57 protein-coding genes (2 of these 57 only partly in view) are annotated in these 54,814 nt (G+C 71.9%); 34 read left to right on the top strand and 23 right to left on the bottom strand.

Going from position 1 to position 54,814, the window contains the following annotated elements; genetic code table 11:
• Nucleotides 1-803, bottom strand: partial view of a carboxylate-amine ligase gene (locus AC1DZA_RS01790; protein WP_476771467.1) — the 5' portion only. The gene continues 337 nt to the left of window position 1, outside the view; the window shows 803 of its 1,140 coding nt (coding positions 1-803); the start codon lies at nt 801-803; its stop codon lies beyond the left edge, outside the window.
• 198 nt (nt 804-1,001) lie between these two features.
• On the opposite strand from AC1DZA_RS01790, the gene AC1DZA_RS01795 reads away from it, so the two are divergent.
• Together AC1DZA_RS01795 and AC1DZA_RS01800 are read left to right on the top strand one after the other, a co-directional pair.
• Entirely contained in the window at nt 1,002-1,376 is a 375-nt protein-coding gene (locus AC1DZA_RS01795; RefSeq protein ID WP_476763944.1) for a YciI family protein, read from the top strand.
• Between the two features lie 24 nt (nt 1,377-1,400).
• Nucleotides 1,401-2,642: an RNA polymerase sigma factor gene (locus AC1DZA_RS01800; RefSeq protein WP_476771468.1), complete on the top strand. Its 1,242-nt coding sequence runs from the start codon at nt 1,401-1,403 to the stop codon at nt 2,640-2,642.
• 25 nt (nt 2,643-2,667) lie between these two features.
• Here the strand turns inward: AC1DZA_RS01800 and AC1DZA_RS01805 are convergent, their stop codons facing one another.
• The 4 genes from AC1DZA_RS01805 to AC1DZA_RS01820 are packed head-to-tail and all read right to left on the bottom strand — an operon-like array spanning nt 2,668 to nt 4,699.
• Complete coding sequence (locus AC1DZA_RS01805; RefSeq protein WP_476771469.1) at nt 2,668-2,961, bottom strand: DUF1905 domain-containing protein; 294 nt, start codon at nt 2,959-2,961, stop codon at nt 2,668-2,670.
• Between the two features lie 9 nt (nt 2,962-2,970).
• Nucleotides 2,971-3,294 (bottom strand): DUF2510 domain-containing protein, encoded by a 324-nt coding sequence (locus tag AC1DZA_RS01810; RefSeq protein ID WP_476771470.1) that lies wholly within the window; start codon nt 3,292-3,294, stop codon nt 2,971-2,973.
• Nucleotides 3,291-4,100: a sulfite exporter TauE/SafE family protein gene (locus tag AC1DZA_RS01815; protein ID WP_476771471.1), complete on the bottom strand. Its 810-nt coding sequence runs from the start codon at nt 4,098-4,100 to the stop codon at nt 3,291-3,293. The genes AC1DZA_RS01810 and AC1DZA_RS01815 overlap by 4 nt, the downstream gene beginning before the upstream one ends.
• A 47-nt stretch (nt 4,101-4,147) precedes the next feature.
• On the bottom strand, nt 4,148-4,699 hold the full coding sequence (locus AC1DZA_RS01820) for a VanZ family protein (protein ID WP_476771472.1): 552 nt from the start codon (nt 4,697-4,699) through the stop codon (nt 4,148-4,150).
• A gap of 368 nt (nt 4,700-5,067) precedes the next feature.
• On the opposite strand from AC1DZA_RS01820, the gene AC1DZA_RS01825 reads away from it, so the two are divergent.
• Nucleotides 5,068-5,271: a cold-shock protein gene (locus AC1DZA_RS01825; protein ID WP_022893782.1), complete on the top strand. Its 204-nt coding sequence runs from the start codon at nt 5,068-5,070 to the stop codon at nt 5,269-5,271.
• A gap of 105 nt (nt 5,272-5,376) precedes the next feature.
• On the opposite strand, the gene AC1DZA_RS01830 is transcribed toward AC1DZA_RS01825, so the two are convergent.
• Nucleotides 5,377-6,249, bottom strand: coding sequence for an NAD-dependent epimerase/dehydratase family protein (locus AC1DZA_RS01830; protein ID WP_476771473.1), 873 nt, complete (start codon nt 6,247-6,249; stop codon nt 5,377-5,379).
• Nucleotides 6,250-6,315: 66 nt separating this feature from the next.
• Between AC1DZA_RS01830 and AC1DZA_RS01835 the strand changes: the two genes are divergently transcribed.
• The 3 genes from AC1DZA_RS01835 to AC1DZA_RS01845 all read left to right on the top strand — a co-directional run bounded on the left by AC1DZA_RS01835 (nt 6,316) and on the right by AC1DZA_RS01845 (nt 8,503).
• Entirely contained in the window at nt 6,316-6,972 is a 657-nt protein-coding gene (locus tag AC1DZA_RS01835) for a UdgX family uracil-DNA binding protein (RefSeq protein WP_476771474.1), read from the top strand.
• Nucleotides 6,973-7,102: 130 nt separating this feature from the next.
• Nucleotides 7,103-8,197, top strand: coding sequence for a fatty acid desaturase family protein (locus AC1DZA_RS01840; protein WP_476763225.1), 1,095 nt, complete (start codon nt 7,103-7,105; stop codon nt 8,195-8,197).
• 99 nt (nt 8,198-8,296) lie between these two features.
• Complete coding sequence (locus AC1DZA_RS01845) at nt 8,297-8,503, top strand: cold-shock protein (protein ID WP_159602901.1); 207 nt, start codon at nt 8,297-8,299, stop codon at nt 8,501-8,503.
• Between the two features lie 244 nt (nt 8,504-8,747).
• On the opposite strand, the gene AC1DZA_RS01850 is transcribed toward AC1DZA_RS01845, so the two are convergent.
• The 5 genes from AC1DZA_RS01850 to AC1DZA_RS01870 form a co-directional block, all read right to left on the bottom strand.
• Nucleotides 8,748-9,812 (bottom strand): glycosyltransferase, encoded by a 1,065-nt coding sequence (locus tag AC1DZA_RS01850; protein WP_476771475.1) that lies wholly within the window; start codon nt 9,810-9,812, stop codon nt 8,748-8,750.
• Nucleotides 9,809-11,953: an amylo-alpha-1,6-glucosidase gene (locus tag AC1DZA_RS01855; protein ID WP_476771476.1), complete on the bottom strand. Its 2,145-nt coding sequence runs from the start codon at nt 11,951-11,953 to the stop codon at nt 9,809-9,811. The genes AC1DZA_RS01850 and AC1DZA_RS01855 overlap by 4 nt, the downstream gene beginning before the upstream one ends.
• Before the next feature lie 149 nt (nt 11,954-12,102).
• Nucleotides 12,103-12,804, bottom strand: a complete 702-nt coding sequence (locus AC1DZA_RS01860; protein ID WP_476771477.1) for a type 1 glutamine amidotransferase domain-containing protein — start codon at nt 12,802-12,804, stop codon at nt 12,103-12,105.
• Between the two features lie 48 nt (nt 12,805-12,852).
• A complete protein-coding gene (locus AC1DZA_RS01865) occupies nt 12,853-13,689 on the bottom strand; it encodes an aldo/keto reductase (RefSeq protein ID WP_476771478.1) in 837 nt (278 codons plus the stop codon).
• A 55-nt stretch (nt 13,690-13,744) separates the two neighbouring features.
• Nucleotides 13,745-14,974 (bottom strand): MFS transporter, encoded by a 1,230-nt coding sequence (locus AC1DZA_RS01870; RefSeq protein WP_476771479.1) that lies wholly within the window; start codon nt 14,972-14,974, stop codon nt 13,745-13,747.
• A 122-nt stretch (nt 14,975-15,096) separates the two neighbouring features.
• Between AC1DZA_RS01870 and AC1DZA_RS01875 the strand changes: the two genes are divergently transcribed.
• The gene (locus tag AC1DZA_RS01875) at nt 15,097-15,534 is read left to right on the top strand and encodes a MarR family winged helix-turn-helix transcriptional regulator (RefSeq protein ID WP_476771480.1); all 438 of its coding nucleotides are present in this window, start codon (nt 15,097-15,099) and stop codon (nt 15,532-15,534) included.
• Here the strand turns inward: AC1DZA_RS01875 and AC1DZA_RS01880 are convergent.
• Complete coding sequence (locus AC1DZA_RS01880; protein WP_476762731.1) at nt 15,531-15,968, bottom strand: VOC family protein; 438 nt, start codon at nt 15,966-15,968, stop codon at nt 15,531-15,533. The two genes, AC1DZA_RS01875 and AC1DZA_RS01880, sit on opposite strands and share 4 nt — an antisense overlap.
• Before the next feature lie 81 nt (nt 15,969-16,049).
• Nucleotides 16,050-16,580, bottom strand: a complete 531-nt coding sequence (locus tag AC1DZA_RS01885) for an N-acetyltransferase family protein (protein ID WP_476771481.1) — start codon at nt 16,578-16,580, stop codon at nt 16,050-16,052.
• A 108-nt stretch (nt 16,581-16,688) separates the two neighbouring features.
• Here AC1DZA_RS01885 and AC1DZA_RS01890 point away from each other — a divergent pair, with 108 nt between their 5' ends.
• The 9 genes from AC1DZA_RS01890 (at nt 16,689) to AC1DZA_RS01930 (ending at nt 23,645) form a co-directional block, all read left to right on the top strand.
• A complete protein-coding gene (locus tag AC1DZA_RS01890) occupies nt 16,689-17,096 on the top strand; it encodes an ArsR/SmtB family transcription factor (RefSeq protein ID WP_476762729.1) in 408 nt (135 codons plus the stop codon).
• Nucleotides 17,093-17,566: an SRPBCC family protein gene (locus tag AC1DZA_RS01895; RefSeq protein WP_476771482.1), complete on the top strand. Its 474-nt coding sequence runs from the start codon at nt 17,093-17,095 to the stop codon at nt 17,564-17,566. The genes AC1DZA_RS01890 and AC1DZA_RS01895 overlap by 4 nt, the downstream gene beginning before the upstream one ends.
• A gap of 40 nt (nt 17,567-17,606) precedes the next feature.
• Nucleotides 17,607-18,047, top strand: a complete 441-nt coding sequence (locus tag AC1DZA_RS01900; RefSeq protein ID WP_476771483.1) for a VOC family protein — start codon at nt 17,607-17,609, stop codon at nt 18,045-18,047.
• Nucleotides 18,048-18,186: 139 nt separating this feature from the next.
• A complete protein-coding gene (locus AC1DZA_RS01905; protein WP_476771484.1) occupies nt 18,187-18,792 on the top strand; it encodes a hypothetical protein in 606 nt (201 codons plus the stop codon).
• Complete coding sequence (locus AC1DZA_RS01910) at nt 18,789-19,646, top strand: PhzF family phenazine biosynthesis protein (protein ID WP_476771485.1); 858 nt, start codon at nt 18,789-18,791, stop codon at nt 19,644-19,646. The genes AC1DZA_RS01905 and AC1DZA_RS01910 overlap by 4 nt, the downstream gene beginning before the upstream one ends.
• Before the next feature lie 83 nt (nt 19,647-19,729).
• The gene (locus AC1DZA_RS01915) at nt 19,730-20,719 is read left to right on the top strand and encodes an aldo/keto reductase (protein WP_476771486.1); all 990 of its coding nucleotides are present in this window, start codon (nt 19,730-19,732) and stop codon (nt 20,717-20,719) included.
• Nucleotides 20,720-20,952: 233 nt separating this feature from the next.
• Entirely contained in the window at nt 20,953-21,750 is a 798-nt protein-coding gene (locus tag AC1DZA_RS01920) for a hypothetical protein (RefSeq protein ID WP_476771487.1), read from the top strand.
• 147 nt (nt 21,751-21,897) lie between these two features.
• Nucleotides 21,898-22,818: an AEC family transporter gene (locus AC1DZA_RS01925; protein ID WP_476771488.1), complete on the top strand. Its 921-nt coding sequence runs from the start codon at nt 21,898-21,900 to the stop codon at nt 22,816-22,818.
• Nucleotides 22,819-22,865: 47 nt separating this feature from the next.
• Nucleotides 22,866-23,645, top strand: coding sequence for a DUF1353 domain-containing protein (locus tag AC1DZA_RS01930; protein ID WP_476771489.1), 780 nt, complete (start codon nt 22,866-22,868; stop codon nt 23,643-23,645).
• 9 nt (nt 23,646-23,654) lie between these two features.
• Here AC1DZA_RS01930 and AC1DZA_RS01935 read toward each other — a convergent pair whose 3' ends face one another.
• Nucleotides 23,655-25,715 (bottom strand): hypothetical protein, encoded by a 2,061-nt coding sequence (locus AC1DZA_RS01935; RefSeq protein ID WP_476771490.1) that lies wholly within the window; start codon nt 25,713-25,715, stop codon nt 23,655-23,657.
• A gap of 75 nt (nt 25,716-25,790) precedes the next feature.
• Complete coding sequence (locus AC1DZA_RS01940; protein WP_476763345.1) at nt 25,791-26,123, bottom strand: hypothetical protein; 333 nt, start codon at nt 26,121-26,123, stop codon at nt 25,791-25,793.
• A 97-nt stretch (nt 26,124-26,220) separates the two neighbouring features.
• Here AC1DZA_RS01940 and AC1DZA_RS01945 point away from each other — a divergent pair, with 97 nt between their 5' ends.
• Both AC1DZA_RS01945 and AC1DZA_RS01950 read left to right on the top strand, forming a co-directional pair.
• On the top strand, nt 26,221-26,883 hold the full coding sequence (locus AC1DZA_RS01945) for a TetR/AcrR family transcriptional regulator (protein WP_476771491.1): 663 nt from the start codon (nt 26,221-26,223) through the stop codon (nt 26,881-26,883).
• A 245-nt stretch (nt 26,884-27,128) separates the two neighbouring features.
• Nucleotides 27,129-27,866 carry an LGFP repeat-containing protein gene (locus AC1DZA_RS01950; RefSeq protein WP_476771492.1) on the top strand — a complete coding sequence of 246 codons (738 nt, stop codon included), beginning with the start codon at nt 27,129-27,131 and terminating at the stop codon, nt 27,864-27,866.
• 29 nt (nt 27,867-27,895) lie between these two features.
• Here the strand turns inward: AC1DZA_RS01950 and AC1DZA_RS01955 are convergent, their stop codons facing one another.
• On the bottom strand, nt 27,896-30,292 hold the full coding sequence (locus tag AC1DZA_RS01955) for a beta-galactosidase (protein WP_476771493.1): 2,397 nt from the start codon (nt 30,290-30,292) through the stop codon (nt 27,896-27,898).
• Nucleotides 30,293-30,374: 82 nt separating this feature from the next.
• On the opposite strand from AC1DZA_RS01955, the gene AC1DZA_RS01960 reads away from it, so the two are divergent.
• Entirely contained in the window at nt 30,375-32,912 is a 2,538-nt protein-coding gene (locus tag AC1DZA_RS01960; RefSeq protein ID WP_476771494.1) for a DEAD/DEAH box helicase, read from the top strand.
• 15 nt (nt 32,913-32,927) lie between these two features.
• Here AC1DZA_RS01960 and AC1DZA_RS01965 read toward each other — a convergent pair whose 3' ends face one another.
• Nucleotides 32,928-33,878 (bottom strand): EamA family transporter, encoded by a 951-nt coding sequence (locus AC1DZA_RS01965; protein ID WP_476771495.1) that lies wholly within the window; start codon nt 33,876-33,878, stop codon nt 32,928-32,930.
• A 142-nt stretch (nt 33,879-34,020) separates the two neighbouring features.
• Between AC1DZA_RS01965 and AC1DZA_RS01970 the strand changes: the two genes are divergently transcribed.
• From AC1DZA_RS01970 to AC1DZA_RS02015, 10 genes are all read left to right on the top strand, one after another.
• On the top strand, nt 34,021-34,611 hold the full coding sequence (locus AC1DZA_RS01970; RefSeq protein WP_476771496.1) for a hypothetical protein: 591 nt from the start codon (nt 34,021-34,023) through the stop codon (nt 34,609-34,611).
• 73 nt (nt 34,612-34,684) lie between these two features.
• Nucleotides 34,685-35,398: a YcnI family copper-binding membrane protein gene (locus AC1DZA_RS01975; RefSeq protein WP_476771497.1), complete on the top strand. Its 714-nt coding sequence runs from the start codon at nt 34,685-34,687 to the stop codon at nt 35,396-35,398.
• The gene (locus tag AC1DZA_RS01980; RefSeq protein WP_476771498.1) at nt 35,398-36,045 is read left to right on the top strand and encodes a copper resistance CopC family protein; all 648 of its coding nucleotides are present in this window, start codon (nt 35,398-35,400) and stop codon (nt 36,043-36,045) included. The genes AC1DZA_RS01975 and AC1DZA_RS01980 overlap by 1 nt, the downstream gene beginning before the upstream one ends.
• 153 nt (nt 36,046-36,198) lie before the next feature.
• Entirely contained in the window at nt 36,199-38,112 is a 1,914-nt protein-coding gene (gene recQ / locus AC1DZA_RS01985; protein WP_476771631.1) for a DNA helicase RecQ, read from the top strand.
• Nucleotides 38,113-38,217: 105 nt separating this feature from the next.
• The gene (locus tag AC1DZA_RS01990) at nt 38,218-38,649 is read left to right on the top strand and encodes a DUF7144 family membrane protein (RefSeq protein ID WP_476762713.1); all 432 of its coding nucleotides are present in this window, start codon (nt 38,218-38,220) and stop codon (nt 38,647-38,649) included.
• Nucleotides 38,650-38,748: 99 nt separating this feature from the next.
• Nucleotides 38,749-40,578 (top strand): glycoside hydrolase family 3 protein, encoded by a 1,830-nt coding sequence (locus tag AC1DZA_RS01995; RefSeq protein ID WP_476771499.1) that lies wholly within the window; start codon nt 38,749-38,751, stop codon nt 40,576-40,578.
• A gap of 157 nt (nt 40,579-40,735) precedes the next feature.
• Complete coding sequence (locus AC1DZA_RS02000) at nt 40,736-41,167, top strand: hypothetical protein (protein ID WP_476762711.1); 432 nt, start codon at nt 40,736-40,738, stop codon at nt 41,165-41,167.
• A 50-nt stretch (nt 41,168-41,217) separates the two neighbouring features.
• Nucleotides 41,218-41,619 (top strand): DUF7144 family membrane protein, encoded by a 402-nt coding sequence (locus AC1DZA_RS02005; protein ID WP_476771500.1) that lies wholly within the window; start codon nt 41,218-41,220, stop codon nt 41,617-41,619.
• Between the two features lie 203 nt (nt 41,620-41,822).
• On the top strand, nt 41,823-43,952 hold the full coding sequence (locus AC1DZA_RS02010; RefSeq protein WP_476771501.1) for an acyl-CoA dehydrogenase family protein: 2,130 nt from the start codon (nt 41,823-41,825) through the stop codon (nt 43,950-43,952).
• 72 nt (nt 43,953-44,024) lie between these two features.
• Nucleotides 44,025-44,801: a TetR/AcrR family transcriptional regulator C-terminal domain-containing protein gene (locus AC1DZA_RS02015; RefSeq protein WP_476771502.1), complete on the top strand. Its 777-nt coding sequence runs from the start codon at nt 44,025-44,027 to the stop codon at nt 44,799-44,801.
• A gap of 9 nt (nt 44,802-44,810) precedes the next feature.
• Here the strand turns inward: AC1DZA_RS02015 and AC1DZA_RS02020 are convergent, their stop codons facing one another.
• Genes AC1DZA_RS02020 through AC1DZA_RS02035 form a run of 4 tightly spaced genes read right to left on the bottom strand, consistent with a single transcriptional unit; the run spans nt 44,811 to nt 47,346 of the window.
• Nucleotides 44,811-44,984, bottom strand: coding sequence for an HPP family protein (locus AC1DZA_RS02020; protein WP_476771503.1), 174 nt, complete (start codon nt 44,982-44,984; stop codon nt 44,811-44,813).
• Between the two features lie 22 nt (nt 44,985-45,006).
• A complete protein-coding gene (locus AC1DZA_RS02025) occupies nt 45,007-45,804 on the bottom strand; it encodes a glycoside hydrolase family 16 protein (RefSeq protein ID WP_476771504.1) in 798 nt (265 codons plus the stop codon).
• A gap of 5 nt (nt 45,805-45,809) precedes the next feature.
• On the bottom strand, nt 45,810-46,820 hold the full coding sequence (locus AC1DZA_RS02030; RefSeq protein ID WP_476771505.1) for a malate dehydrogenase: 1,011 nt from the start codon (nt 46,818-46,820) through the stop codon (nt 45,810-45,812).
• A gap of 31 nt (nt 46,821-46,851) precedes the next feature.
• Nucleotides 46,852-47,346, bottom strand: coding sequence for a DUF427 domain-containing protein (locus tag AC1DZA_RS02035; protein WP_476771506.1), 495 nt, complete (start codon nt 47,344-47,346; stop codon nt 46,852-46,854).
• Nucleotides 47,347-47,473: 127 nt separating this feature from the next.
• On the opposite strand from AC1DZA_RS02035, the gene pip reads away from it, so the two are divergent.
• From pip to AC1DZA_RS02055, 4 genes are all read left to right on the top strand, one after another.
• Nucleotides 47,474-48,505: a prolyl aminopeptidase gene (pip, locus tag AC1DZA_RS02040; protein ID WP_476771507.1), complete on the top strand. Its 1,032-nt coding sequence runs from the start codon at nt 47,474-47,476 to the stop codon at nt 48,503-48,505.
• A 107-nt stretch (nt 48,506-48,612) separates the two neighbouring features.
• A complete protein-coding gene (ypfJ, locus tag AC1DZA_RS02045) occupies nt 48,613-49,491 on the top strand; it encodes a KPN_02809 family neutral zinc metallopeptidase (RefSeq protein WP_476771508.1) in 879 nt (292 codons plus the stop codon).
• Nucleotides 49,492-49,501: 10 nt separating this feature from the next.
• Nucleotides 49,502-50,263 (top strand): alpha/beta hydrolase, encoded by a 762-nt coding sequence (locus AC1DZA_RS02050; protein WP_476771509.1) that lies wholly within the window; start codon nt 49,502-49,504, stop codon nt 50,261-50,263.
• Nucleotides 50,264-50,333: 70 nt separating this feature from the next.
• On the top strand, nt 50,334-51,203 hold the full coding sequence (locus tag AC1DZA_RS02055) for an alpha-1,2-fucosyltransferase (protein ID WP_476771510.1): 870 nt from the start codon (nt 50,334-50,336) through the stop codon (nt 51,201-51,203).
• Between the two features lie 10 nt (nt 51,204-51,213).
• Here AC1DZA_RS02055 and AC1DZA_RS02060 read toward each other — a convergent pair whose 3' ends face one another.
• Both AC1DZA_RS02060 and AC1DZA_RS02065 read right to left on the bottom strand, forming a co-directional pair.
• The gene (locus AC1DZA_RS02060) at nt 51,214-52,557 is read right to left on the bottom strand and encodes a phenylacetate--CoA ligase family protein (protein WP_476771511.1); all 1,344 of its coding nucleotides are present in this window, start codon (nt 52,555-52,557) and stop codon (nt 51,214-51,216) included.
• 99 nt (nt 52,558-52,656) lie between these two features.
• Nucleotides 52,657-54,240 (bottom strand): glycoside hydrolase family 16 protein, encoded by a 1,584-nt coding sequence (locus tag AC1DZA_RS02065; protein ID WP_476771512.1) that lies wholly within the window; start codon nt 54,238-54,240, stop codon nt 52,657-52,659.
• Between the two features lie 167 nt (nt 54,241-54,407).
• Between AC1DZA_RS02065 and AC1DZA_RS02070 the strand changes: the two genes are divergently transcribed.
• A protein-coding gene (locus AC1DZA_RS02070; RefSeq protein WP_476771513.1) for a Wzz/FepE/Etk N-terminal domain-containing protein crosses the window boundary here: on the top strand, nt 54,408-54,814 show its 5' end (the start). The gene runs 442 nt beyond the window's last position; 407 of the gene's 849 nt are visible here — the first part of the coding sequence; the start codon lies at nt 54,408-54,410; its stop codon lies off the right edge, out of view.

Here is a 54,814-nt window from a genome sequence, read left to right on the forward strand (position 1 = left end):
GAGGCAGTCGCCGCGGCATCCGTCGCACCGGGTGCCTCGAGCGCGTGCGACACGAGGGCGCGCGAGAGCGCCGTGATCAGCAGGGTGCTCTCGGCATCGAGTTGCGCGTCACCCATGCGGAACTCGATGGTCGGCAGGTGCTCCGAGAGCCGCACGTCCCACGAGATGAGCGCCAGGTCGGCCGTGCCTCCGATGCCGAGCAGCTGGCGGGTGCGACGGTCGTAGTCCGCGGCGTCGAGGAACGAGGGCGGGCATCCGGCAGTGGTCCACCGGCGCATCAGCACGGTGCGCCAGCTGTCGAACCCCGTGTCATGGCCACGCCACAGCGGTGAGTTGGTGCCGATCGCGGTGAGCAGCGGCATCCAGGGCCGCGCCGCGTTGAGCGCGATGACGCCGGCCTCGCGGTCGGGCACGCCCACATGCACGTGCAGGCCGCTCACCTGGTGGTCGGCGATCAGGCCGCCGAGGTCGCGGACGATGCGCGCATAGCGCTCGCTCTCGGTGATGTCGGGGAACGGCGTGGTCTCGGGGGCGGTGCCGAGACTCGCACCCACGACGCCGAAGTCGGCCGCGTGATCGGCGACGCGGTGGCGGAACCCGAGGAGCGCCGCGCGCGCCTCGTCGAGCGTCGTGAACACGGATGACGCGTGCTCGACCTGTGACGCGAGGAACTCCTTGTGGGTCACGCCCGCCCAGTCGGGCTCCTGGGAGAGCCGCTCGAAGACCGCCGCCCCGACGTTCGCCGGACGCAGGGTCTCGGGATCGAGGAACTGGAACTCCTCTTCGACACCGAACGTCCGCATGTGCGCCCTACCCTTCGACGGGAAGCCCCCATCGAACTCTCGCGACGGCCGGACCGCCTGTCAAGCCCGCGCGAAACCGGGGGACGCCGAGTAGCGGCACCATGTCGAGAAACGGCGCGCAGCCTCGACATACTGGTGGGAGCGCGGTCCGCCTCCCGAACGAACGACGATGACGAACGATCGAAGGAGCGATTTCCGATGAAGTACCTCATCCAGATCTACAGCAACCCCGAGTCGCGCGCGGTGTGGGAGAGCTTCACGCCCGAGCAGCAGGTCGAGGGCTACGCCTCCTACCAGGCGATCAGCAGTGAGCTGGCCTCCAGCGGCGAGTTGGTCGCCAGCGAGGCGCTCGCCGACATCTCCCTCGCCAAGCGCGTCACCAACGACGAGGCCGGCACCGTGGCCAGCGACGGGCCCTTCGCCGAGACGAAGGAGCTCCTCGCGGGCTTCTACCTCGTCGACGTCGACGACGAGTCGCGTGCGGTCGAGATCGCCTCAGGCTTCCCCGAGGCCCGGTTCGGGCTCATCGAGGTGCGCCCGGTGCTCGAGATGACGGGTGGCGGCGACCTCTGAGGACGCCGGCACATCCGCGATGCCGTGAGCGACGCCGTCCGGGCACTGCGAGACGCCGCACCGTCGGCGCTCGCAGTGCTCGTGCGCCGCTACGGCGACTTCGCGGCGTGCGAGGACGCCATGCAGGAGGCCCTCGTCGCGGCATCCGGTGCCTGGCCTCGCGAGGGCGTGCCCGACAGCCCGCGAGCGTGGCTCGTGCGCGTCGCGTCGCGGCGCTACATCGACCAGGTGCGGTCGGATGTCGCACGCCGGCGCCGTGAGGCCCTCGCCGTCGAACTCGAGCCGCCGCCCGGCGGAACACCCGGCGTTCCCGCGGTCGACGACACCCTCACGCTGTTCCTCCTGTGCTGCCACCCCGCGCTCACCCGGCCGGCGCAGGTCGCGCTCACCCTCCGTGCGGTGGGCGGACTCACCACCGTCGAGATCGCCCGCGCCCTGCTCGTGCCCGAGGCCACCGTCGCGCAGCGCATCTCGCGGGCGAAGGCGCGCATCCGCTCGAGCGGCGAGGGGTTCCGGATGCCGCAGCCCGACGAGCTCGAGGACAGGCTGGTCGCCCTCCGCAACGTGCTCTACCTCATCTTCACCGAGGGGCACACCGCCAGCTCGGGAGAGGCGCTCGCGCGCGTGGACCTGTCTGCGGAGGCGATCCGGCTCACCAGGCAGCTGCACGCCACCGAGCCGGATGCCAGGGGAGAGACCACCGGGCTGCTCGCCCTCATGCTCCTCACCGACGCCCGCAGGGCCGCGCGCACCGACGCCGCGGGTGCGCTCGTGCCGCTCGACGACCAGGACCGGTCGCGCTGGGACCGCGCGACGATCGACGAGGGCGTCGACCTCGTGACGCACGTGCTCGACCGCGCGCCCATCGGCCCCTACCAGTTGCAGGCGGCGATCGCGGCGGTGCACGACGAGGCGCCGTCGACGGAGGCGACCGACTGGGTCGAGATCCTCGGCCTCTACGACCTCCTCGGCCGCCTGACGCCCGGACCGATGGTGACCCTCGGACGCATCGTCGCCCTGGCCATGGTCGAAGGTCCAGAATCGGGCCTGGCCGCCCTCGACCGGGCCGAGTCCAGCGGAGACGGCGCCGGGTCGGCGCTCGCCGACCACCACCGCACCTGGGCGGTGCGGGCGCACCTGCTCGAGCGTTCGGAGCGCACGGATGCCGCGTCGCTGGCGTTCGCCGAGGCCGCGCGCCGCACGCGCAACGGCCCCGAGCAGCGCTACCTCGCCGCGAAGGCCGAGTCGCTGCGTCAGGCGCGCTGAGGGGCGCGCCGCTCGCCGCAGCGGTTCATGCGTCGACCACCTCGAGCCGCACGTCGACGTCGTCGCCCTCGCCGATGCCCTCGGCGGTGCGTACCGCCTTCTTCAGGGGAAGCACATAGCTGCCCCGCTTCGAGTCGGGGAAGATCGACGTCGACCAGCTGGTCGAACCCACCGTCACCCGCACCCGCACCGCGCCGAAGCCGCGCGGCATGCGCGGCACCTCGCGGATGTCGGCGGCGAACTCCTCGGGAACGGTGACGAAGAACCAGCCGCCTTGCGCGCCCCACTCCCAGAGCGGTGCGGTGAAGCGGAATCGCATGGTCGGATGCTACCGGCGCCCACCGACGCGCCAGGGCCGTCGCGGCGTTCGGCGCGCGAGGGGTGCGGGCGCGAGGGGCTCGGTGGTCTGCTCCAGCACGGTGGTGTGCTCCAGCACCGTGGTGTGCTCGGGCACCGTGGTGTGCTCGGGCACCGCGGTGTGCTCGGGCACCGCGGAGTCCGCGAAGAGGGCGAAGAGGTCGCCGATGTCCTCGTGCCCGTGCGGCTTTGCGGCCGTGTGGGGTGTCCACCCGCGGCCGTCCCAGTAGCGGAGGGACGCGGCATCCGCCTCGTCGTCGTACCAGCCAGGGACGCGAACCGGCTCGACGCTCATGCCCCCGCCCCCTTCCGCTCGAGGCGGATCGCTCGCACCGCCAACTGCACGGCGGCGACGACCATTAGCGCCGCGAACAGGCGAGCCGACCATTCGGGGGAGAGGAGGAACGCGATCGCGACGCCGCCGAAGGAGGCGACGGTCGCCGGGATGCCCACCGCCAGCCCGACCCGCAGGTCGACGATGCCGGCCCGCGCGTTCGACACGGTGCCGCTCACGGCGGTCGGGATCATCACCGCGAGGGACGTGCCCTTCGCGACCAGGTCGCTCATGCCGAAGAACGCCACGAACGCGGGCACCATGATGATGCCGCCGCCGACGCCGAAGAGTCCCGACGCGATGCCGATCACGAGGCCGAGGGCGACCATGCCGATGACGGGCAGCACGTCGAGCTCGATGCGTTCGCCGCGCACGGGCGCGACGAGCAGCATGCGCACGGCGACGGCGATGAGGAGCGCCACGAAGAGCCAGCGCAGCCAGCCGAGGGCCAGTCGGCGCAGCATCCAGGTGCCGATCCACGAGCCGACGATGCCGCCGATGGCGACGATGAGCGCGACGACGAGGTCGATCTCGCCGTTCGCGAAGTACGTGATGGAACCTGCGACGGCCGCAGGCACGATCGCGGCGAGCGAGGTCGCCGACGCGCGGCGCTGGTCCATGCCGGCGAACGTGATGAGGAGCGGCACCATGAGGATGCCGCCGCCGACGCCGAACGCCCCCGAGAGCAGGCCGCCGGCCGCCCCGATCAGCGCGAGTCGGACCCACCAGGAGCGCGCGCGAAGGGCGGCCGTGTCGGGGGAGGTCACCCGCCTACTGTATCCGCGAAGGCCGGCCGGACCGGCGTCGCGACGGGTCAGGCCGCTCGCTCGGCGGCCGCTGTGTCGGCCGTGGTCGAGGACGCCCCGACCAGCTCGCCGAGGGCCGGCGACGTCGACGTCGTGGCATCCGCCGGCATCGCGTCATCGGCGGGTGTGAGCATCGGCCTGACCGCCACGGCGACCGAGCGGCGCACCATGCGGGCCGTGAGCACGAGCAGCACGCCGAGCACGGCGCCCCCGGTGTTCATCACGAGGTCGCGCGGATCGGAGATGCGATCGGGCTCGGGAACCTGCACGAGTTCGATGACCGCGGTGAACGCGAACCCGGCGAGCAGTGCCAGCGGCCAGCGCCGCCGCCGGATGAGGAGCGCCGCCAGCAGCCCGACGGGGACGAACATCGCCACGTTGAACGCCATCTCCGACAGGTACCCGGTGGTCCACGTGACGGGGGCCGTCCACGCGTCGGGGTTCAGGATGCCGCCCTCGAGCTGGTTGCCGCTCGTGCGCCACGGCGCGGGGCCGACGGTCGCCCACAGCACGACGGCGGCATAGGCGAGGGCGACGAATCGCAGGGGGCGGCGGTTCACCCCTCCAGTCTGGGGCGCCTCCCTATGAGCACGCTGGCACCACCCCGCATGTCCGCTGATCAGCCGCCGCCGAAGGAATTTCCGTCATCTCAGGTCACGATCCGATCGCGGACTGGTGCGCTCGCGCGCGCGGCCTACTAGGGTAGGCTCAACGATTCCTCCATCAAGCGGGCAGACGCCCGCGCCTCCACCTGATTGCCCGGAGGCGGCACGATCCGCGTGGCATGACCCGATACGAGACGGCGGATGCCTGAGCGCACACCCGCCCCTCGCCCCCAGCTTCGGCGGCACCGTGTCGTCGGGGACGCGATCGACCCCGATCGCATCGGGCCCGCACTCAGCGGCCCATAGGACAGAAGGACAGCAGTATGGCAACCGGAACCGTCAAGTGGTTCAACGCCGAAAAGGGCTTCGGCTTCATCGCTCCCGACGACGGCAGCGCCGACGTCTTCGCACACTTCAGCGCCATCTCGGGCAACGGCTACCGTTCGCTCGAAGAGGGCCAGAAGGTCGAGTTCGAGGTCGCACAGGGCCCCAAGGGCCTGCAGGCTGAGAACATCCGCGGCCTCTAGGTCTCGGCTCTCAGGACGCCCCCGTCAGCTCCGGCTGGTGGGGGCGTTCGTCTTCTGCGTGGGTTGTCCGGGCTGCTCGTCGGCTCGGGCGGTTCGGGCTGCCTGTCAGCTGGGGCGAACGGATGCCGCGGCATCCGCCACCTCGTCGCGCCACGAGTGGCGCGGCTCGTAGCCGAGCACCCGCCGGGCCTTGTCGATCGAGAGCAGGGTGTCGTGCACGCCGAGTTCACCGTGCAAAGGGACATCCGGGAAGACCTCGGCGACGAGCTCTGCGTTCGGGCGCGACATGACCGTGTCGGCCGCGGCGATGATGAACCGGTCGAAGCCGGGCCACGCCTTCGCCAGCGCCAGGCTGACCGCCTGCGCTCCGTCGCGCCCGTCGACGTAGCCCCAGAGGTTCCACTTGCGCAGCCTCGGGTCGGCGTCGAACGAGGGGAAGTCCACGTAGTCGGCGGGATCCATGACGTTCGAGAAGCGGAGCGCGGTGATCGACAACTCGGGGTTCCAGCGCACGAACTCGATGGCCATCTGCTCCTCGAGGTGCTTCACGAGCGAGTAGGTGCTCTCGGGTAGCGCCGGGTACTCCTCGTCGACGGGGATGTACGGCGGCGGCACGTCGAACGGCAAGCCCAGCACCGTCTCGCTCGAGGCGTACACGACCCGGGTGATGCCGAGGCGCCGGGCCGCCTGGAACACGTTGAACGTCGACAGCATGTTGTTGTGGAAGGTCGCCACGTCGCTGAGGATGCCGGGCGCCGGGATCGCGCCGAGGTGCACGATCGCGTCGACGCCGTCGTGACGGTCGTCGACGCCGGCGATGGCGTCGATCACCTGGCCGTAGTCGGTGAGGTCGACGCGCGTGACGTGCGCGCGGTCGCCCTGCTGGTCGAGGTTCACGACCTCGTGGCCCTCGTCGCGGAGCGTGCGGACGACGGTGCGGCCGAGCTTGCCCGACCCTCCGGTGACGGCGATGCGCATGCCTCCAGTCTCGCACCGGGTGCAACCCCCTGCCGCCGAGTCCCGCCGGCTCGTACGCTCGCCTGCATGGCCGACGACGTGGAGCGTCCAGGAGCCGACGCGTGGGTGCCCGAGGGGGCTCCCGTCGACGAGCTCCGCCGCGCCGCCCCCGACTGCCGAGGCTGCGAGCTCTGGCGCGACGCCACGCAGGTGGTCTTCTCGCGAGGCCGTGAGGGCGCTCCGCTCATGCTCGTCGGCGAGCAGCCCGGCGATCGCGAGGACCTCGAGGGCGAGCCGTTCGTGGGCCCCGCCGGGCGCCTGCTCGCCGACGCGGTCGACGCCGCGGGCATCCCACGCGACCGCGTCTATGTCACCAACGCGGTGAAGCACTTCCGGTTCCGGCTGCGCGGCAAGCGGCGCATCCACGAGAAGCCCTCCATCGCGCACATCGTCGCCTGCAGGCCGTGGCTCGAGGCCGAGTTCGAGGCGGTGCAGCCGTCGATCGTCGTCGCGCTCGGCGCGACGGCCGCACGCTCGGTGCTCGGGCGCACCGTGCGCATCGGCGAGGTGCGTGGCAGGGTGCTGCCGCCGGATGCCGCGGTTGGGGCACCCGCGCTGCCGGCCCCGGTGCTCGTGACGACGCATCCGTCGGCGCTCCTGCGCATCAAGGACGCCGCCGACCGGAAGGCGGCGTTCGCCGCGCTCGTCGACGACCTGCGCACGGCTGCCGATGCCGTAGACTGATGCCGATTGCGGCATATGTCCTGAGACTCACAGTGCCTTCCCATGTGCACCCCCTAGAGTGGGGATATCTGCAGCGGGTGGTTTACCCGCGTGACGCGGCTGGGAAGTCGACGAACGCTGGGAATCCCACATCTCTCACACCGAAACCCTCGGTGCGATTCGGGCGACGAAGCCCCGCACCGGCACCGTGGACATCACACGCAGCTTCACCGCCCTGTCCCGCGTCATTCGTGAATCGGGCCTCCTGAACCGCACGCGCTGGTTCTACCTCATGCTGATCGGCATCCTGCTCGTCGCCCTCGGCGGCGCGATCACGGGGTTCATCCTCCTGGGTGACTCGTGGTTCCAGCTGCTCATCGCGGGCGCACTCGGCCTGATCTTCACGCAGTTCGCGTTCCTCGCCCATGAGGCCTCGCACCGCCAGGTGCTCGAGTCCGGCCCGGCCAACGACCGCCTCGGCCGCGGGATCGCCGCCGGCGTCGTCGGCATCAGCTACGCCTGGTGGATGACGAAGCACACGCGTCACCACGCCAACCCGAACAAGATCGGCAAGGATCCCGACATCGAGTTCGACACGATCTCGTTCGTCGAGGCCGATGCCGCCAAGCAGCGCGGGCTGATGGCGCTCATCACGCGCAAGCAGGGTTACCTGTTCTTCCCGCTGCTCACCCTCGAGGGCGTCAACCTGCACTTCACCTCGATCCGCACCCTGTTCGACCGGGGGCCGGTCAAGGGCCGCGCCGTCGAGCTGAGCCTCATCGCGGTGCGGTTCGCGATCTACTTCGGCGCGATCTTCTGGATGCTGCCGCTCGGCATGGCCTTCGCCTTCATCGGCGTGCAGCTCGCCGTGTTCGGCATCTACATGGGCGCGTCGTTCGCCCCGAACCACAAGGGCATGCCGATCATCCCCGCCGACGCGAAGCTCGACTTCTTCTCGAAGCAGGTGCTCACCTCGCGCAACGTCTCGGGCGGCTTCTGGGCGAGCGTGCTCTTCGGCGGCCTCAACTACCAGGTGGAGCACCACCTGTTCCCGAACATGCCGCGGCCGCACCTCGCCAAGGCGCGCGAGATCGTGCGCGAGCACGCCCGCACCCTCGACGTGCCCTACACCGAGACGACGATCCTGAAGTCGTACGGCATCGTCATCGAGTACCTCAATCGCGTCGGTCTCGCCGCTCGCGACCCATTCGACTGCCCGATGGTGAACCAGTTCCGTCGGGTCTGAGACTTCCGTCGGTGGATTTCGCCGGCGGAACCCCGCACGACCTCGGGTCGTGCACGTCGCAGCCGCTCCGGCGGCTCGGCTTTACAGAAGGAAAAGAATATGGCTACCGGAACCGTCAAGTGGTTCAACGCCGACAAGGGCTTCGGCTTCATCGCCCCGGATGACGGCTCGGCCGACGTCTTCGCGCACTTCAGCGCGATCGCGTCGGGCGGATACCGCTCGCTCGAGGAGAACCAGAAGGTCGAATTCGAGACCGCCCGCGGCCCCAAGGGCCTGCAGGCCGAGAACATCACCGTCATCGGTTAAGTTCTCGCACCCCTGATCTGCGGCCTTCGCGCCGCATGATCGACGAGCGGATGCCGCACGCCGGCGCCTCCCCGTGAGGCGCATGGCGCGGCATCCGCTCGCTCTCGTTCTGGGCCTCGTCTGCCTCCCTCGAGCGCGGGGCGCCGCGGGAGGAGTTCCGCGCGAGCGGAGGACGTTCCTGGTCGAGGCGACCTCCCTCGGAGGATTTCTCCTCCCCACAGGTGCAGCGCCGCGCTCGCGCGACTCACCCGCTGAATGCGGCCGGCCGGGCAGCGCCCGTCCTCGGCGGCCGAGTCCTCGCTCGGAGCAGGTCCTCGAAGAGGGCGACGTAGTCGGCCGCCATCCGCTCGGCGCTGAACCGCGTCTCGGCCGCTGCGCGGCACTGGGCGCGATCGAGGTCGGTCGCCCGTGCGAGCGCCGCGGCGAGCTCCTCGGCTTGTGAGCGGATGAACCCGGTGCGGCCCTCCTCGACGATCTCGCGTACGGAGCCGCGGGGTGTCGCCACGACGGGCGTGCCGGTGGCCAGCGCCTCGATCATGACGAGGCCGAACGGCTCGTCCCACTGGATCGGGTTGAGCAGCGCGCACGAGTTCCCCATGAGCTCGTACTTCTCGTCGGTGTCGAGCTCGCCGAGGTACTCGGCGTTCCTGCCGAGCGCCGGGCGAACGACGTCGTCGAAGTACTCCTGCTCGGCGGCCTCCTGCATCTTCGCCGCGATCCGCAGCGGGATGCCTGCCCTCGCCGCCGCCTCGATGGCCTCGGGCACCCCCTTCGACGGGTGCATCCGGCCGACGAAGCATGCCGAGTCGCCCCCTGGACCGATCGGGACGTCCTGCACCTGGATGCCGTGGGGGATCACCCGGGCGATCGGCACCGGCCCTGCCAGCGACGCCTGGTTCTCGGAGATCGCGACGAACGTGACCTCGGGCACGCCTGCGAGGTACAGCTCCTGCTCGAGCGGGATGAGGGGGCCGTGCGCCACCGTGACGAGGGGGATGCCATTGGCGTACCCGGCGAGCACCGGCCCGGCGAGCGTGTTGTCGACGATGACGTCCACGTCGTCGAGCGCGGCGAACGCCCGCAGCAGGTGCCGGAGCTCGTGGGCGGTCACCCCCATCGTGGCTGGGTCGGACGGTTCGAATCCGGGCAGGCGCGGCACCGGGGAGGTGCTGTCGGCGGATGCCGCGAGCAGCACGTCGTGACCCGCTTCGTCGAGGGCGCACGCGAGCGTGTCGATGAACGACTCGATGCCGCCGTACGCCGTCGGGGGGATGGGGATCCACGGCGGGGCGATGATGCCGATTCTCATGTCGGGTTCCTTCGAACGGGCACCGGAACCAGGGCAGGGCGCGGGTCGGGGTGCAGGGTGAGGCCGGGGGGCAGACCGACCACGGATGCGCCGCGTCGCGACGCATCGATCGAGATGCGGGAGCCGGCGAACGGCACGTTCCGCAGGTGGATGTCGCCGAATCCCGCCGAGGTCGTCGGCGCGAGCCAGACGTCGCCGGTGGGCACCGACGGGTCGAACCGCAACGTGGTGCGCAGCAGCGAGAAGGGCGTCGCCGCGGCCCACGCCTGCGGCGAGCAGGAGGCCGGATAGGACACCGGCTCGGGATATCGCCGCCGGTCGAAGCCGCAGAACAACTCGGGGAGACGACCGCCGAACCGGGTCGCCGCCTCGAACATCCCTTGGACGATCCGGTTGGCCTCGTCGACGAAGCCGTAGCGCATCAGGCCCGCGGCCACGATGGCGTTGTCGTGCGGCCACACCGAGCCGTTGTGGTAGCTCGCCGGGTTGTAGGCGCCCATGTCCGAGGCGAGGGTGCGCACGCCCCAGCCCGTGAACAACTCGTCCGAGAGCAGTCGTTCGGCGACCGCACCGGCCTTGTCGTCGTCGACGATGCCGCTCCACAGGCAGTGGCCCATGTTGGAGGCGCACGAGTCGACCGGTCGCTTGTCGGCGTCGAGGGCGAGCGCGAAGTAGCCCTGCTCGGGCAGCCAGAACGCCTCGTTGAACCGGCGCTTCAGGATCGACGCCCGCTCGTACCAGCGGGCGGCCGTGTCGTCGTCGCCGCGGGCGGTAGCGAGCTCGGCGCGGGCGACGTAGGCGGCGTACACGTAGCCCTGGACCTCGCACAGCGCGATCGGCGCGCGGGCGAGCGATCCGTCGGCGAAGGTGATGCCGTCCCAGGAGTCCTTCCAACCCTGGTTCACGAGACCGTGCTCGTTGAGGCGGGCGTACTCGACGAAGCCATCGCCGTCGCGGTCGCCATCGCGCAGGATCCACTCGAGGGCTCGATCGGCGGCCGCGATGAGCTCGTCCTGTCCGTCGTGCAGGCCGCCCCAGCGCGCCAGCTCGCCGAGCACCACCACGAAGAGCGGGGTCGCGTCGGCCGTGCCGTAGTAGACCGAGCCGCCGCCGAGGGCGAGGTTCGTGGTGGCGCCCAGCCGCACCTCGTGGAGGATGCGCCCGGGCTGCTCCTCGGATGCCGCGTCGAACGCGGTGCCCTGCAGCTCGGCGAGGGTCTGCAGGGTGCCGAGGGCGAGCTCGGGATCGACGTGCAGCGACATCAGCGCGGTGAGCAGCGAGTCCCGCCCGAACAGGGCCATGAACCACGGCGCGCCCGCGGCGACGACCGGCCGGTCGGGGTGGCTCGGGTCGAAGATCCGCAGCGATCCGAGATCCTGCTGGCTCTGGAGGATCACTCGCTCGATCGCGTCGTCCTCGACGTCGGGCACCGGCATGTGGGACTGCCAGGCCAGGAAGCGACGGGCGGGGCCCACGGGCACGGCCGAGTCGTCGCCGTCCGCGCCGATCGTGAACTCGTCCTGCAGGGTCGTCGGTGCGAGCCGGATGACACGCGACCACGAGCCGCGGGCCTCGAGCACGACGTCGAAGGTGAGGCGGTCGCCGGCGAAGGTTGCGCCGGGAGCGGTGACGACGAGTCCGAGCCGCTCGTCCCGGGGCGAGTCGACGCGGATCACGCCCGGCGACTCCAGCCGTGCGCGCTGGGGGCTCCGGGCCGCACGGCCCTCCTTCACCTCGAAGATGTCGGCGAAGTCGGACTCGAGGACGAGCTCCACCCGCAGGGCCAGCGGCTCCCGGGAGTAGCTGCGCAGGGTGAGCTCCTCGCGCAGCCCCCCGTTGACCTTGCGGTCGCGTTCGACGATCAGCGGAGTGTCGGCGCGCCCCGGGATGTGCCCGGCGCGGCCGACCGCGACGGAGCGGTACGGCCGGGGCGTGGACGAAGAGAGCGGCTCCACGGGGTCGCCGTCGATGAGGAGCGCCCACCTCGAGACGAGGCGCGTGTCGTGGAAGAAGACGCCATGGGGGAACTCGGGCATGATGTCGCCGTTGGCGGCCGACACGCAGAACGCGGAGCCCTCGACGATCGTGACCGCACCGGCGCCGGCCGTGCCGGCGAGGGTGTCCGCGTTCCAACCGGGCATCGTGCACGCGCCTCCGTCCCGAAGTGGGCGCGTGCCATGGCCATGGGGCGCCCCTCCGCCGTCCACCGTAGGCGGCGGAGGGGACGCCCCAGCAGGGGATTGACAGGTGAGGCATCCTCCGCTCCACGCGGCCGAGGCCTGCCCTCCGGTCAGCCGGCGAGCGCCTCGACGACCCGGCGCGCGACCGACGCGCTCGACTGCGGGTTCTGCCCCGAGATGAGGTTACCGTCGACGACGACGTGGTCGCTCCATGGGGCCGCCGAGTCGATGGTGGCGCCGGCCTCGCGGAGCGTCGACTCCACCCACCACGGCGTGTTCTCGCCCGTTCCGCCGGTGCGCTCCTCCTCGTCGGTGAAGACGGTGAGGCGTCGGCCGGCGAACGCGTTCGAGCCGTCGGGAAGCTTCGCCGACAGCAGTGCGGCCGGGCCGTGGCAGAACGGCGCGATGATGGTGCCGGCGGCGTTGGCGGCCACGAGGACGCGGCCCGTCTCGGGGTCGGACGCCAGGTCGGCCATGGGACCATGCCCTCCGGGCAGCACGATCGCGGCGTACGCCGCGGGGTCGACCTCGGCGATCGGCACGGCGGCGGCGAGCTCGTCGGTGATCGACGCGAGGTACCCGCGAAGCTGCTCGACCGTGTCGGTGCTGCCGACGACGGCGGGATCGAGGCTGACGGCGTCGACCGTCGGCGTGACTCCGCCCGGCGTCGCGATGGTGACCGTGTGTCCGGCCTCCGTGAGGTCGCGGTGGGCGGTCACGAGCTCCTCGGCCCAGAAGCCGGTGGGGTGCTCGGAACCGTCCTTCATGGTGAGGCTGGTGGCGGCGGTGACGATCATGAGGATGTCGCTCACTGGTGGTGCTTCCGTTCTGTCGGTGAGGTGGTGGATGGAGGGGCCGCGTCAGGCGCGGTGGAACTCGGCGGGGTGCGGACCGGTGCGGCCGTCGCGCTCGAGGCCGTCGATCGCGTCGAGTTCGGACTTCGCGAGCGAGAACCCGAACACGTCGAAGTTCTCGGCGATGCGGGCGGGCGTGACCGACTTCGGGATCACGATGCGGCCCTGCTGCAGGTGCCAGCGCAGCACGACCTGGGCGGGGGTACGGCCGTGGGCGGCCGCGATGGTCGTGATGGCGGGGTCGTCGAGCACCGCACCCTGGGCGAGCGGGCTCCAGGCCTCGGTGGCGATGCCGAGACGGTCGTCCGCGGCGACGACGCGGCGATTCTGCAGGGCCGGGTGCAGCTCCACCTGGTTCACCGCGGGCACGACGGAGCCCTCGGCGACGAGGCGGTCGAGGTGCTCGGGCTCGAAGTTCGAGACGCCGATCGCGCGGATGCGTCCCTCGGCAGCCAGGCGCTCGAGCGCCTTCCACGTGGCGACGTAGCGGTCGCGGTCGGGGGTCGGCCAGTGGATCAGGTAGAGGTCGAGCTGCTCGAGCCCGAGCTTCGCGAGGCTCGCGTCGAATGCGCGCAGGGTCTCGTCGTGGCCCTGGTCGGCGTTCCAGACCTTCGAGGTGATGAACAGCTCGCCGCGCGCGACGCCCGACGTGGCGATGGCCTGCCCGACGCCCTGCTCGTTGCCGTAGACGGCGGCGGTGTCGATGCTGCGGTAGCCGACCTCGAGGGCGGTGGCGACGGCGGCCTGCGTCTCGCCGTTCGGCACCTGGAAGACGCCGAAGCCGAGCTGCGGCATCCGGACGCCGTTGTTCAGGGTGATGGTGGGGACGGTCGCGGTGGTCATGCGTTCCTTTCGATCGTGGAGCGAGGCGGTGGGGGTGGGTGCGGTGCGGCGTCGGTCAGGCGACGGATGCCACGGGGCGCGTGTCGGTCGGTGCGTCGCGCTCGCCGGGGCCGGCGACGCGTTCCGAGCGGGTCGGCCGGGGGGTCCGCGCCGACGTCGCGGCGACGACCATCACGATGAGCGCGCCCAGGGTGATGGCGGCGCCGACCCAGATCGGCGACGTGTAGCCGAGCCCGGCCGCGATCGCGGTGCCGCCGGCCCATGCGCCGAGCGCGTTGCCGAGGTTGAACGCGCCGATGTTGGCGCCCGAGGCGAGCGTGGGGGCGTCGGCGGCGGAGCGCATGACGCGGCTCTGCAGGGCGGGCACGGTGCCGAAGCCGAGCGCGCCCATGGCGATGAGGAGCACGATCGTGGCGACGGGGCTCCACGCCAGCCAGGCGAAGAGCGCCAGCACGACGACGAGCGCGGCGATGAAGCCGAGCAGCGTGCCGTCGATGGAGCGGTCGGCGAGGCGGCCGCCGACCCAGTTGCCGACGACCAGCCCGGCGCCGAAGAGCACGAGCAGCCACGGCACGGCGCCCGAGTCGAAGCCGCTCACCTTGGTGAGCGTGTAGGCGATGTAGGTGAACGCACCGAACATGCCGCCGAAGCCGAGCACGGTGACGGTGAGCGAGAGCCAGACCTGGCCCGACCGGAAGGCGCCCAGTTCGCGGCGCAGGCTGGGAATCGGCGTGCCCGCGGCGGGCTTCGGCACGAGCATGGCGATGCCCACGAGCGCGACGACGCCGATGGCCGAGATGACCCAGAACGTCGACCGCCAGCCGTACTGCTGGCCGATGAAGGTGCCGAGCGGCACGCCGAGCACGTTCGCGGCCGTGAGTCCGGTGAACATGACGGCGATGGCTCCGGCCGCGCGGTCGGGAGCCACGAGGCTCGCGGCGACGACCGAGCCGATGCCGAAGAAGGCACCGTGGCAGAGGGCGGCGACGATGCGCCCGGTCATCATGAGCTCGTACGTGGGCGCCATGGCCGAGATCGCGTTGCCGGCGATGAAGAGCACGAGCAGGCCCATGAGCACGGGCTTGCGGGGGAGCCTGATCGTGGCGGCGGTGAGTCCGAGGGCGCCGACGACGACGGCGAGGGCGTAGCCCGAGATGAACCAGCCGGCCTGTGCTTCGGTCACGCCGAAGTCGGCGGCCACCTCGGGCAGCAGGCCCATGATCACGAACTCGGTGAGGCCGATGCCGAACCCGCCGATGGCGAGGGCGAGAAGGCCGAGTGGCATGCGCGGAACTCCGATACACTGGTCGTGGTAGTTGCAAACGCGCTCTATTGCGAACGCGGGCTCAATGCTTGCACACGCAAATAGAAAGCGCAAGCAACTATCTGACCGACCAGGAGGATCGCATGGGCATCGCCGACGACGCCGTCGAGATCCGCGCGCACGGCTGGCGCACGCTCGCCGCACTGCACGGCATGATCGAGTCCGAGCTCGAACGCGCGCTCGCGGCATCCGTCGACCTCTCGGTCGTGGAGTACACGGTGCTCGACGCGCTCAGCCGGCAGCACGGCTGGCACATGCGCATGCAGCAGCTCGCCCGCGCGGCCGCGTTGAGCCCGAGCGCCACCACGCGGCTCGTCAATCGCCTCGAGGATCGGATGCTGCTCACGCGCGTGCTCTGCGCCGACGACCGCCGTGGCATCTACACCGAGCTCACGGCGGCCGGGCGGGCGCTCGTCGAGCGGGCACGGCCCATCCACGACGAGGCGCTCCAGCGCGTGCTCGCCGACGCAGCGGAGCAGCCCGAGCTGGCGCCCGTCGTCGAGGCGCTGACGCCTGTCTAGGCGGGCGCGTCGGCTCCGGTCGTACCACCGGCGCCCGAGATGTTCAGCAGCCAGGTGACGCCGAACCGGTCGGTGACCATGCCGAAGGCGTCGCCCCACGGCGCGACCTCGAGCGGCTGCAGCACGGTGCCGCCGTCGGCGAGCTTGTCCCAGTAGGCGCGCAGGGTGGCGTCGTCGTCACCCGAGAGCGACACGGAGAACCCGGCCGGCTCGCGGTACTCCATGTGCTTGGGCGTGTCGGCGGCCATCAGGGTGAGGCCCGGGCCGTCGAGCTGGCCGTGCATGACGAGGTCGCTGTCGGACGGGTCCTCCGCGGACTGGAAGTCCGCGAAGGTGCTCACGTTGAGCTCGCCGCCGAACACGGAGTGGTAGAACTCGAGCGCCTCGCGGGCGTTGTCCTTGAAGTTCAGGTACGGGTTGAGCGTGACGGGCATGGTGGCCTCCAGATCGTCGTCGTTCCTCCGCCCGATTCTGCTCCGATCCGCGCAGCGACGCGAGGGTCGTTCGTGAACGGATCAGATCGGCCGGGTGAACGCGACGCGGTCCTCCCCGGGCCCGTCGTAGTCGCGCCAGGCCCGCACGCCGTCGCCGTCGGTGTCTCCCGTGGCGGTGAAGCCCATCGCGCGATGGAACTCCTGCGACCGGTGATTGCGGGGACCCGTGATCGCGTCGACGCGGCGGCATCCGCTCGCCCGCATCTCGTCGAAGAAGCGCTCGTAGAGGACGCGTGCGAGCCCGTGGCCGCGCAGGTCGGGCCGCACGCCGACGAAGTGGATGTACGCGACATCCGGTGACGACTGCGAGCGGAAGCCGATGAGGAAGGCCGCGAGCCCGCCCTCGGCCCGGGGGTCGTCGACGATCGTCGAGGTGTCGGCGAAGTGCTGGAAGAACAGCCGGGGGAGCAGGCGCCAGAGCGACTCGGTGCCGGGAAGGCCCCACCAGACGGGGATCGCGGCGACCACCCGCGCGTGATCGTCGACGGTGGCGCGGCGGAAGGCGAGGGCGGAGCGCGGCGGCGTCAGCGGCGTGGGCGTGTCGGCATCCATGGAATCGATTCTGGGCGTTGACACGTCCTTGCGGCAGGCGTAGGTTGTAATCAACCAAACCATTGATCAAGCAAATCATTGATCAAGAGAACTGCGAGGAGGCGCACGATGATCGTCGATCCGAGCAGTGACGACCGCCTCGACCGGGCCTTCATGGCCCTGGCCGACCCGGTGCGCCGCCGCATCGTCGCCCGCCTCAGCCGCGGACCGGCCACGGTCAACGAACTGGCCGAGCCGTTCCAGATCACCAAGCAGGCCGTCTCGAAGCACATCCAGGTGCTCGAGCACGCCGGCCTCGTCTCGCGAACCCGCGACGCGCAGCGCCGGCCCGTGCACCTCGAGCCGGCCCAGCTCGAAGCCCTCACCGCGTGGATCGACCGCTACCGGCTGATCCACGAGCAGCAGTTCCGATCGCTCGACGCGCTGCTCGCCGGCACCACCACCAGCGGCACGGATGCCGCATCGCCAGAGCCCGGCCCGAGCGCCGGCACCGCACAGGAAGAACCTGAATCATGACCAACGCAGTCACCATCACCGCACCCGAAGGACTCCCCTTCATCGAGATCGTCCGCGAGTTCGACGCCCCCGTCGAGGCCGTGTTCCGGGCACACCGCGAGCCTGAGCTCGTCCGGCAGTGGCTCGGCCCGCAGGGCTACGAGATGGACATCGAGCGCTGGGACTTCACGACCCAAGGCGGCTACCGCTACGTGCACCGCACGCCCGACGGCGAGGCGTGGGCGTTCAACGGCACGTTCCATTCGGTTCGCGAGAACGAGTTCGCCGTGCAGACCTTCGAGTTCGAGGGCATGCCCGACGTCGTGGCCATCGAGACCATCGCGTTCGAGGACCTCGGCGACGGCCGCACGCGCCTGCGCATCCACTCCACCTATCCCGCGGTCGAGGCCCGCGACGGCATGGTCGCGAGCGGCATGGAGACCGGCCTCCGCGAGGGCTACGAGCGGCTCGACGCCCTCGTCGCCGCCTGAACGCACGCGAACCGCACGACCACCACGAACGGAGCACATCATGGACTGGACTCTCGAGGTCGTCCTCATCCCGTCGAGCGACATCGACCGCGCCGTCGCGTTCTACCGCGACCAGGTCGGATTCGCGCTCGACCACGACACCCGCAACGAGCACATGCACGTCGTGCAGCTCACTCCGAGAGGGTCGGGCTGCTCGATCGTGATCGGCGACCTGCCCGCGCAGACCGAGATGGCGCCCGGCTCGATGCGGGGCCTCCAGCTCGTCGTCGCCGACGCGGCCACCGCCCGCGACGAGCTCGTCTCCCGCGGCGTCGAGTGCAGTGAGATCACCGTGTTCGACGAGCGCGACGGCGGCACCTTCTTCGGCTTCGCCGACCCCGACGGCAACACGTGGGCCGTGCAGCAGATCAAGGCCCGCGCCGCGCATCCCCTGATCCCCGTCGAGGCCCGGCAGCGGTTCGGCGCCGAGCAGGACGGCTGACGCCGGCAGCGATCGGCAAGCGGATGCCGCGGCCGGCCCCTTCACGCGAGGGGGCCGGCCGCGGCATCCGTGTCTCGTGCACGCTCGGGGCATTGCGCGCGACCGGCCCGGCGTGGATCATGAACCGGGGGGTTCATGCATGGGGAGGCAGGCGAAGGCGACCTGGATCGGCGAGCACGGTCGTGCGGCGGCGGTCACGCTCCATCTCGAGGCGGCCGGATTGCAGATCTCGGGCGAGCGACGGGCGCAGGTGCCGAGGTCGGCGTGGTCGCAGGTCGAGGCCGCCGACGGCGTGGTGTCGTTCGTGGCCGATGGTGAGACCTACCGGTTCCGCCTCGGCAGCACCGCCGCAGCCTGGGTGCGGGCGCTGACGACGCCGCCGCCCACGCTCGCCGAGAAGCTCGGCGTGGCGAAGGGCGAGACCGTCGCGGTGCGGGGCGACCTGCCGCTGCCCGAGCTCGACGACGCGCTCGCCGGGGCGGCGCGGGTCCCGCCCTGGGAGTCCGACGTGGTCGTGGTCGTGGTGCGCAGCGACGACGAGCTCGACGCGCTGCCGGTGTGGTTCCGCGAGTGCGGCATCGGCACCCACGTGTGGGTCGTGCACGGCAAGGGCCGGGAGAGCACGGCCCCCGGCGACAACGCGGTGCGCGCGGTGATGCGGTCGGCGGGATGGCGCGACACGAAGGTCAGCGCCGTCGGCGGTCCCTGGTCGGCGACGAGGTACTCGCCGGTGCGGGCGTCATGAGCGGCGTCGAGGTGCTGCGCTACGCGGCGTTCACCGACGATCCCGACGGCGGCAACCCCGCGGGCATCGTGCTCGATGCCTCCGCGCTCGACGATGCCGAGATGCAGCGGATCGCCGCGGAGGTCGACTTCGCCGAGACGGCGTTCGTCACCGGGCGCCACGGCGACGCCCGCGTGCTGCGGTACTTCTCGCCGATCGCCGAGGTGCCGTTCTGCGGGCACGCCACGATCGCGACTGCCGTGGTCATCGCCGAGCACGAGGGCCCCGGCCGGGTGACGTTCGACACGCCCGTCGGCGAGATCGTCATCGACACGAGCGACGACGGCTCGGGTCCGCGGGCGGCGTTCACGAGCGTCGACACCGACCTCGCGCACTTCCCCGAGTTCGTGCTCGACGCGCTGCTCGAGCTCATCGCCGTCGACCGCACCCAGCTCGACGAGCGCTACCCGCCGCGGCTCGCGTTCGCCGGCAACTGGCACCCGGTCATCGTCATCACGGAGCCGGCGGCGTTCGACGGATTCCGCTTCGATCCGGGTGCGGTGCGGGCCTTCATGGACGCGCAGGGCTGGCCGGCGACCATCACCGTGCTGCATCGCACGATGGACGCGGCCGACGGCGTCATGCGATTCGAGGCCCGCAACCTCTTCCCCGTCGGTCGCATCACCGAGGACCCGGCCACGGGCTCCGCGGCGGCGGCGGTCGGCGGATACCTGCGCGGGCTGGGAGCAGTGCGCCCGCCGCAGCGCGTGCGCATCGAGCAGGGGCGGCACGTCGGGCGGCCCGGCGAGCTCCTGGTGGACATCCCCGAGCACGGCGGCATCGTCGTGAGCGGTCGCGCCGTGCCGATGCGCTGAGGGCGGGGCTAGGCTCGAACGCGGCGCCACGGGGCATCCGCTCGCCCCGGCTCGACCCCGCCACGCGAACTCGGAGGACTCCCATGCAGACCCGCACCCTCGGACGCACCCGCCGCACCGTCTCGGTGATCGGCCTCGGCACCTGGCAGCTCGGCGCCGACTGGGGCGACGTCGACGAGGCCGACGCGCTCGCCGTGCTCGACGCCGCCCGCGAGGCCGGCGTCACGTTCTTCGACACCGCCGACGTCTACGGCGACGGCCGCAGCGAGACGCTCATCGGGCGCTGGCTGCGCGAGCACCCCGACTCGGGCGTCACCGTCGCGACGAAGATGGGCCGACGGATGCCGCAGGAGCACGACAACTACTCCCTCGAGCACTTCCGCGCCTGGACCGATCGCTCACGCGCCAACCTCGGCGTCGACACCCTCGACCTCGTGCAGCTGCACTGCCCGCCCACCTCGGTCTACGGCGACGACCGGGTGTTCGATGCCCTCGACACGCTCGTGGAGGAGGGCGCCATCGCGAACTACGGCGTCAGCGTCGAGAAGGTCGAGGAGGCGCTCACCGCGATCGCGCGTCCCCACGTGGCATCCGTGCAGATCATCCTCAACGCGTTCCGGCTGAAGCCCCTCGACGACGTGCTGCCCGCCGCCCGGGAGGCCGGCGTCGGCATCATCGCTCGCGTGCCGCTTGCGAGCGGGCTGCTGTCGGGCCGCTACACGCTCGACACGGAGTTCGCCGCGAACGACCACCGCAGCTTCAACCGCCACGGCGAGTCCTTCGACGTCGGCGAGACCTTCTCGGGCGTCGACTACGCCACCGGCGTGCGCGCGGCCGGCGAGTTCACCGAGCTGGCGAGGGCGGCGGCACCGGATGCCTCGGCCGCCCAGGTCGCCCTCGCGTGGATCGCCGCGCAGGACGGCGTGAGCTCGGTCATCCCCGGGGCGCGCAACCCCGAGCAGGCGCGCGCGAACGCCGCGGCCGGATCGCTCGAGCTGCCCACCGGGTTCGACGAGTCGGTGCGCGAGCTGTACGACCGCGAGATCCGCGCCCAGGTGCACGCCCGCTGGTAGGCAGCGCCCCCGCCCGGCGCGGGGCAGGAAACGATTTCCCACAACGGCCGACGGAATCGATACGCTGCACACGTGGGGTGTCGGCGGGGGGCTGACGGAAGCTCGAGTCGGGCGCGACGACGCGGCCGACGGGACTTCGCGCTGCGGCGCGCGGTTTCGAACCCATTCCCTCGGCGCGCGATGCAGCGTGCGATGGATCGGCACCCCGATCCCATCGATGGAAGGAATGCCGGGTGAACACACTGGGGGACATCACTTCGGAGCAGTCAGGGACGGGAGCGGCGCGGGGGCGCCTGCGCTCGCTGGGCGGTCGAACGCCGGCCGCACGCACCGCCGCACTCGCCGCCGCCGGCCTCATGGTCGTCGCGCTGGGGGTCGTGCATCAGGCGCAGACGGCCCATGCCGCCGAACTCGTGCGGGCGAGGTCGGCCGCCGTCGCCGCCGTGGGCGACCGGGTCGGCATCGGGGCGAGCGGCCTCGACGTCGCCGCCGCGCAGTCGCGCGCGGCCACCGCCCGCGCCACCGACGCCGTGGCGGAGGTGCAGGCCACGCTCGATGCGGGCACCGCCGAACTCGGCGCTGATCGGGTCGCCGGGCTGGCGTCGCTGCGCGACGAGCTGCGGGCTGCGGCCCGACTCGGCGGCTCTGCGCCGTCCCTCGCCGCGGGCGCGAGCGCGGTGCGTACCGAGGCCGCCCTGGTGGCGACCGCGCTCACCGAGCACCGCGCCGCCGAAGCGGCCCGAGTCGCGGCGGAAGCCGCCGCTGCCGCCGAGGCCGCGCGGGTCGCCGCGAGCGTCGCCGCCGCGGAGGCCGACCACGCCGCGTCCGCGTTCGAGTCCGACGGCACCGACGACATCGGCGGCACCGGAGGGAGCGCCTCCGCCGCCGCCGCCGAGTCGAACGGCTTCGACGCGAGCCTGTACCCGGGCCTGCCGCCGGCGCCGCGCGACGAGGACTGCGGCCCCTGCACCGGCAAGGAGATGGTGCCGATCCTCGTCGGCGACACCTACCGCTGGGGTTGCCACGCGTAGCTGAACCGGGCCACTGGACGAGCGCGTGATGACGCGCCTCGTCGTCGGGCGTCCCGGGTTCCCGGGGCGCCCGACGTCGTGCACCACTGCGGGTAGGGTCGAAGCGATGAGCGACGCGCACCGTTCCCCGAGGCCGGGCCGGCGCGCATGATCGACATCCTCACCGGGTTCGCGGTGATCGCACTCGCCGTCTTCGTGGGCTGGCTCGCGGCCAGGGTCGGCGTGCTCGGGCCGGGCGCCCGGCCGGTGCTGGCGAAGCTCAACTTCAACGTGCTCGCGCCGTTCCTGCTGTTCTCGGTGCTCGCGACGGCCGACGTGCGGTCGCTGTTCTCGGCGCTCCTGCCGGTGTCGGCGCTCGCCGCCATCACGATGATGCTCGTCTTCGCGCTCGTGTCGCTCGTCGTCTGGCGCCGCGGGCTGCCGCGCACCGTGATCGGCTCGCTCGCGTCGGGCTACGTGAACGGCAACAACTTCGGCATCCCGATCGCCGTGTACATGCTCGGGGACGCCGCCTACTCGGCGCCGGTCGTGCTGCTGCAGCTGCTGCTCTTCGCGCCGTTCGCGCTCGCCGTGCTGGGTGCCACGGTCGAGGGGCGCACCTCCGCGTGGGTCATCGTGCGGTCCACCCTGACGAATCCGATCATCGTGGGTTCCCTCCTCGGCGTGCTCGTCGCGGTCACGGGCATCGAGCTGCCGCCGATCGTGCTCGAGCCGATCGAGCTCATCGGTCACGCGGCCGTGCCGCTCATGCTCATCGCCTACGGCCTGTCGCTGCACGGCCAGCGCCTGCTCGAACCGGGCACCGGGCGCCGCGACGTGCTCGTCGCGAGCGTGTTGAAGCTCGTCGCCATGCCGGTCGCCGCCTGGGCGTTCGGCCGGTTCGTGTTCGGCCTCGACGGCCTCGACCTCTACGCCGTCACGGTGCTGGCGGCGCTGCCGACCGCGCAGAACGTGTTCGTGTTCGCGCAGCGCTACGAGACGGCCGAGGTCGTCGCGCGCGACACGGTGTTCCTCACCACGATCGGTTCCGTGCCGGTGCTTCTCGCGGTGGCGTTCCTGCTCGGCTGACCCGACGCGGCAGGATGGTCGACACCGCGCGCAACGAAGGAGATCGCATGCCGTTCCTCACCGACGACGGACGCCCGCTCGACGAGCTCGTGCTCGCGCAGCGGCCCGCCGACGGCTACCGCTTCCACGTGCGGGCGCCGTTCACGTACGAGGATCCCGTGTCGGGGCGCCACTACCGGGTGCCCGCGCGGCCGCCCGGCGCACCCGACCCGCGGCCCGACGAGCGCGAGCCGCGCGTGCACGGCATCACCGACCTCGCCTCCGTGCCGATGTGGCTCTGGAGCTTCATCGCCAGCTACGGCCGGCAGTCCGCGCCGGCGATCCTGCATGACGAGCGATCGGTGGATGCCGCGGAGCTGGGCGATCGGCGGGCGGCGCTCGCGCAGCGCCGGGAGGACGACCGGGTGTTCCGCACGGGGCTCCGCGAGCAGCGCGTGCCGCTGCTCCGGTCGTGGCTGATGTGGGCGTGGGTGGCCGCCGACCGCGAGCGCGAGTTCGGCGGCGTGGCCGGGGTGCTGCTGCTGGTGCAGGTCATCGTGGGCGCGATCGTGGGGCTCGTGGCATCCGTCGCCGCCTTCTGGCAGCCGTGGTGGCTGCTGGTGCTGCCCGTCGTGGTGCTCGCGGCCCTGCCGTGGCGGTCGCTGGCGCCGCTCGTGCTCGTGCTCACCGGCTCGCTCGTGGTGCTCGGCCCGCTGCTGGCGGTGCACCTCGTCGCGCTCGTGCTGTTCCGGCTGGTGGAGGCCATCGTCGAGGTGCTCGGCGGAGGCGACCCGCGCGAGGTCGTGCGACCCACGGTGCTGCCGGCGTCGCCGAGCGACGCCGACTGACCGGCCCGGTCAGGCCGCGGGCGGCTGCTGACCGGGGGTCCACCCGTGGAAGTGCTTCGCCCACCACGTCGCCCAGGGCCCGTCGGGCTGGAGGCGGGCCCGGCGCGCGGCGAGCTCCGCCTGGTACTCCCGGCTCGCGATCGCGACGCCGAGCCGCATCCGCTCCGTCGGGGGCAGCACGGTCGCACGGTCGTCGAGCGTCCGCTGCTCGGGAACGACCCGCGGTGCGGGCGAGAACCGCGGCTCGACGATGACGAACGCCGCGACGATCGCGAGGAGCACCGCGTCGATCGCGAGCGACGCGGCATCGGGCTGCGGTTCCCACCAGTCGAGGATGGCGAACCACACCACCACGGCCGCACCGATCACGTACAGCGCGCGTGGGACCGCGGTGAGCACGAGCCACGTCCGAACGTCGAGCGGGCACCGGTCCCAGACGATCGACCGCTCGGTCTGCTTCTGCATCAGCTGGTTCAGCCAGATGAGCAGCGCTGCGAGCAGCGCCGACGCGATCACCCAGCCGATCACCGTGAGGCGGGGCGGGTCGGCCTCGTCGTCGATGAGGAACGCGACCGAGGCGGAAGCGGCGGAGCCGTCGAGCCCCGGGACGAGTGCGATGGCCGATCCGATCGCGCCGGCGATGGTCGTGATGAGCCAGGCGAAGACGGCGGACATGCCGGACAGCCCCGGCAGCATCCCGGCGATGAACAGGGCGGCGATGGTGCTCAGCCCGAGGGACTTCTTGTCGATCACGACGAGGCGGTTGCGGATGTAGTCGACGGGGGCCGCGACGGTCGGGAAGTCGGGACCGAGCAGGTGTCGCACGGTGGGCTCGACTACCTGCACGGTGTTCGCGTAGTAGACGCCGTGGTCGAGCCAGGGCTGGCTCGTGTTGTGCACGGCATGCTCCTCGGGTCCGAGGGCGAGCGTCTCGTCCGAGGGGAAGTACGCGGCCTGCCAGCGCTTGCGAGCGTCAGCCGGGGTGTCGGCGATGGGGCCCGCGGAGAACGGGTCCCAGATCGCCCAGTGGTTCGCCCAGGCGACCCGGTCCTCGGGCGCGGCGTCGCGGTTCCGCTCGATCCAGGTCTTGACGGGCGTGTACTCGTCCTTGCGGCCCTGCCACTTCTCACGTCCGAGCAGCACGACCGCGGCTCCGACCGTCGTGAGTCGCCGCACGTTGAACGACTTCGGCTCGAGCTCTTCGAACAGGGCGAACGTCGCGACGGCGGCGCCCTGAGAGTGAGCGAACAGGTGCACCTCGCCGTCGTCGCCGACGAGCTGCTTCGCGTGGGCGAGCGCGTCGCGCACGACGAGCCGCATCGCGGAGGCGCGCACGGGCCGCTCCTTCCAGGAGGCGACGTCGCCGATCGACTCGACGAGGCCGTCGAGCACGCCTTGGGCGATGTTCTTGAACCACGGGATGAGCAGCAATGGGCTCAGTAACGGGAGGATCGGCGTGAGCACGACGCCGAGGAGCACGAGGAACAGCCAGACCACGGCGAACGCGATCGTGTTGACGAGCAGGCGGATGCCGTCGACGAGGAAGTTCATCGTGCGGGGGAGCAGCAGCGTCTGGCGGGGCGCACGGAGGTGGTTCCCGAGCGTGAGCGCCGAGAGCACCACCATGGTGTTCCAGAAGAGGTCGAGCGTGCGCGTGATCACCCGCCACATGAACGGCACCGCCCAGCGGAACACCTGGGCGCGGGTCATCGGCACGAACGACTCCGACCAGCGCGCCTCGAGGATCGCGATGCGGCGCTCGACGGTCTCGGGTGGGGCATCCGGGGCAGCGGGATCACGGCGCTTCGGGAACCGGACGGTGGCGGTGACCACCGGCGTGTCGCCCGAGAGGTCCGAGTCGTGGATCGTCACCCCATGACTCTCGTCGGCGCCGATGATCCGGTCCCGTGCGACCCAGTCCATACGCTCCAGGAGCGGCTCCGCCCACTCGAGCAGGATCTGGCTCTTGAACGCATTGCCCATGCCGTGGACCACGACGAGGGCGACGTCGAACGCGCCATCGTCGGGCGCCTTGGCCGATTCCGAGCCCGCGGCGGGGGCGATGAGCATGGGATCCTCCTGCGTCGACGGCACGACGATGTGATGACGGCCTGAGCGAACGCTAGTGCGAGCCGATCGCGCGCATCAAGCGTTCGAGCGGGAACGGGCGTTGCGCCGGCGGAGCGCGCCGTAGCCGCGGAGCAGCTGGGGCACCACGAGGTAGACCGCGAGCGGCACCACGACGAGGGTGAGCGCGAAGGCGCGCAGCACGGGCGGCCACCCGTCGGAGATCGGGCCGATGACCGTCATGCCGAGGGCGACGAGGGGGAAGATCGCGAGCCAGGTGATGACCGCTCGCACGTGCACCGAGGGCGGACCGGCCGGGGCCGATGCGGCAGGGGCCGATGCGGCCGGGCCTGCGGCCGTGGTCGAGGGGGTCGCGGGAATGGCGGCGACGGATCCGGTGCTGGTCTCCATGGGAGCTCCTCTGGTCAATTCCAACTGAACGGTTGTAATTGAAGCACAACGAAAGGCTATCCGCAACTACCCGGTTGGAAATTGCTAGACTGTCGCCATGGCCTGGGACACGGAACGCACGAAGCGATTGCTCCTCGACGCCGCGACCGCGGAGTTCAGCGCCTACGGACTCGCCGGCGCCCGCATCGATCGCATCGCCGCGACCGCCGGGGTCAACAAGGAGCGCATCTACCAGTACTTCGGCAAGAAGGACGACCTGTTCGCGCAGGTGCTCGCCACCCGCCTCCGAGCCTCGATGGACGAGGTGCAGATGACGGGAACCGGGCCCGAGGCCGTCGGCGAGTATGCCGGCCGCCTCTTCGATCACCACCTCGCCGACGGGGTCATCCCGCGCCTCGTGTTCTGGGAGGGACTCGAACGGGGTGCTGCCACCGCCGCCGACCTCGACCGCGCGGCCTATCACGCCGAGAAGGTCGAACTGTTCCGGCGGCTCCTCCCGGGCGTCGACGGCGAGGCCGCGGGCCAGCTCCTCCTGACGATCGTCTCCCTCGTGAACGCGTGGCCCGTGCTCGGCCACCTCGACGCCTTCCTCGTGGGCGACGGGCCCGGCGCCGCCGACCGGCGCCGCGCCGTCGTCGTCGCGACCGCCACCGTGCTCGCCCGCGACGCGCTCGCACGCGCCGGAGCGACCGGCGACACGACGGTCGACGCGGCATCCGACCGGGCGCTCGACGCCGCATCCGACACCGCCCGCTCCTGACCCGAGTGGAACATCAGGGATACCCCTGATCCTCTGCGCGTCCGCCGCTCGTAGCGTGGAACCCGATCGCCGGGCCGCGAACCGCAGGGGGAACTGTCAATCGCGGCCGGTCGATCGGACAGCCGGTCAGCACCTGCCTCGTGCGGGTGCCGGCCGGCTTCCCCTGTCTCCCGGGTCGACCGGGCGAGGCCCGGCGCAGCCCGGCGACGACGAGCGGAGCACCCATGGACGAGCGCAATGACCGGATGACACAGCACCGGGGCATCGGGCAGGCGCGCCAGGCGCAGGCCGGCCTCCTGCCGAAGCGGCTCGATCGCGCGGTGAGCTGGTCGGACTTCCGCACCGCCGTGGGCTACGACCCGGCGAATCGGATGCTGCTCGCCGTTCCCGCGATCAGTGCCAAGCGCGCCGAGCACCCCTGGCTGGGCGAGGCGGTCACGGTGCACACGCGCATGGGCGACGCCGAGGTGTATCGCCGGGAGTACGAGCACGGCGCGGTCTACTGGTCGGAGCGCACGGGAGCGCACGAGGTGCACGGCGAGATCGCGGCGCGCTGGCGGGCCGTGGGTGCCGAGCGGTCCTTCCTCGGACTGCCCACGACCGACGTGCAGCGGCTGGTGATCGACACGGATGCCGCAGCCGACGGCGCCCCCCACGCGGGCGGAGCGGGCGGGTTCGCGCACTTCCGGGGCGGTTCGGTGTACTGGACCCCCCGCCACGGCGCGGCCATCGTGCACGGCATGGTCCGCGACATCTGGGCGCTGCTCGGCTGGGAGCGTTCGCCGCTCGGCGTGCCGGTGGCCGACGTCGTCGTCGACCGGGCGACGGGCACGATGAGCGGATGCTTCGAGCACGGCTCGATCACCTGGTCGGCCGCGCGCGGGCCCGAGGTCGCGCTCGATGCCGGCTGCGCGACCGGCGATGCCGGCGTCGAGCGCGAGTCGCTCGACCGGCTGCACTCGGGCTTCGCCCCTCGAGCCTGACCGCCGCCCGAGCCGCGGCGATCGCCGGCTCAGCCCTGCGTCTCGCGCCAGGCGGGCGAACTCGTGAGCCGCACGCCGTCGAGGGCGACGAGCGGGCCGTCGACGGAACGGCGCCGGGTCTCGGCCTCGGCGGGGAGGCGCACGGCCGCGTCGGGATGCAGCGGCACGACGCGCAGCGTGATGTGCGAGCCGCCGGCGGCCCTCGGGCCGAGGGTGTCGAGGCCGATGAGCCAGGGCGTGCCGTCCCAGAACCGGTCGAGCACCACGCGCCCGTCCACCTCGAGCACCGCCACGTCGCCGGCCCAGTCCACCTCGAGCACGCGTCGGCCGGGTGCGAACTCGGGGAGGGTGATCGTCCAGGTCGACGCGTGGCGCGCGATGGCCGCGGCATCTGGTGCGGCGGCGCGGTGCTCGCGCTGCCCGTAGCTCGCAGGCGGTGTCGTTCCCGTGGCCAGGGGCTCCGTCGAGAGGGCGACGTCGACGCCCGGCGCCGCTCCCGCCTCGTCGGCGTCGAAGTCGACCGGCACGAACTCGGTCGTCTCGGCGTCGAACTCGAGCACGCTCGGCCGCTCGGGCGAGCGCGCGACCAGCCGCCCATCGGCGTCGACGTGCACGGGTGCGGCCGACCGCAGCAGGCGCCGACCCCGTGCGGTGTCGAGCACCCAGAGCTCCGACGCGGATGCCGCGGGCAGCACGAGCACGCGGAGCCGCGCGTCGCCCCGCGACACCGTGACGATCCCGGGCTCGGCGGCGTCGACCACGAAGACCCCGGGCGCCGCCTCCCGTGTCGCGCCCGCGGCATCCGTCACCGTCGTGGTCGCCTCGTCGACCGCGAGCTCGACCGGGATGCCGGCCTCGGCCACCGCGACGAGCGTCGCAGCATGGTCGCCGTCGCCGTCGCCGCCGTCGGCCCCGAGCACGGTGAGCGGTGACGCGGTGAGCCAGCGCAGTCGCACGCCGCCCACGTCGAGGTTCACGGGCCAGTGTGCGATCGTGCCCGGCGGCACGTCGACCGGCAGGTGGGGGAACTCGACGCGCTCGTGGTCGAGGCCGACTGAGAACCTCGCCCCGCGGTACGGCTCCAGCGGCACGTGCGGCTGCTGCCAGGTGAGGAACACCCAGGCGCCCGTGCCGTCGGAGCGGATCGCCCAGCGCAGGGTCTCGTCGTCGTCGACGCCGGTCGGCAGCACGTCGGGCAGGGTGGACGGCATGTCCGCCAGCCGCTCGCCGAAGGCGGCGAGGAACGCGTGCTGGCGCCGCAGCTCGGCATGGCTCGGCGCCAGCACGCCCGCGGCGCCGATCGGCGCGTGGAAGTCGTAGTCGAACTCGGGCAGGTCGTTGGGGTAGCCGGTGGCCTGCGACTCCTGCAGCGCGGGGCGCGGGTTCACGCCGCCGCAGTACATGTAGTAGCCCTGCCAGCCCGAGCCGTTGCCGACCTTGTCGTGCGCCACCGCCGCGATATCGAACGCGCCGAGCAGCGGGCGGCGGTGGTAGGCGGTCGCCATGCCCCCGCCGAGCTCGCACGTCGCGGCGGGGAAGTCGGGGGAGGGCAGGCGCGTCGTCGGCCCCTCGCCGCGGCCGCCGATGCCGGGGTGCTCGCGCAGGTCGGCGCCGATTCCGGGGTCGTCCCAGGTGTGCGAGAAGAAGAAGTGCTCGCGGAAGGTCGTGTCCCACGGCTGGTCGGCATCGACCCAGAAGCCGTCGCCGTAGCCGCCGTAGAGGGGGAGCACCTCGCCGGCGGGCAGCGCTGCGCCGCCCCAGGCGGTGGCCGTCCAGATCGGCGCCACGAGGCCGTGGCGACGCGCGATCGCCTTGAGGGTCACGAGGTGGCCGGGCTGGTCGTAGAGCTCGTTCTCGAGCTGGATGCCCACGACGTTGCTGTCGGGTCCGCAGCGCGACGCGAGCTCGGCGCCGAGCGCGGCGAACCAGTCGTCGACGAGGGCGAGGTAGGCGGGATCGTCGGTGCGGTGGCGCACGGGCGCGGCCTGCACCCAATCGGGGAAGCCGCCGTTGCGCGCCTCGCCGTGCGCCCACGGGCCGAGTCGCAGCACCACGTCGAGTCCGACGTGAGCGCAGGCGTCGACGAAGGCGCCCACGTCGAGCGCGCCCGTGAAGTCGCGCTGCCCGCGCTCGGGTTCGTGGTGGTTCCAGAACACGTAGGTGGCGACGACCGTGATGCCGCCCGAGCGCATGAGGCGCAGCCGCTCTTCCCACTCCGCTCGGGGCACGCGGCTGTAGTGCAGCTCACCCGACACGGGGATCGCCGGACGGCCGTCGATCTCGACGTAGCGGTTCGTGAGGGCGATGCGGTCGTGGTGGTCGACCGTGTTGCTCATCGCCGGGCGCCGGAGCGGGCGGTCGTGGGGCCGGTGCGTCACCGTGAGCGGCGTCGTCGGAGCGGCGGCGGGCGGCGGGGCGGTGGTCACGACGGGGCTGCTCCTTCGACTGTGTGCGCTCCCAGTTCTATCACGGCCCGGTCGTGACGCCGCGCGTGACAGACTCGGACGGGTGACCCAGCCCCTGCTCGACCGCGTCCCGCGCCCCTACGACGCCGACGCCATGTACGACGCCTTCGTCGAGTGGGCCGATGACCGGGGCTTCGCGCTCTACCCCGCTCAGGACGAGGCGATCATCGAGATCGTCTCGGGCGCGAACGTCGTGCTCTCCACCCCGACGGGTACCGGCAAGTCGCTCGTCGCGGTGGCCGCGCACGCGGCATCCGTCGCCCGTGGCGGTCGCAGCTACTACACGGCGCCGATCAAGGCGCTCGTGAGCGAGAAGTTCTTCCAGCTCGCTGAGATCTTCGGTGCGGCGAACGTCGGCATGGTCACCGGCGACAGCTCGGTGAACCCCGACGCGCCCATCATCTGCTGCACTGCCGAGATCCTCGCCAACCTGGCCCTCAGGCACGGGGCGGATGCCGCGGTCGACCAGGTCGTGATGGACGAGTTCCACTACTACGGCGATCCCGACCGCGGCTGGGCGTGGCAGGTGCCGCTCATCACGCTCGCCCGCGCGCAGTTCATCCTCATGTCGGCGACGCTCGGCGACGTGACGGCGATCGCCGACGACCTCAGCAGCCGCACCGGGCGGGAGACCGCGCGGGTCACCGGCGTCGACCGGCCCGTGCCGCTGCACTTCTCGTACGCGAAGACGCCGGTGCAGGAGACCGTGGAGGAGCTGCTCGAGACCCGGCAGGCGCCCGTCTACATCGTCCACTTCTCCCAGGCCGCCGCGATGGAGCGGGCGCAGGCGCTCTCGTCGATCCGGGTGGTGTCGCGCGAGCAGCGCGACGAGATCGCCGACGCGATCGGCGGGTTCCGGTTCAACACCGGGTTCGGCAAGATCCTGTCGCGGCTCGTGCGGGCGGGCATCGGCGTGCACCACGCCGGCATGCTGCCGCGCTACCGGCGGCTCGTCGAGACGCTCGCGCAGCGCGGGCTGCTCCGCGTGATCTGCGGCACGGACACCCTCGGCGTCGGCATCAACGTGCCCATCCGCACGGTGCTCATCACCGCGCTGTCGAAGTTCGACGGCCAGAAGATGCGGCAGCTCTCGGCCCGGGAGTTCCACCAGATCGCGGGGCGCGCGGGGCGGGCGGGCTACGACACGGCGGGCACCGTCGTGGTGCTCGCGCCCGAGCACGAGATCGAGAACGAGGCCGCCGTGCGCAAGGCCGGCGACGACCCGAAGAAGATCAAGAAGATCGTGCGCAAGAAGGCGCCCGCCGGGCAGATCACGTGGGGTGAGGGATCGTTCGAGCGCCTCGTCGCCGCCGAGCCCGAACCGCTCACGCCGCAGTTGAAGCTCACGGCGGCCATGATGATCAACGTCATCGGGCGGGGCGGCGACGTCGCCCGCGGCATCCGCTCGCTCTGCTTCGACAACCACGAGCCGCGCGCCCGACGGTTCGAGCTCGCTCGCCGCGCCCTCGACATCCTCCGCACGCTCCGCGACGCGGGCGTGGTCGACCTCCTCCCGGCGTCGGCGCCGGGGCGGCTCGCCGACCTGCGCCTCACCGTCGACCTGCAGCCGAACTTCGCGCTCAACCAGCCGCTCTCGCCGTTCGCGCTCGCGGCGATCGAGCTGCTCGATCCAGATGGCGCTCCCGGCACGGGCGTCGGCACCGGGCACTACGCCCTCGACGTGGTGAGCGTGATCGAGTCGACCCTCGATGACCCCAGGCCGATCCTCTCGCAGCAGCAGTACAAGGCCCGCGGCGAGGCCGTCGGCGCCATGAAGCAGGAGGGCATCGAGTACGAGCAGCGCATGGAGCTGCTCGAGGAGGTCACCTGGCCGAAGCCGCTCGACGAGCTGCTCGCCCAGGCATTCGAGACGTTCGCATCGAGCCAGCCCTGGGTGCGCGACTTCGAACTCAGCCCGAAGGCGGTCGTGCGCGACATGTTCGAACGCAGCATGTCGTTCGGGGAATACGTGTCGTTCTACCAGCTCGCGCGGAGCGAGGGGCTCGTGCTGCGCTACCTCTCCGACGCCTTCCGGGCGATCCGCCAGACGGTGCCGACCGAGGCGAAGGACGAGGAGCTCCTGGACATCATCGAGTGGCTGGGCGAGCTCGTGCGCCAGGTCGACTCGAGCCTCGTCGACGAGTGGAACGAACTCGTCGATCCCACCTCGCACCTGCCCGAGGACGACGCCCCCGTCGTGCCGCCCGCGCCGCCGTCGGTCGTGACGAACCGCCGCGCCTTCACGGTGCTCGTGCGCAACGAGCTGTTCCGGCGCGTGCAGCTCGCCGCCCTCGACCACGACGACGAGCTGCAGCTGCTCGACCCCGGCGAGCTGTGGCCCGACGCGCTGAACCGCTACTACGCCGAGCACGACGAGATCCTCACGGGCGCGGCCGCCCGATCGCCGCGACTCGTCACCATCGACGAGACGGATGCCGCGAGCGGGGTCTGGCGGGTCGAGCAGACGATCGACGACCCGGCCGGCGACCACGACTGGCGCATCCGCGGCGAGGTCGACCTCGAGGCGTCGGCCGAGGAGGGCGCCGCGATCGTGCACGTGACCGAGGTCGTGCGGCTCTAGCCCGTGCGGCGTGGCTCACGCCAGCGCGAGCATGCCGGCGGCGACGAGCGCGAGCACCAGCCCGATCCACTGCACCGGGGCGATGCGCTCCTTCAACACGATCGCGGCCAGCAGGATCGTTCCGGCCGGGTACATGGCCCCGAGCACGGCCGCGACCGAGAGGTCTCCGGCCCGGATGCCGATGAGCAGCAAGCCGTTCGCCGTCACGTCGACGGCGCCGCAGAGGATCGCGAGGCGCACGCCCGCTGCGGTGGCGGACCGGGTCGGGGCGAGGACCGTGCCCACGGCCGCGGGCCGCGGCATCCGCTGGTCGACCACATCGTCGGGGGATGCCGCCAGCCCCGCGGTCCGGCCCCGTCGGCGGCCCGCGGCCACGACGGCCAGCACGCCGACCGCGGCGAACATGATGATCGCCGTGACGGCCCGGTTGAGGAGCAGCGGCACGACGCCGCTCTGTTCGGAGGTCTGGTCGATGGTCACGAAGAAGGCGCCGATCGCGATGCCCGAGCCGATCGCCATGAGGATGCCGCGGAGGCTCGGACGCACGGCGCCGCGCTCGGGAACGAATCCCACGAGGACGACCGCGACGAGGGCCAGCCCGAGCGCCCAGTAGCCGAGCGCCGCGAACCGCTCCCCACCGATGACGAGGCCCCACACCATCGGGACCACGGCGGACACGACGGCGGTGAGTGGGGACAGGATGCTCATCGGCCCGATCGCCAGGCAGGCGTAGAGCAGCGAGATGGCCACCGCGCCGGTGACGCCCGACACCACGCCCCAGAACACGTCGTGGCCCGTCCAGTCGCCGCCGAGGAACGGCGCGGCGGCGGCGAGCAGCACGAACCCGGTGAGCGCGGCGACCGCCGTGGCCAGCACGGAACTCACGCGCTTGGCGGCCAGCCCACCCAGGAAGTCGGCCGCGCCGAAGACGAAGGCTCCGAGGAGCGAGAAGACGGCGGTGACCATGGTCGTCCCAGCGTATCCGCGCCGCCCGGTGGTGGTGCCGGCCCCACTCGCGTTCGGGGGCAGCCCCCAATCCGGGCCGCCGCGCGACGTTTAGGCTGGACTGGTGATGTCCCGGGGTGCGCGCGCGATCCGCGGAACGGCGGTGGCCGTATTCGCGACCTTCGTGGCGTCCCTCGCGCACACGCTCGGCGGCGGCACCGCGCCCGGACCGGTGGCGCTGCTGCTCGCGCTCGCCTTCTCGGTGCCGCTCGCGATGCTCGTCACGGGGGCGCGAGCGCGTCTCGCCCGCACGATCGTGGCTGCGCTGGTCGCGCAGGCGTCGCTGCACCTCTGCTACGCGCTCGGTTCCGCCGTGCCCGTCGCCGCGGCCGACGGGCACGCGGGCGGAGTGGGGTCGGTCGGGCATGCGGGCCACGCCGGGCATGCCGCGCTGACCCAGCCCATCGCCATTCCGGCGGGAGTCGCACTCGACCACGGCCACGCCTGGATGCCGCTCGCCCACCTGGTTGCAGCGGCGATCACGGTGCTCGCGCTGGTGGGCGCGTACCGCGCCGTCGCGGCCGTCGCCGGCGCCGTGCTCGCGCTGGTGCGCCGGCTCACGAGCCTTCCCGTGCCCGTCGACGCGCGGCCGCGCCGGCAACCCGCCGATGCCGCCGTGCGCCGCCTGCTCGGCCTGCCCCTCCTCGCCTCGATCGGGTCCCGTGGTCCCCCGGTCGCCGCTGTGGCGGCCTGAACCGCCGACGACTCCGAATCACTTCCCGGATGCCGCATCCGCGCGCCCGGACACGACCACGAAAGACCTCCACATGCGTATCGCACGCCTCTCCGCCGTCGGCCTCGCTGCCGGCGCCGCCCTCACCCTTGCCGCGGTGCCGCTCGCCGCGAGCGCCCACGTCAGCGTCACGCCGAGCAGCACCGCCGCCGGCGGCTACTCGGTGCTGACGTTCTCGCTCAGCCACGGCTGCGAGGAATCCCCGACCACCAGCCTCACCTTCGACATCCCCGAGGGAATCGACGGCGTCGCGCCGACGGTCAACCCCAACTGGACCATCCAGAAGGTGGCCGACGGCGATCGCACCGCGCAGGTCGTCTACACGGCGATCACGCCGCTCGAGAGCGGCTACCGCGACACGGTCGAGCTGTCGGTGAAGCTGCCCGAGGATGCCGCGGGTGAGACGCTCTCCTTCCCGGTGCTGCAGTCCTGCGAGGTCGGCGAGACGAATTGGAACCAGGTCGCCGAGGAGGGCGAGGAGGAGCCCGAGAGCCCCGCTCCCTCGATCGTCGTGACGGAGGCCACGGGCGACGAGCACGGCCACGGCGCGGCCGCCGCAGGTGACGCCGGCACCGGGAGCGACGAGCACACCGGTCACGAGGACTCGGCGACCGCCGAGACGACGGCCGCCGGCACGGGTGCCTCCGACGGCGTGGCACGGGTGCTCGGCATCGGCGGGCTCATCGTCGGCGTGGTCGGCATCGTGCTGGCCGTCACCGCACGCCGACGTCCCCGATCGGACGCGTGATGCGCGGGCGGGGGTACCCCGGGCGCCGGCACGCGGGCCGGGCCGCGGCTGCGGGTGCGGCGCTCGTCGCGGCATCCGCCATGCTCGTCGTGCTGCCGGCGCTGCCCGCGTCGGCGCACAACTACGTGGTCGCGACGACGCCTGCCGAGGGCGCGACGGTGACCGAGCAGCCGGGCGCGATCTCGCTCGAGACGAACGACGAGCTGCTCGAGCTCGACGGCGGCTCGGTCATCGAGGTGCAGGGGCCCGACGGGCGCTACTACGGCGACGGCTGCACGATCGTCGACGGGGCCACCGCGGCGATGGAGGCCGAGCTCGGCGCTCCGGGCGACTACACCGTCACCTGGCGGGTCGTCTCGACCGACGGCCACCCGATCTCGGGCACGTGGGCGTTCACCTGGCAGCCCGCCGAGGGCGTGGCGCTCGCCGAGGGATCCGACGCCCCCGGCGACTGCGGGGGCACGGCCGTCGTCAGCACGCCCGGAGCCGATCAGACCGGCGACACCGGCGACGCGACCGACTCGACGCAATCCCGAGACGATGCGCCGGCGGGCTTCCCGACGGACGCGCTCTGGATCGTCGGCGGCGTCCTCGCCGCGGCGGTCGCCGCGCTCATCACCTGGTTCGCGGTGCGCCGCCGACCCTGAGGATGAACCGGCTCACCCGTCGGGGGCCCTCGTTACACTCGACGGGTGAGCTGGAACCCGGAACCCCACGGCGCCGAGGAGGTCCCCTGGGATCCCGATGAGCTGCCGCCGCCCGACGACGAGTGGGCCCCGCCGCCGCCAGACGACGGGTGGATGCCGCAGCCGGCTCGATCCGGCCCCGTCGCTGCTTCTCCGACCTCCGTGGCCGTCGCGCCACGAGGCATCCGCCCCGCCCCCGCGAGGTTCGCGTCGGCCGCCGAGGCGCTGCACACGGTGTTCGGCTACGAGTCGTTCCGCGGCGAGCAGGCCGAGATCATCGCGCAGGTCGCGGGTGGCGGCGACGCCGTCGTGCTCATGCCCACCGGCGGCGGCAAGAGCCTCTGCTACCAGATCCCCGCGCTCCTCCGCGAGGGCACCGGCGTCGTCGTGTCGCCCCTCATCGCCCTCATGCACGACCAGGTCGACGCGCTCGTGCGCAACGGCGTGCGCGCCGCCTACCTCAACTCGAGCCAGCAGCCGGCCGAGCGTGCGGCGGTCGAGCGCGCCTACCTCGCGGGCGAGCTCGACCTGCTCTACATCGCGCCCGAGCGGCTGAACTCCGAGGCGTCCAAGCGGTTCCTCGAGGGGGGTCGGGTCGCCCTCTTCGCCATCGACGAGGCGCACTGCGTCGCCCAGTGGGGTCACGATTTCCGGCCCGACTACCTCGCCCTCTCCGACCTCGCCGAGCGCTGGCCCGACGTGCCGCGCGTCGCGCTCACGGCCACGGCCACCGAGGCGACGCACCGCGAGATCACCACGCGCCTCTCGCTCGAGGGCGCCCGGCACTTCGTGTCGAGCTTCGACCGGCCCAACATCCAGTACCGCATCGCGCCCAAGATCGAGGTGCGCAAGCAGCTCCTCGACTTCGTGCGCAGCGAGGGCCGGGATGCCTCGGGCGCGCCCGTCTCGGGCATCGTCTACGCGCTCTCCCGGGCGAGCACCGAGAAGCTCGCGGCGTTCCTCGCCGCCAACGGCGTCAACGCGCTGCCCTACCACGCCGGCCTCGACGCGGGGCTGCGCCGCAGCACGCAGGAGCGGTTCCTGCGCGAAGACGGCGTGGTCATCGTCGCCACGATCGCGTTCGGCATGGGCATCGACAAGCCCGACGTGCGGTTCGTCGCCCACGTCGACCTGCCGAAGTCCGTCGAGGGCTACTACCAGGAGACGGGTCGCGCGGGCCGCGACGGCACGCCCGCGACCGCGTGGCTGGCCTACGGCCTGCAGGACGTGGTGCAGCAGCGCCGCATGATCGACGAGAGCCCCGGCGACCTCGCGCATCGCCGCCGCCTGTCCGAGCACCTCGACGCGATGCTCGCCCTCTGCGAGACGGTGCAGTGCCGCAGGCAGAACCTGCTCGGCTACTTCGGCGAGCCGAGCCGGCCGTGCGGCAACTGCGACACCTGCCTCGAGCCGCCCGAGGCGTGGGACGGCACCGTGCCCGCGCAGAAGCTGATGTCGACCATCGTGCGCCTCCAGCGCGAGCGCCGCCAGAAGTTCGGCGCAGGCCACCTCATCGACATCCTCCGAGGGAAAGAGACGCCGCGCGTGCGCCAGTACGGCCATGACGCCCTCGCGACGTGGTCGATCGGCGCCGACCTCTCCGAGCAGCAGTGGCGCGGCGTCGTCCGGCAGCTCCTCGCCCAGGGTCTGCTCGCGACGCACGGCGAGTACGGCACCCTGACGATCACGGAGGCCGCGGCCGAGGTGCTCTCGGGCGCCCGCAGCGTGATGCTCCGCACCGAGGCCGACCGGCCGTCGTCGCGGTCGCGCGGTCCCAAGGCCGTGGCCGCGGCGGCCGACCTCGAACCGGCCCAGGCCGAGCTGTTCGAGGCGCTGCGCACGTGGCGGGCGGGCGAGGCGCGAGAACAGGGCGTGCCCGCCTACATCGTCTTCGGCGACGCCACCCTCCGAGCGGTCGCGGTGGCCAGGCCGGCGCGGCTCGGCGACCTCGACGGCATCACCGGCATCGGCGCGAAGAAGCTCGAGGCCTACGGCGAGGCGCTGCTCGCGGTGGTCGCGGCCGCGTAGCCGGCGGATGCCGCGTGGGGCAGTCCCGGGCGCTCGCCCCGAGGCTAGGATCGCGCCAAGCGGGCCGTGGCCGCGGCATCCGTGCCTTCGACCAAGGAGTGCGCCATGTCCGACCAGCTCGGCCCCAAGCGTCCGCTCGGAGTCACCATCGTCGCCGCCCTGGCGGTCGTCTCGGGGGTCTTCGACCTCATCGGCGGCATCGTGCTGCTCTCCATGCAGTCCGACCCGACGACGGCCGACGCGTTCGGCGGCGCGAGCGTCGCCACGTCGCTCGCCGTCATGGAGATCGCGTTCGGCATCGTGATGATCCTCATCGCGGTGGGGCTCCTCCGCGGCAACACGGTCTCGCGCATCGCGGCGACCATCGTGCAGGCCTTCTCGCTCGCCGGCTCGATCTGGATCGGGATCGCGCAGCCCGCCACCCTGTCGACCGAGATCGTGAGCGCGTTGCTCGCCCTCGCCATCCTGATGCTGCTCTGGTCGGCCGATGCCACGCGCTACTTCAAGGGACTCTCGCCCGACCAGCCCACCAGCTGATCGCGCGCGAAGATCAGACTAAAACCTAGCGACATTCGGTTTATGATGGACCGGATGCCGGACGCTCGCTGCCGGCCCGAGCATGAAGGAGTGCTGCGGATGACCGACACCACGACCACGACCGGAACGTCCGCGGCCGGCGAGCTGGACGCCCGCTATCGCGACGCGAGCCTGCCGACCGCCGAGCGCGTCGAGATCCTGCTCGGGCAGATGACGCTCGAGGAGAAGGCCGGGCTCTTCTTCCAGACCATGATCGCCGCGGGCGACGACGGCTCCCTCTCCCAGGGAGGCGACGCCTTCGGCCTGCCGTCCACCGACGAGTTCGTCTCGGCCAAGCTCATGAACCACTTCAACGTGCTCGCCCTGCCTCCGACGCCCGAGCTGATCGCCGAGTGGCACAACCGCCTGCAGGGGGCCGCGGCCGCGACCCGCCTCGGCATCCCCGTGACCGTGTCGACCGACCCGCGCCACTCCTACACCGACAACCCGCTCGCGGGCATGCTCGCCGGGTCGTTCTCGGTCTGGCCCGAGACGATGGGGCTCGCCGCCACCCGCGACGAGGAGCTCGTCGAGCGGTTCGGCGACATCGCGCGCCAGGAGTACACCGCCGTCGGCATCCGCGTCGCCCTGCATCCCCAGATCGACCTCGCCACCGAGCCACGCTGGTCGCGCGCCCTGCAGACGTTCGGTGAGGACCCCGAGCTGGCCGGCCGGCTCGGAGCCGCCTACATCCGCGGCTTCCAGGGCGCCGAGCTCGGCCCCGACTCGGTCGCGACGATGACGAAGCACTTCCCTGGCGGCGGCCCCCAGAAGGACGGTGAGGACCCGCACTTCGCGCACGGCCGCGAGCAGGTCTACCCCGGCGGCGAGTTCGAGACCCACCTGAAGCCGTTCGAGGCCGCGTTCGAGGCGGGCACGAGCCAGATCATGCCGTACTACGGCATGCCGGTGGGCACCGAGTACGAGGAGGTCGGCTTCGGCTTCAACAAGTCGGTCGTCACCGGGTTGCTTCGCGAGCGGTACGGCTTCGACGGCATCGTCTGCACCGACTGGGGCCTCATCAACGACTCGGAGATCATGGGCGAGCCCTTCCCGGCGCGCGCGTGGGGCGTCGAGCACCTCACTCCGCGCGCGCGCATGAGGAAGGTCATCGAGGCGGGCGTCGACCAGTTCGGCGGCGAGGCCGACCCCGCCATGCTCGTCGACCTGGTGCGCGCGGGCGAGATCACCGAGGAGCGGCTGGACCTCTCAGCCCGCCGCCTGCTGCGCGAGAAGTTCGTGCTCGGCCTGTTCGACCAGCCGTTCGTCGACGTCGAGCGTGCGAAGCGCGTCGTCGGCTCGCCCGAGTTCGTCGCCGCGGGCGAGGCGGCGCAGCGCGCGGCGATCACCCTGCTCGTCAATCGCGAGCGGCCGGATGCCTCGGGCGCGCCGCGTCCCGTGCTTCCGCTCGCTCGCGGGCTGCGCCTCTACGTCGAGGGCGTCCCGGCCGAGGTCGCCGCCGAGTACGGCGAGGTCGTCGCCTCGCCGGCCGACGCTGACGTGGCGATCCTGCGCCTGCAGGCGCCGTTCGAGCAGCGTCCGACGTTCTTCGAGAACTTCTTCCACTCGGGTTCGCTCGACTTCCCCGCCGAGCAGGTCGCGCACGTGCGCGAGGTCGCCGCGGCGGTGGCGACCGTCGTCGACGTGTTCCTCGACCGCCCGGCGATCCTCACGCCGTTCGTCGACGACCTCGCCGCCCTCACGGCGAACTGGGGCGCGAACCCGCAGGCCCTGCTCGACGTGCTCGTCGGCGACGCCGCCCCGCAGGGCGCATTGCCGTTCGACCTGCCGTCGAGCATGGCCGCCGTCGAGGCGAGCCGCCCCGACGTGCCGTTCGACACGGCGGAGCCCCTGTTCCGGTACGGGCACGGCCTGCGCTACGCGGGCTGACCCGAACCGCCCGCTCCCCGCCACGCGACTCCGCTTCGACCCGGGCGCGCCACGCGTCGACGGATGCCCCGGCCTCCCGCCGCGGCATCCGTCGCCGCGCTAGCATCGGGCCAAGGTCGTCGCACTGGGGCGACGTGCAGGGGATGGGGAGCGCATCATGTCGGAAGCAGCAGCACCAGCAGTGCACCGCCCGATCGGGGTCGCGATCGTGGCCGTGCTGGCGGGCCTCTCGGGCATCGTCGACGTGATCACCGGCATCCTCCTCATGTTCGAGGGCGGCAACCCCGAGATCGCCGACGCGTTCGGCGGCCCCAACGGCGTGCTCGCCGCGTCGATCGGCTCGATCCTGCTCGGCGTCGTCGTCCTCTCGCTCTCATTCCTGATCTGGCTGGGGCGTTGGGTCGCCCGCATGATCGTCACGGTGCTCGAGGCCCTGTCGCTCATCCAGTCGCTCTTCCTCGCCGTCGCCAATCTCGGCAACCCGGTGGGGGAGTGGGCCAGCGTCTTCTTCTCGGCGTTGGTGATGATCCTGCTCTGGACGCGCCCGGCGAGCGCGTACTTCCGCGGCAGCGAGGTCGCTGCGCGCTAGCATCGCCCCAAGTGCGCCGCGTCCTGGCGGCGCCGACGTGAGGAGTGGCCATGTCGGATTCGATGCCCCGGCCCGGGGGCGTGACCGTCGTCGCGGTGTTCGCCTGGATCTCGGGCCTGCTCGACGTCATCGGCGGCACGCTGCTGCTGTTCCAGACGAGCGTGACCGCGACCGTCGAGCAGTTCGGCGGGGCCAGCCAGCTCATCGCCTCGGCACTCCTCGAGATCCTGATCGGCGTGGTCGTGATCGTGGTCGCGATCGGCCTGCTGCGCGGCAACAACGCCTCGCGCATCGTGATCACCATCTTCCAGATCCTCTCCATCGTGGGATCGGTGTTCCTGGCCATCGCGTACCCGGCCGGCGCCATCGGCGAGTACTTCAGCATCGCGGTCGCGGCGATCGTGCTGCTCCTGCTGTGGACGCGCAGCGCGACCGCGTTCTTCCGCGACTGACCCGCCGGTCGGCGATCGGATGCCGCGTCCGGCAGTTGTGGACACGGACACCCGCTCGCCACGCGCGTTTGTAGGGAGCCGACAGGCCTTCGCGAACCGTCCAGCGTGCCGTTTGTAGGCGCCGGACCGCTCGTTTCCGGTCCCGGGGACGCCGTCCTAGCGTGGAACGACACGTGACCGCGCAGACGAAGGACGATCCGACGATGGTTGACACGGCATCCCGTACCAGTTCGAAGCAGTCGCCCGAGCGCGCCGCGACCGTGCCGTCCAAGCCGGCCCGCGACGCGGTGTCCGCGCCGATCCCGGCGCCCCGGGCCGACGCGCAGCCCGCGTCGCCGCGTGTCGACACGGAGCTCCTCGGCCGCCAGCTGCTCGGCACCTGGGCCGACCTGCGCGTGATCGCCCGCGAGCGCGCCGCGCATCCCGACCTGCAGCGCATCGAGGGCCAGACGATGGCCGAGCACCGCGAGCGCGTGCTCCAGCAGCTGAAGATCCTCGTCGAGCAGCGCGCCGTGCACCGCGCCTTCCCGACCGCGGTCGGCGGCCATGACGACCACGGCGGCAACATCGCGGGCTTCGAGGAGCTCGTGCTCGCCGATCCGAGCCTGCAGATCAAGGCGGGCGTGCAGTGGGGCCTCTTCGGCGCCGCCGTGCTGCACCTCGGCACCGAGTTCCATCACCGCACCTTCCTGCCCGACATCATGTCGCTCAAGGTGCCGGGTGCGTTCGCGATGACCGAGACGGGTCACGGGTCGGATGTCGCGGCGATCGGCACGACCGCCACGTACGACGAGGCGAAGCAGCAGTTCGTCATCAACACGCCGTTCCGCGGCGCCTGGAAGGACTACCTGGGCAACGCGGCCGTGCACGGCACCGCCGCGGTCGTCTTCGCCCAGCTCATCACCAAGGGCGTGAACCACGGCGTGCACGCGTTCTACGTGCCGATCCGCAACGCCAAGGGCGGGTTCCTCAAGGGCATCGGCGGCGAGGACGACGGCCTCAAGGGCGGCCTGAACGGCATCGACAACGGACGCCTGCACTTCACGAACGTGCGGGTTCCCCGCGCGAACCTGCTGAACCGCTACGGCTCGGTGGCCGAGGACGGCACGTACTCCAGCCCGATCTCCAGCCCCGGCCGCCGGTTCTTCACCATGCTCGGGACCCTCGTGCAGGGCCGGGTCTCCCTCGATGGCGCCGCCACGTCGGCCGCCGCGATGGCCCTCACCATCGCGATCACGTACGGCAACCAGCGCCGCCAGTTCAACGCCGCGAGCGAGACCGACGAGGAGGTGCTGCTCGACTACCAGCGCCACCAGCGCCGCCTGCTGCCGAAGCTGGCCACCACGTACGCGCAGATCTTCGCCCACGACGAGTTCCTCGTGAAGTTCGACGCGGTGTTCTCGGGCAAGGCCGACACCGACGACGACCGCCAGGACCTCGAGACGATCGCCGCCGCGCTGAAGCCGCTCTCCACCTGGCACGCGCTCGAGACCCTGCAGGAGGCGCGCGAGGCATGCGGGGGATCGGGCTTCCTCGCCGAGAACCGCCTCGTCGGCCTCCGCCAGGACCTCGACGTCTACGTCACCTTCGAGGGCGACAACAACGTGCTGCTGCAGCTCGTCGCCAAGCGCCTGCTCACCGACTTCTCGAAGCAGTTCGCGAAGGCCGATGCCGGCGTGATGGCGCGGTACGTCGTGTCGCAGACGGCCGAGCGCGCCTACCACGGCACGGGCCTCCGCCGCCTGGCGCAGACCATCGCCGACTTCGGGTCGACCCGCCGCTCCGTCTCGGAGCTGCGTGACGAGGAGACGCAGCGGGAGCTGCTCACCGACCGCGTCGAGACGATGATCGCCGAGATCGCCGGCCGCCTCCGCGACGCGCGCAAGCTGCCCAAGGCGGATGCCGCGGCGGCGTTCAACCGCAACCAGAACGAGCTCATCGAGGCGGCCCGCGCGCACGCGGAGCTGCTGCAGTGGGAGGCGTTCTCGCGCGGCCTCGCGCAGACCACCGACCCGGGCACGAAGCAGGTGCTCACGTGGGTGCGCGACCTCTTCGGCCTCGGCCTCCTCGAGAAGCACCTCTCGTGGTACCTGATCCACGGGCGCCTGTCGCCGCAGCGCGCGCAGGCGGTGACCGCGTACATCGACCGGCTCATCGAGCGGCTTCGGCCCCACGCCCAGGACCTCGTCGACGCGTTCGGATACAAGCCCGAGCACTTGCGCGCGAAGATCGCGTCGGGCGCCGAGCTCGAGCGTCAGGACGAGGCCCGTGCCTACTATGCCGCGCAGCGGGCCGCGGGCACCCTGCCCGTGCCCGAGAAGTCGAAGAAGTAGCCTCCGCGATTCGTCGTCGGCCGTACGGAGTTGTCACCCCGCGCGGCCGACGGCGGCGGTAGGCTGACCGCCGTGCCGACCGAACCCCTCGCCTCGGGCGAGCCCGACCGTGCGCTCCGGCTGCTCTGGCGCGACCGCCTCGGCGAGCCCGTCGGCTCGAGGGGCCCGAAGCAGCGGACGAGCGTGGACGCCGTCGTCGACGCCGCGATCGCGATCGCCGACGACGAGGGCATCGAGGTGCTGTCGATGCGCAGGGTCGCCGAGCGCCTCGGCCTCAAGCCCATGTCGGTCTACACCTACGTGCCCGGCAAGGCGGAGCTCATCGACCTCATGGTCGACCGGGTGGCGGGGGAGCAGCCGCTGCCCGAGCCGGGCGGATCGCTGCGCGCGCGACTCGAGCAGGTGGCACGCCTGACGTGGAACGGGTTCCTGCGGCATCCGTGGCTGCTCGCGATCGACACGAGCCGCCCGCCGCTCGGTCCCAACGTGTCGGACCGATGGGAGTGGAGCCTCCGCGCCATCGACGGACTCGGCCTCAGCGACGTCGAGCTCGACCAGGTGATCACGCTCGTGACGGCGTACGTGGTCGGCCCCGCCCGCGCGTACGTCGACGCCGAGCGGCTGCACCGCGCCTCGAGCGAGAGCGACGAGGAGTGGTGGCAGCGCAACGCGCCCGTGCTCGATCGGGTCGCCGAGCCGGGTCGTTATCCCGTCGCGGCACGGGTCGGCAGGGCAGTGAAGGACCACGACGCGTCGGGTGATCCCGAGCGCGCGTTCGCCTTCGGGCTGGCGCGCGTGATCGACGGGATCGAGTCCTACGTGGCCGGGCGAGTGAAGCCGGGCGCGTGAAGCCGGGCGTCAGCGGGCCGGCGGCTTCATGATGGCGCCCGCCGCGAGGCCCACCACGATGCCGGCGGCCAGCCACAGCCAGAACCCCGTCCACAGGCTGACCCCCACGCCCACGATGGCGCCCACCACGAGCCCCACGATGATCTGGGTGCGACGGGCGGAGCTGCTCGATTCGGAGGCCATGCCCCAAGCCTAGGCGCGCGGGTCAGACGGCTCGCGCGCGGTATTCGCGCACGTGCGCCACCTCGAAGACGAGCGGATGCGCGGACGTGTCGCGCGGGGCATCCGTCGGCAGCTCGTACACGTCGAGCATGAGCTGCACCGGGTAGTCGATCGATTGCCCGACGGTCTTCACCAGGCGGCCGTCGACGAAGAACCGGAGCCGGCCCGGCAGCCACTCGACCGCGTAGTCGTGGAATTCCGTGAGGTCGCCCTCGACCCGCACCTTCTCGAAGTCCAGCACCAGCCGGGGGTCGCGCTGCGGCTTGACGCCGACGCCGACCAGCGCGCTCGCCTCGCCGATCTCGCTGCCGAAGATCTCGAAGATGCAGATCTCGCCGCAGTTCGCCCCCTGGTCCTCGAAGCCGACGGGCCAGAGCGCGACCATCGCCGAGGGGTGCCGGATGCCGCGGGCCCGCGCCTCGATCACGCCGAAGTGCGGCAGCCACAGCCGCTCCTCGTCCTGCTCCTCACGCACGAGGAGCCCGGCGCGGAACCGGTGCTGGCCCACCGGACTGCCGACGGGACCCGAGAACTGCCCGGTCTGCAGGTGCGACACGCGCACCTCGCCGTCGTACTCGGGCGACCACGGCGCCGTGTCGGCGTCGATGCGGAGCTTCAGCGTGCCGCCCGAGACCTCGAAGCGCGCCCGGGTCGCCTCGCGCGAGCTCCAGTGCGGCGTGTAGTGCGGCAGCCAGCGGGTGTCGTCGAGGTCGTCGCCGTCGAACTGCTCGTCGACGACGAGCTCGTAGCCCGAGAGGTCGAGCGCGGCATCCGTCGTCATGATCGTCAGATGAGGCCGAGGGAGCGCACGGCGTCGCGCTCCTCCTCGAGCTCGGCGACGGATGCCGCGATGCGGTGCCGCGCGAACGCGTCGAGCTCGAGTCCCTGCACGATGCGCCACGCGCCGTCGACGGACTCGACGGGGAAGGAGGAGACGAGCCCCTCGGGCACCTCGTACGACCCGTCGGAGACGACCGCGGCGCTCGTCCACCCGCCGGAAGTGCCGTGCACCCAGTCGCGCACGTGGTCGATCGTGGCGCTCGCCGCGGATGCCACCGACGATGAGCCGCGAACCTCGATGATCTCGGCGCCGCGCTTGGCCACGCGCGGGATGAAGTCGTCGACGAGCCACTCGCGCAGGCCCTCAGGGCCGCCGAGCCGGGCCTGGAGGAGCGCGGGGATGGACTGGCCGCCCGCCGTGGCGTGGGAGATGTCGGGGAACTGGGTGGCCGAGTGGTTGCCCCAGATCGTGACGTTGCGGATCTCGCCGACCGGGGTGCCGACCGTGGGGGCGAGCTGGGCGAGTGCGCGGTTGTGGTCGAGCCGGGTGAGCGCCGTGAAGCGGTCGGCGGGCACGTCGGGCGCGTGCGCGGCTGCGATGAGCGCGTTCGTGTTGGCCGGGTTGCCCACCACGACGACGCGCACGTCGTCGGCGGCACCGGCGTTGATCGCCTCGCCCTGCGGGCCGAAGATGCCGCCGTTCGCGGCGAGGAGGTCGCCCCGCTCCATGCCGGGGCCGCGAGGACGCGCACCGACGAGCAGGGCGAGGTTCGTGCCGCGGAACGCCGCCGCCGCGTCGTCGAACACGTCGACGTGGGCGAGCAGGGGGAACGCGGAGTCGTGGAGCTCGAGTGCGGCGCCCTCGGCCGCCCGAACCCCCTCGGGGATCTCGAGCAGGTGCAGCCGTACCGGGGTGTCGGGACCGAGCATGGCGCCCGATGCGATGCGGAAGAGCAGCGCGTAGCCGATCTGCCCCCCGGCGCCCGTGATGGTGATGGTGACCGGCTTGACGCTCATGGTGCGAGCCTACGCCGCGGCACCGACGCGATCACCAGCCCAGCGATCCGGCCGCGCCCTTGAACGGGCCGGCGATCGCCGACGTGATCCAGCCGCCGTAGAAGTGCCCCGGCTGCGGGGTGACGCGCTCCCCGGAGACCGTGCACTCGTCCACCCGTCCGGCGTACACGGCGACGCGATCGGTGAGCACCTCGTAGCCCGCCTCGGGCGACGGGTAGTTCCACGCGGCTCGCTCGGCGACCCGGCTGCCGCCCCGCACGTCGAGGTAGCGGGCGGTGCCCTTGAACTCGCAGAACGACGAGCCGTGCGCGGGGGTCAGCGAGAACGGCGCGAAGGCGCCGATCGGCAGGTAGTAGACCGGCGGATGACTCGTCTCGAGCACGCGGACGACGTCGCGGGTGTCCACCACGCGTTCGCCGCCCAGGTCGATCGTCACCCGCACGTCGACGCCCTCGACGCGCGGCGGCCGCGGATAGTCCCACACGGATTCCTGGCCCGCTCGGATCGGCTCCGGTACTGGTCGCATTGCCGGAGGCTAGGCCGCCATCCTGTGAGCGGGCATCGGATCGGCCCGGTACCGGCGCCGTCCGAACCGGACAACGGCGCGGCGCGGCATCCGACCGGGGCATCCGCTCGTCGCGTACCGTGAGGTCATGAGAGACCTGTATCCGGAGATCGAGCCGCTCGAGACGGGCATGCTCGACGTGGGGGACGGCCAGCACATCTACTGGGAGGTGTCCGGCAACCGCGAGGGCAAGCCGGTGGTCTTCCTGCACGGCGGGCCGGGCGCGGGCACGAGCCCCGCGCACCGCCGGCTGTTCGACCCCGAGCGGTACCGGATCGTGCTCTTCGACCAGCGCGGCTGCGGCCTCTCGATCCCCCACGCCTCCGAGCCCGCCGCCGACCTCTCGGCGAACACCACCTGGCACCTCGTCGCCGACATGGAGCGACTGCGTCATCACCTGGGCATCGAGCGGTGGCAGGTCTTCGGTGGATCATGGGGCAGCGCGCTCGGACTCGCGTACGCGCAGACCCACCCCGAGCGCGTCACCGAGATCGTGCTGCGCGGCATCTTCACCCTGCGTCGCCAGGAGCTCGACTGGTTCTACGAGGGCGGCGCCTCCGCGGTGTTCCCCGACCTGTGGGAGGAGTTCATCGCGCCGGTGCCCGTGCTCGAGCGCGCCCACCTCATCGAGGCCTACGCGCGGCTGCTGGCCGACCCCGACCCCGAGGTGCACGAGCCCGCCGCGATCGCCTGGGCGAAGTGGGAGGGGGCGACGATCACGCTCCTGCCGCAGGCCGACACCATCGCGCGGTTCACCGACCCCGAGTACGCCGTCGCCTTCTCGCGCATCGAGAACCACTACTTCCGCCACGGCGGCTGGTGGGACGAGGGCCAGCTCATCCGCGACGCCACGCGCCTCGCCGGCATCCCCGCCGTGATCGTGCAGGGCCGGTACGACATGTGCACCCCGCCCATGACCGCGTGGGACCTGCACCGGGCCTGGCCCGAGGCGGAATTCCACATGATCGGCGATGCCGGGCACGCGTTCGACGAGCCCGGGATCCTCGACGCGTTGATCCGGGCCACCGACCGGTTCGGGCGGAGCGCAGAGGAGCAGGAGCGCGACGGCGACGACCCGGAGGACGAGGACGATCGCGACGACGACCGCGAGGACGACTAGGCCGGACGCCACGACGGCGTGACGCCGCATCCGATCCCGTTGTCAACCCGTCGGGCGAGGAACGCCGGGAATGGGGGCCGGGACACCCCGCGGGGTAGTTTCTGAGCATGACGTTCAACCCGAACTCCGACATCGGCGGCGGCAGGGTCTCCCGGCGCGGCCGCAACACCGGCATCGCCGTCGGCGGCGGCCTCGGCGTGATCGCCCTCTTCGTGCTCTCCCAGTTCCTCGGCGTGGACCTCACCGGACTCGTGGGCGGCGGTGGCGGCGACCCGGCCGCCAGCGATTCGGCGCTCACCGAATGCCAGACCGGACAGGACGCGAACGAGCGCATCGACTGCCGCATGAAGGGCGCGGCGGCGTCGCTCGACGCCTACTGGCAGGAGGAGTCGCCCGCGATCGGACTCGACTACGCCAGCCCGCAGCCCATCGTGCTCTTCAGCCAGGGGACGTCGACGGGCTGCGGCAGTGCCTCGTCGGCGACCGGCCCGTTCTACTGCCCGCCCGATCAGACGATCTACATCGACACGAGCTTCTACGACCAGCTCGAGAGCCAGTTCGGCGCAGAGGGCGGCCCCCTCGCCGAGATGTACGTCGTGGCGCACGAGTGGGGGCACCACATCCAGAACCTCGCCGGCATCCTCGAGCGTGCCCAGGACGGCGACACCGGGCCCACCTCGAACTCGGTGCGCACCGAGCTGCAGGCCGACTGCTTCGCGGGATCGTGGGCGGCCGCGGCCTCGCAGACCGTCGACGACAAGGGCGTGCCGTTCCTGCAGCCGATCACGCGCGACCAGTACGCGCAGGCCATCGACGCGGCGGCTGCGGTCGGCGACGACCGCATCCAGGAGGCCACCCAGGGCCAGGTCAACCCGCATTCGTTCACGCATGGCTCGAGCGAGCAGCGGGTGAACTGGTTCGAGACGGGCTACGAGCAGGGCGCCGGCGCCTGCGACACCTTCTCGATCGACGGCTCCCAGCTGTGAGGGGGCGGCCGTGATCGCCCGCCGCATCGGGCGCATCGTGCTCTGGGTGGCGGCGGTGCTCGCGCTCGCCGTGGTGGTGTTCCTCGTCTGGGCGCACACGGTGTTCGCCGGGGAGCGCCCCGAGTCGCTGAAGGCCTGGACCGATTCCGAGATCACGATCCGGCACGCCGAATCGTCGTTCGTGATCGAGCCGGCCGACGGCGGCAGCGACGTCGGGCTCGTGTTCATCCCCGGTGCCCGCGTCGACCCGTCGGCCTACCTCTGGAAGCTCAGCGGCATCGTCGCCGAGACCGGCGCCACCGTGGTGATCACCGAGCCCACGCTGAACCTCGCGTTCTTCGACCAGCGGCCGCTCTCGACGTTCACGTCCGAGGCGCCCGACGTGTCGCAGTGGTACGTGGGCGGGCACTCGCTCGGCGGCGTGCGCGCCTGCCAGCTCGCCGAGGCGGGCACGGATGCCGCGGCCGACCCCGAGGTGGTCGGGCTCGTGCTGTTCGGCAGCTACTGCGCGAACGACCTCTCGGACACCGACCTGCGCGTGCTCTCGCTCGTCGCCGGGAACGACGGGCTGTCGACCCCGGCCAAGGTCGAGGCGTCGGCGGGCCTGCTGCCGGCCGACACCGTGTCGGTGCTGCTCGAGGGTGCGAACCACGCCGCGTTCGGCGACTACGGACCGCAGCCCGGCGACGGCGTGGCGACGGCGTCCGACGAGGAGACCCGCGACGGGATCACCGCCGCGGTCGCCGAGTTCCTCGGGCAGCCGTCGTCGTGAGGCGCGACCCGTGATCCGGATCGCGAGTCGGTAGGCTGGCGCCACGAAACGTCGACGAGGGCGGAGTTCGATGGTGTGGCGCATCCGTTCCCGTGACATCGTGCTCAGCCTGCAGGGCGGCATCGGCAACCAGCTCTTCCAGTGGGCCTACGCCACGGATCTCCGTGCGCGCGGTCGACGGGTGATCTTCGACACCGCGCGCCTCGGGGGCGACCGGCCGTTCGAGCTCGGTCCGGTCGTGCCGCGGGCCGAACGCCTCGGCCGCCCGGTGGGCCTCGCGCTCGCGGTCGCCGCGAAGGCGGGGATCCTCTCGGACCGGTCGCGCCTGCGCCTCGTGCGCCAACGGCGCTCGGGATTCGACCCGTCGGTCGACGAGCGGCTCGATCGCACGAGCTACCTGCTCGGGTACTTCCAGTCCCGGCACTACTTCGAGGCGTCCGCCGGCCAGGTGCGGGCAGAGGTGCGAGGGCTGCTCGAGGGCATGCTGACCGACCGTGGAAGGGCGCTTGCCACGACCCTCCGCGACGACCCCCACAGCGTGGCGGTGCACGTGCGGCGTGGCGACTACCTCCAGGCCGCCAACGCGCGGCACGGCGTGCTGGGCGCGGCGTACTACGACGCGGCACTCGCGCACGCCGAGGCGCTCGGGCAGGTCAACCGCGTCTGGTTCAGCGACGACCTCGACTGGGTCCGCGACCACCTCGCGCGCGACGGCGACCGCCTCTGCCCCGCCGAAGCGATCGTGCGGGACGGCGGGGAGATCGCGCTCATGGCGGCGTGCTCGACGCGCATCATCGCCAACAGCAGCTTCAGCTGGTGGGGCGGATGGCTCGGCGCGGCGAGCACCCCGCAGCATCCGGTGATCGCGCCCGTCGCCTGGTTCGCCGACGGGCACAGCGATGCGAGTGAGCTCGTGCCCGAGAGCTGGGTGCGGCTCTGATCCGTGCCGGTCACGGCGCGCTGGACGTGAGGTCGCTCGTGACGAGCCTGGCCTTGCCGCCGAGGTGCTCGATCCGGTCCACCGGCTCGAGGCGCACCACGACATCGCCACGGAGCATCCGACGCACCCGCTCGGCGACCTCCTCGGCCGCCGCCGCCGCGACCTCGCCGGAGTCCCCCGGCACGTAACGGAGGGTCACCGCGTAGTCGGCATGCTGGTGCAACTGGAACTGGGTGACCGCCGTCGGCCGATCGTTGAAGAGGGTGCTCAGCCCGCCGGTCACCATGGTGCCGTCGGGCGTCCGCAGCACGTCGACGATCCGCCCCTGGATGGGATCGATGCGGGGGAGGGTCATGCCGCACGCGCATTGCCCCGATCGGACCGACGACCGATCGCCGATGCGGTAGCGGATGATCGGGAAGGCCGGGTTGAGCAGGTCGGTGACGAGGACGTCGCCCTCGACTCCCTCGGGGGCGGCCGCACCCGACTGATCCACCACCTCCGCGATCCGGACGTCGCCGAACACGTGCAGTCCGTCGCGCTTGGCGCACTGCGCGGCGATCCAGGGAACCTCGGCGCTGCGGTAGCAGTCGAAGATCGGAGCGGCCAAGCGGGACTCGATGAACGCGCGCTTCGACGGCGTCAGCACCGACGCAGTGGAGGCGATGGCCCGCGGCGGGGCCAGGTCGAGGCCCGCCCGGGTGATGAACTGCGCGAATTCGTGGAGGCCGTCGACGTAGCCCGTGAGGAGTGCGGGCCGGACCCGCTGCCACAGCCTCGTGAAGGAGCGCATCGACGCGTCGTCCATGGCTCGCGCGTCGAGGAGGATCTGCCGCGTGGGCCACCATTCGAGCCGGTGCAGCACCTCCTGCCTCGGGGTGCGCGAGCGGCGGTAGACAGAGGCGGAATCGTCGGCGGGATGTACCCCCCACCAGCGGTTCGCGCGCCACCAGAGCGACGCCGCCGGCGTGCGGGGATCCTGCCAGACGACCAGGGGCCGGCCGGTGCTGCCCCCGGTCGTCGATCGCAGCAGCTTCGGCGGGGCGGTCGAGGAGCGGAGCGCATCCCCCGCGTCCCGAAGCCCGTCCTTCTCGAGCACGGGCAGGTGCGCGAAGTTGGCGGCCTCGTCGAAGTCGCGCTCGGTGAATCCGGCCCGCCCGTAGTGCTCGCGGTAGAAGGCCGTCGTGCGGAAGGCGTGCCCCGCCAGCGCGATCGCACGCTCGGAAGCCCGTGCGGCGAGGACCTCGGCCGGGAGTCGCTCCGACTGCCGCATCGCGTGGGCGTGGGCGCGGTCGGACCGCTGGGCGATCTTCGTCTTGAACTCGAACACGCCTCGTGCGAATGCGCCCGACATGCGGTTTCCCTCCGTCGCGCTGGGATGCCTGATCCTAGCAATCGGCCGGTGAGCACACAGGGGTGCTCACCGGCCGATCGGTCATTCAGGGGGTTCGGATCAGCCCTGATACTTCCAGATCCGGACGTAGTCCACCTGGTAGTCCAGCGGCTGCGTCCACGACTTGTTGTTCGGGTCGGGCAGGCCCCAGTACGTCGCCGAGGGGCCGACGTGCAGGTTCAGTCGCACGTGCAGGGGCGAACCGAAGAACGACGGGTTCCACAGGTTCGGGTGCGTGGCCGGCGTCACTCGGGTGAGCTGCTTGCCGTCGACGATGATCGCCGCGTAGGTGGGCGTGAACTCGAACGCGTACGTGTGGAAGTCATCCCACACGGGAGTGGCGGCGCCGAAGTCGGCGTGGGTCCAGTAGTACTTCTGGTTGCCCGAGCCCGACGTCTGCGTGTGCACCGTGGTCGTCGCGGTGTCGATGCGCTGACCGCCGGGGGCCGCCTTCTCGTTGTAGCCCCACGCCTCCATGATGTCGATCTCGCCGCTCTGGCTGTTGCGGAGCCAGAACGCGGCCAGCGACCCGAAGGTCTTGGGCCCGGTCGGCGTCTTGGCGCGGATCTCCCAGCGGCCGTACTGCTGCGAGTACGACATGTCGTCGGACTGCAGCTTGCGCTGGTCCATGTACCCGGTCTTGTGGGTGATGGTCGGCACACCGGCCTGGCCGGCCGGTCGGCTGAACGGCTGGTCGAGCCAGTCGGCCTTGAGGTGTGCGATGCCGGCGGCATCGACGCTCACCTGGCTGGACTCGGGCTCAGCCGCGTCCTGCAGGAGCCCGAGGTCCGAGCGGTCACGCACGTTCCACTTCGTCGGGTCGATGGCCGGCTGGCCGCTGGAGTTCTTGAACGTGAACTCGTCGCGCCAGGTGGGGGCGCCCCATCCGGCGATCTCGCCGCTGTCCGAGCCCGTGCCCGGAGCAGGCGGGGTCGGCACTGCGGGCGCGTCCGCCTCGGACGGCACGGTGTACGTGAGCGCCGCATCGAAGCTCGTGTTGTACGTCTTGCGCCAGTTCGAGTGCACCTCGGCGGCGATCACGTTCGCACCGGCGCGGAGCGACGATGCGGGCACCTGCACGGTGATCACGTCGGCTCGCGCCGCCGTGCTCTGCGGAGCCGCCGTCGCGTACGTGCCCGGGCCGATCGCCCCGGCGGGCATGTTGCGGCGAACCGCCTCGACGCCGTTGACGTAGACGACGACGCCGTCGTCGGCCCACGTCTGCAGGGTCAGGCCCGACGCGGGCACTGCCGCGAGCGAGAAGCCGTGCGCGAAGTAGCTCGCGAGCGGTGCAGGGCTGCCCTGCTCCAGCTGCGTGCCGAGCTGGCCGGTGTTCAGGCCGAACCCGAGCGGCGCCGTGCCGGTCGACCACGACGTGGAGCCGCTGGTCCAGGACGAGGCGGGGGCGGTGGAGCTCCGGTAGTGCGACCACCCGGAGCTTGCGAAGGGGAGGACGGTGGCCTGGGCATCGGCGGCCGACGCCGTGGCGTCCGTCGCGATGGCCGCGGCGCCCATCGTGCTGATGGCGAGCGCGGCGGCGACGGCGCCGCCGATGGCGACGCGGGTGAGGGATCTGCGGTTGGGGGTTTTGTTCGGTCGGGTCAGCGGGGGCTTGGCCTTGAGCAAAATGGGGGAACCTAACATCTCGACTTGGTCACGAATCAGTCGCCCACTGTAAGGGCACGGTTCTCGATCGCCAAACTAAACTGAGAATCCGTCGGGAAGATGGTGGGAGTGGTTGCGGCCCAGCCTCCACCGGTTCCGCGCCGGGGCCACGTTACGATGACTCATCAGGATGGCGAGGGGGCCGCATGCTCGACGACGTCTTTCACAGCATCACGCGACGCTGGCGATGGCTTGTCGGAGTGACGATACTGATGACGCTCCTCGGGCTCGCGCTCGGCCTCCTCTGGCCCGACCGGTACACCGCAACGGCATCGGTCACGGTCGAGTCGATCACCATCGGCGAGCAGACCCAGGACGTCAACATGGAGACCCAGCGGCTCGTCGCCCGGTCGACCGAAGTGCTCTCCATCGCCGCGAAGAACCTCGACGACGTGTCGGTCGCCCAACTGCGGGGCGCCCTCCAGGTGAACGTGCCACGTGGCTCGCAGGTGCTCGAGTTCATCGTCACCGCGCCGTCGGCCGAGGCCGCGGCCGAGCAGGCGAACGCCATCGCGGAGGCCTACCTGGAACAGCGCACGGCGGCCGTCGAGGA

The organism is Agromyces sp. P2_B3 (assembly GCF_056404815.1).

Excerpts from the sequence above, each read along its gene's own strand:
- AC1DZA_RS01965 (WP_476771495.1), bottom strand. The coding sequence starts at position 33,878 with ATGGTCACCGCCGTCTTCTCGCTCCTCGGAGCCTTCGTCTTCGGCGCG.
- AC1DZA_RS01870 (WP_476771479.1), bottom strand. The coding sequence starts at position 14,974 with ATGCCACTCGGCCTTCTCGCCCTCGCCATCGGCGGGTTCGGCATCGGC.
- AC1DZA_RS02055 (WP_476771510.1), top strand. The coding sequence starts at position 50,334 with ATGGTGTGGCGCATCCGTTCCCGTGACATCGTGCTCAGCCTGCAGGGC.
- AC1DZA_RS01925 (WP_476771488.1), top strand. The coding sequence starts at position 21,898 with ATGATCGACATCCTCACCGGGTTCGCGGTGATCGCACTCGCCGTCTTC.
- AC1DZA_RS01825 (WP_022893782.1), top strand. The coding sequence starts at position 5,068 with ATGGCAACCGGAACCGTCAAGTGGTTCAACGCCGAAAAGGGCTTCGGC.
- AC1DZA_RS01835 (WP_476771474.1), top strand. The coding sequence starts at position 6,316 with ATGGCCGACGACGTGGAGCGTCCAGGAGCCGACGCGTGGGTGCCCGAG.
- AC1DZA_RS01990 (WP_476762713.1), top strand. The coding sequence starts at position 38,218 with ATGTCCGACCAGCTCGGCCCCAAGCGTCCGCTCGGAGTCACCATCGTC.
- AC1DZA_RS01885 (WP_476771481.1), bottom strand. The coding sequence starts at position 16,580 with ATGGATGCCGACACGCCCACGCCGCTGACGCCGCCGCGCTCCGCCCTC.
- AC1DZA_RS01940 (WP_476763345.1), bottom strand. The coding sequence starts at position 26,123 with ATGGAGACCAGCACCGGATCCGTCGCCGCCATTCCCGCGACCCCCTCG.
- AC1DZA_RS01890 (WP_476762729.1), top strand. The coding sequence starts at position 16,689 with ATGATCGTCGATCCGAGCAGTGACGACCGCCTCGACCGGGCCTTCATG.
- AC1DZA_RS01850 (WP_476771475.1), bottom strand. The coding sequence starts at position 9,812 with ATGAGAATCGGCATCATCGCCCCGCCGTGGATCCCCATCCCCCCGACG.
- AC1DZA_RS01900 (WP_476771483.1), top strand. The coding sequence starts at position 17,607 with ATGGACTGGACTCTCGAGGTCGTCCTCATCCCGTCGAGCGACATCGAC.
- AC1DZA_RS01905 (WP_476771484.1), top strand. The coding sequence starts at position 18,187 with ATGGGGAGGCAGGCGAAGGCGACCTGGATCGGCGAGCACGGTCGTGCG.
- AC1DZA_RS01810 (WP_476771470.1), bottom strand. The coding sequence starts at position 3,294 with ATGAGCGTCGAGCCGGTTCGCGTCCCTGGCTGGTACGACGACGAGGCG.
- AC1DZA_RS02010 (WP_476771501.1), top strand. The coding sequence starts at position 41,823 with ATGGTTGACACGGCATCCCGTACCAGTTCGAAGCAGTCGCCCGAGCGC.
- ypfJ (WP_476771508.1), top strand. The coding sequence starts at position 48,613 with ATGACGTTCAACCCGAACTCCGACATCGGCGGCGGCAGGGTCTCCCGG.
- AC1DZA_RS01975 (WP_476771497.1), top strand. The coding sequence starts at position 34,685 with ATGCGTATCGCACGCCTCTCCGCCGTCGGCCTCGCTGCCGGCGCCGCC.
- AC1DZA_RS02020 (WP_476771503.1), bottom strand. The coding sequence starts at position 44,984 with ATGGCCTCCGAATCGAGCAGCTCCGCCCGTCGCACCCAGATCATCGTG.
- AC1DZA_RS01805 (WP_476771469.1), bottom strand. The coding sequence starts at position 2,961 with ATGCGATTCCGCTTCACCGCACCGCTCTGGGAGTGGGGCGCGCAAGGC.
- AC1DZA_RS01855 (WP_476771476.1), bottom strand. The coding sequence starts at position 11,953 with ATGCCCGGTTGGAACGCGGACACCCTCGCCGGCACGGCCGGCGCCGGT.
- AC1DZA_RS02005 (WP_476771500.1), top strand. The coding sequence starts at position 41,218 with ATGTCGGATTCGATGCCCCGGCCCGGGGGCGTGACCGTCGTCGCGGTG.
- AC1DZA_RS01945 (WP_476771491.1), top strand. The coding sequence starts at position 26,221 with ATGGCCTGGGACACGGAACGCACGAAGCGATTGCTCCTCGACGCCGCG.
- AC1DZA_RS01915 (WP_476771486.1), top strand. The coding sequence starts at position 19,730 with ATGCAGACCCGCACCCTCGGACGCACCCGCCGCACCGTCTCGGTGATC.
- AC1DZA_RS02065 (WP_476771512.1), bottom strand. The coding sequence starts at position 54,240 with ATGTTAGGTTCCCCCATTTTGCTCAAGGCCAAGCCCCCGCTGACCCGA.
- AC1DZA_RS02000 (WP_476762711.1), top strand. The coding sequence starts at position 40,736 with ATGTCGGAAGCAGCAGCACCAGCAGTGCACCGCCCGATCGGGGTCGCG.
- AC1DZA_RS01995 (WP_476771499.1), top strand. The coding sequence starts at position 38,749 with ATGACCGACACCACGACCACGACCGGAACGTCCGCGGCCGGCGAGCTG.
- AC1DZA_RS02025 (WP_476771504.1), bottom strand. The coding sequence starts at position 45,804 with ATGACGACGGATGCCGCGCTCGACCTCTCGGGCTACGAGCTCGTCGTC.
- AC1DZA_RS01830 (WP_476771473.1), bottom strand. The coding sequence starts at position 6,249 with ATGCGCATCGCCGTCACCGGAGGGTCGGGCAAGCTCGGCCGCACCGTC.
- AC1DZA_RS01845 (WP_159602901.1), top strand. The coding sequence starts at position 8,297 with ATGGCTACCGGAACCGTCAAGTGGTTCAACGCCGACAAGGGCTTCGGC.
- AC1DZA_RS01880 (WP_476762731.1), bottom strand. The coding sequence starts at position 15,968 with ATGCCCGTCACGCTCAACCCGTACCTGAACTTCAAGGACAACGCCCGC.
- AC1DZA_RS02060 (WP_476771511.1), bottom strand. The coding sequence starts at position 52,557 with ATGTCGGGCGCATTCGCACGAGGCGTGTTCGAGTTCAAGACGAAGATC.
- AC1DZA_RS02030 (WP_476771505.1), bottom strand. The coding sequence starts at position 46,820 with ATGAGCGTCAAGCCGGTCACCATCACCATCACGGGCGCCGGGGGGCAG.
- AC1DZA_RS01935 (WP_476771490.1), bottom strand. The coding sequence starts at position 25,715 with ATGCTCATCGCCCCCGCCGCGGGCTCGGAATCGGCCAAGGCGCCCGAC.
- AC1DZA_RS01795 (WP_476763944.1), top strand. The coding sequence starts at position 1,002 with ATGAAGTACCTCATCCAGATCTACAGCAACCCCGAGTCGCGCGCGGTG.
- AC1DZA_RS01950 (WP_476771492.1), top strand. The coding sequence starts at position 27,129 with ATGACACAGCACCGGGGCATCGGGCAGGCGCGCCAGGCGCAGGCCGGC.
- AC1DZA_RS01930 (WP_476771489.1), top strand. The coding sequence starts at position 22,866 with ATGCCGTTCCTCACCGACGACGGACGCCCGCTCGACGAGCTCGTGCTC.
- pip (WP_476771507.1), top strand. The coding sequence starts at position 47,474 with ATGAGAGACCTGTATCCGGAGATCGAGCCGCTCGAGACGGGCATGCTC.
- AC1DZA_RS01910 (WP_476771485.1), top strand. The coding sequence starts at position 18,789 with ATGAGCGGCGTCGAGGTGCTGCGCTACGCGGCGTTCACCGACGATCCC.
- recQ (WP_476771631.1), top strand. The coding sequence starts at position 36,199 with ATGCCGCAGCCGGCTCGATCCGGCCCCGTCGCTGCTTCTCCGACCTCC.
- AC1DZA_RS01980 (WP_476771498.1), top strand. The coding sequence starts at position 35,398 with ATGCGCGGGCGGGGGTACCCCGGGCGCCGGCACGCGGGCCGGGCCGCG.
- AC1DZA_RS02035 (WP_476771506.1), bottom strand. The coding sequence starts at position 47,346 with ATGCGACCAGTACCGGAGCCGATCCGAGCGGGCCAGGAATCCGTGTGG.
- AC1DZA_RS01895 (WP_476771482.1), top strand. The coding sequence starts at position 17,093 with ATGACCAACGCAGTCACCATCACCGCACCCGAAGGACTCCCCTTCATC.
- AC1DZA_RS01875 (WP_476771480.1), top strand. The coding sequence starts at position 15,097 with ATGGGCATCGCCGACGACGCCGTCGAGATCCGCGCGCACGGCTGGCGC.
- AC1DZA_RS01865 (WP_476771478.1), bottom strand. The coding sequence starts at position 13,689 with ATGACCACCGCGACCGTCCCCACCATCACCCTGAACAACGGCGTCCGG.